The organism is Streptomyces sp. NPDC055287 (genome assembly GCF_053646035.1).
Window position 1 is genome coordinate 100,029 of the sequence record NZ_JBSHNE010000009.1, and the last position, 54,075, is coordinate 154,103.

At 67.3% G+C, this 54,075-nt stretch carries 68 protein-coding genes and 1 tRNA gene (1 of these 69 cut by a window edge); 6 read left to right on the plus strand and 63 right to left on the minus strand.

Going from position 1 to position 54,075, the window contains the following annotated elements; translation table 11 throughout:
• The 34 genes from truA to ACWIHY_RS16810 all read right to left on the minus strand — a co-directional run.
• Positions 1-650, minus strand: the 5' portion of a protein-coding gene (gene truA, locus ACWIHY_RS16645) for a tRNA pseudouridine(38-40) synthase TruA (protein WP_454376387.1). Its footprint begins 244 nt before the window's first position; only the first 650 of its 894 coding nucleotides appear in the window; the start codon lies at positions 648-650; its stop codon lies beyond the left edge, outside the window.
• An 88-nt stretch (positions 651-738) separates the two neighbouring features.
• Positions 739-1,233 (minus strand): 50S ribosomal protein L17, encoded by a 495-nt coding sequence (gene rplQ, locus ACWIHY_RS16650; protein ID WP_454376388.1) that lies wholly within the window; start codon positions 1,231-1,233, stop codon positions 739-741.
• Positions 1,234-1,412: 179 nt separating this feature from the next.
• The gene (locus ACWIHY_RS16655) at positions 1,413-2,435 is read right to left on the minus strand and encodes a DNA-directed RNA polymerase subunit alpha (protein ID WP_003956430.1); all 1,023 of its coding nucleotides are present in this window, start codon (positions 2,433-2,435) and stop codon (positions 1,413-1,415) included.
• A gap of 148 nt (positions 2,436-2,583) precedes the next feature.
• Complete coding sequence (gene rpsK, locus ACWIHY_RS16660) at positions 2,584-2,988, minus strand: 30S ribosomal protein S11 (RefSeq protein ID WP_017949643.1); 405 nt, start codon at positions 2,986-2,988, stop codon at positions 2,584-2,586.
• 64 nt (positions 2,989-3,052) lie between these two features.
• Positions 3,053-3,433: a 30S ribosomal protein S13 gene (rpsM, locus tag ACWIHY_RS16665; protein ID WP_028812356.1), complete on the minus strand. Its 381-nt coding sequence runs from the start codon at positions 3,431-3,433 to the stop codon at positions 3,053-3,055.
• A gap of 193 nt (positions 3,434-3,626) precedes the next feature.
• Complete coding sequence (rpmJ, locus tag ACWIHY_RS16670; protein WP_009740505.1) at positions 3,627-3,740, minus strand: 50S ribosomal protein L36; 114 nt, start codon at positions 3,738-3,740, stop codon at positions 3,627-3,629.
• Between the two features lie 62 nt (positions 3,741-3,802).
• The gene (gene infA, locus ACWIHY_RS16675; RefSeq protein ID WP_003956442.1) at positions 3,803-4,024 is read right to left on the minus strand and encodes a translation initiation factor IF-1; all 222 of its coding nucleotides are present in this window, start codon (positions 4,022-4,024) and stop codon (positions 3,803-3,805) included.
• A gap of 184 nt (positions 4,025-4,208) precedes the next feature.
• Entirely contained in the window at positions 4,209-5,045 is an 837-nt protein-coding gene (gene map, locus ACWIHY_RS16680) for a type I methionyl aminopeptidase (RefSeq protein ID WP_454376389.1), read from the minus strand.
• 125 nt (positions 5,046-5,170) lie between these two features.
• A complete protein-coding gene (locus ACWIHY_RS16685; RefSeq protein WP_454376390.1) occupies positions 5,171-5,833 on the minus strand; it encodes an adenylate kinase in 663 nt (220 codons plus the stop codon).
• Positions 5,833-7,143, minus strand: coding sequence for a preprotein translocase subunit SecY (gene secY, locus ACWIHY_RS16690; RefSeq protein ID WP_454376391.1), 1,311 nt, complete (start codon positions 7,141-7,143; stop codon positions 5,833-5,835). The genes ACWIHY_RS16685 and secY overlap by 1 nt, the downstream gene beginning before the upstream one ends.
• Positions 7,144-7,600: 457 nt before the next feature.
• The gene (locus ACWIHY_RS16695) at positions 7,601-8,536 is read right to left on the minus strand and encodes a hypothetical protein (protein ID WP_454376392.1); all 936 of its coding nucleotides are present in this window, start codon (positions 8,534-8,536) and stop codon (positions 7,601-7,603) included.
• Between the two features lie 75 nt (positions 8,537-8,611).
• Positions 8,612-9,034, minus strand: a complete 423-nt coding sequence (locus ACWIHY_RS16700) for a hypothetical protein (protein ID WP_454376393.1) — start codon at positions 9,032-9,034, stop codon at positions 8,612-8,614.
• 573 nt (positions 9,035-9,607) lie between these two features.
• On the minus strand, positions 9,608-10,063 hold the full coding sequence (gene rplO, locus ACWIHY_RS16705) for a 50S ribosomal protein L15 (RefSeq protein ID WP_069927442.1): 456 nt from the start codon (positions 10,061-10,063) through the stop codon (positions 9,608-9,610).
• 1 nt (position 10,064) lies between these two features.
• Positions 10,065-10,247, minus strand: a complete 183-nt coding sequence (gene rpmD / locus ACWIHY_RS16710) for a 50S ribosomal protein L30 (RefSeq protein ID WP_028812361.1) — start codon at positions 10,245-10,247, stop codon at positions 10,065-10,067.
• Entirely contained in the window at positions 10,247-10,849 is a 603-nt protein-coding gene (rpsE, locus tag ACWIHY_RS16715; protein WP_028812362.1) for a 30S ribosomal protein S5, read from the minus strand. Before rpsE ends, rpmD begins: the two co-directional genes overlap by 1 nt.
• Positions 10,850-10,895: 46 nt before the next feature.
• Positions 10,896-11,279: a 50S ribosomal protein L18 gene (rplR, locus tag ACWIHY_RS16720; protein ID WP_028812363.1), complete on the minus strand. Its 384-nt coding sequence runs from the start codon at positions 11,277-11,279 to the stop codon at positions 10,896-10,898.
• 3 nt (positions 11,280-11,282) lie between these two features.
• Positions 11,283-11,822 (minus strand): 50S ribosomal protein L6, encoded by a 540-nt coding sequence (gene rplF / locus ACWIHY_RS16725; RefSeq protein ID WP_454376394.1) that lies wholly within the window; start codon positions 11,820-11,822, stop codon positions 11,283-11,285.
• Positions 11,823-11,843: 21 nt separating this feature from the next.
• Positions 11,844-12,242: a 30S ribosomal protein S8 gene (gene rpsH, locus ACWIHY_RS16730; RefSeq protein WP_028812365.1), complete on the minus strand. Its 399-nt coding sequence runs from the start codon at positions 12,240-12,242 to the stop codon at positions 11,844-11,846.
• Between the two features lie 210 nt (positions 12,243-12,452).
• Entirely contained in the window at positions 12,453-12,638 is a 186-nt protein-coding gene (locus ACWIHY_RS16735; protein WP_004571834.1) for a type Z 30S ribosomal protein S14, read from the minus strand.
• 2 nt (positions 12,639-12,640) lie between these two features.
• Entirely contained in the window at positions 12,641-13,198 is a 558-nt protein-coding gene (rplE, locus tag ACWIHY_RS16740) for a 50S ribosomal protein L5 (protein ID WP_028812366.1), read from the minus strand.
• Positions 13,198-13,521, minus strand: a complete 324-nt coding sequence (gene rplX, locus ACWIHY_RS16745) for a 50S ribosomal protein L24 (protein WP_069927444.1) — start codon at positions 13,519-13,521, stop codon at positions 13,198-13,200. Before rplX ends, rplE begins: the two co-directional genes overlap by 1 nt.
• Before the next feature lie 2 nt (positions 13,522-13,523).
• On the minus strand, positions 13,524-13,892 hold the full coding sequence (gene rplN / locus ACWIHY_RS16750) for a 50S ribosomal protein L14 (RefSeq protein WP_003966950.1): 369 nt from the start codon (positions 13,890-13,892) through the stop codon (positions 13,524-13,526).
• A gap of 103 nt (positions 13,893-13,995) precedes the next feature.
• Positions 13,996-14,280 (minus strand): 30S ribosomal protein S17, encoded by a 285-nt coding sequence (rpsQ, locus tag ACWIHY_RS16755; RefSeq protein WP_014154586.1) that lies wholly within the window; start codon positions 14,278-14,280, stop codon positions 13,996-13,998.
• Complete coding sequence (gene rpmC, locus ACWIHY_RS16760; RefSeq protein WP_028812369.1) at positions 14,280-14,504, minus strand: 50S ribosomal protein L29; 225 nt, start codon at positions 14,502-14,504, stop codon at positions 14,280-14,282. Before rpmC ends, rpsQ begins: the two co-directional genes overlap by 1 nt.
• The gene (gene rplP, locus ACWIHY_RS16765) at positions 14,504-14,923 is read right to left on the minus strand and encodes a 50S ribosomal protein L16 (RefSeq protein WP_028812370.1); all 420 of its coding nucleotides are present in this window, start codon (positions 14,921-14,923) and stop codon (positions 14,504-14,506) included. Before rplP ends, rpmC begins: the two co-directional genes overlap by 1 nt.
• Before the next feature lie 5 nt (positions 14,924-14,928).
• Positions 14,929-15,774 carry a 30S ribosomal protein S3 gene (gene rpsC, locus ACWIHY_RS16770; RefSeq protein WP_028812371.1) on the minus strand — a complete coding sequence of 282 codons (846 nt, stop codon included), beginning with the start codon at positions 15,772-15,774 and terminating at the stop codon, positions 14,929-14,931.
• Positions 15,774-16,121, minus strand: a complete 348-nt coding sequence (gene rplV, locus ACWIHY_RS16775; RefSeq protein ID WP_069927445.1) for a 50S ribosomal protein L22 — start codon at positions 16,119-16,121, stop codon at positions 15,774-15,776. Before rplV ends, rpsC begins: the two co-directional genes overlap by 1 nt.
• Positions 16,122-16,162: 41 nt before the next feature.
• The gene (rpsS, locus tag ACWIHY_RS16780; RefSeq protein ID WP_138894198.1) at positions 16,163-16,444 is read right to left on the minus strand and encodes a 30S ribosomal protein S19; all 282 of its coding nucleotides are present in this window, start codon (positions 16,442-16,444) and stop codon (positions 16,163-16,165) included.
• Positions 16,445-16,456: 12 nt separating this feature from the next.
• Positions 16,457-17,293: a 50S ribosomal protein L2 gene (gene rplB, locus ACWIHY_RS16785; RefSeq protein WP_069927446.1), complete on the minus strand. Its 837-nt coding sequence runs from the start codon at positions 17,291-17,293 to the stop codon at positions 16,457-16,459.
• Between the two features lie 40 nt (positions 17,294-17,333).
• A complete protein-coding gene (gene rplW / locus ACWIHY_RS16790; RefSeq protein ID WP_215135509.1) occupies positions 17,334-17,657 on the minus strand; it encodes a 50S ribosomal protein L23 in 324 nt (107 codons plus the stop codon).
• Positions 17,657-18,313, minus strand: a complete 657-nt coding sequence (gene rplD, locus ACWIHY_RS16795; RefSeq protein ID WP_454376395.1) for a 50S ribosomal protein L4 — start codon at positions 18,311-18,313, stop codon at positions 17,657-17,659. The genes rplW and rplD overlap by 1 nt, the downstream gene beginning before the upstream one ends.
• 7 nt (positions 18,314-18,320) lie before the next feature.
• A complete protein-coding gene (gene rplC, locus ACWIHY_RS16800) occupies positions 18,321-18,965 on the minus strand; it encodes a 50S ribosomal protein L3 (protein ID WP_028812377.1) in 645 nt (214 codons plus the stop codon).
• An 11-nt stretch (positions 18,966-18,976) separates the two neighbouring features.
• A complete protein-coding gene (gene rpsJ, locus ACWIHY_RS16805; protein WP_003948644.1) occupies positions 18,977-19,285 on the minus strand; it encodes a 30S ribosomal protein S10 in 309 nt (102 codons plus the stop codon).
• A gap of 469 nt (positions 19,286-19,754) precedes the next feature.
• Entirely contained in the window at positions 19,755-20,279 is a 525-nt protein-coding gene (locus ACWIHY_RS16810; RefSeq protein WP_454376396.1) for an excalibur calcium-binding protein, read from the minus strand.
• A 296-nt stretch (positions 20,280-20,575) separates the two neighbouring features.
• Between ACWIHY_RS16810 and ACWIHY_RS16815 the strand changes: the two genes are divergently transcribed.
• Complete coding sequence (locus ACWIHY_RS16815) at positions 20,576-22,630, plus strand: PIG-L family deacetylase (RefSeq protein WP_454376534.1); 2,055 nt, start codon at positions 20,576-20,578, stop codon at positions 22,628-22,630.
• 107 nt (positions 22,631-22,737) lie between these two features.
• Here the strand turns inward: ACWIHY_RS16815 and tuf are convergent, their stop codons facing one another.
• The 7 genes from tuf to ACWIHY_RS16850 all read right to left on the minus strand — a co-directional run bounded on the left by tuf (position 22,738) and on the right by ACWIHY_RS16850 (position 28,537).
• The gene (gene tuf, locus ACWIHY_RS16820) at positions 22,738-23,931 is read right to left on the minus strand and encodes an elongation factor Tu (protein WP_454376397.1); all 1,194 of its coding nucleotides are present in this window, start codon (positions 23,929-23,931) and stop codon (positions 22,738-22,740) included.
• 145 nt (positions 23,932-24,076) lie between these two features.
• On the minus strand, positions 24,077-26,206 hold the full coding sequence (gene fusA, locus ACWIHY_RS16825; RefSeq protein ID WP_454376398.1) for an elongation factor G: 2,130 nt from the start codon (positions 26,204-26,206) through the stop codon (positions 24,077-24,079).
• Between the two features lie 38 nt (positions 26,207-26,244).
• Entirely contained in the window at positions 26,245-26,715 is a 471-nt protein-coding gene (gene rpsG / locus ACWIHY_RS16830) for a 30S ribosomal protein S7 (protein WP_028812383.1), read from the minus strand.
• Between the two features lie 2 nt (positions 26,716-26,717).
• Positions 26,718-27,089 carry a 30S ribosomal protein S12 gene (rpsL, locus tag ACWIHY_RS16835; RefSeq protein WP_003948652.1) on the minus strand — a complete coding sequence of 124 codons (372 nt, stop codon included), beginning with the start codon at positions 27,087-27,089 and terminating at the stop codon, positions 26,718-26,720.
• A gap of 264 nt (positions 27,090-27,353) precedes the next feature.
• Positions 27,354-27,665 carry a hypothetical protein gene (locus ACWIHY_RS16840; protein ID WP_454376399.1) on the minus strand — a complete coding sequence of 104 codons (312 nt, stop codon included), beginning with the start codon at positions 27,663-27,665 and terminating at the stop codon, positions 27,354-27,356.
• Positions 27,666-27,758: 93 nt separating this feature from the next.
• Complete coding sequence (locus tag ACWIHY_RS16845; protein ID WP_454376400.1) at positions 27,759-27,974, minus strand: hypothetical protein; 216 nt, start codon at positions 27,972-27,974, stop codon at positions 27,759-27,761.
• A gap of 116 nt (positions 27,975-28,090) precedes the next feature.
• Positions 28,091-28,537, minus strand: a complete 447-nt coding sequence (locus ACWIHY_RS16850) for a helix-turn-helix domain-containing protein (protein WP_454376401.1) — start codon at positions 28,535-28,537, stop codon at positions 28,091-28,093.
• Positions 28,538-28,709: 172 nt separating this feature from the next.
• On the opposite strand from ACWIHY_RS16850, the gene ACWIHY_RS16855 reads away from it, so the two are divergent.
• From ACWIHY_RS16855 to ACWIHY_RS16865, 3 genes are read left to right on the plus strand one after another with little or no spacing between them, the layout of a single operon-like run.
• Positions 28,710-29,000, plus strand: a complete 291-nt coding sequence (locus ACWIHY_RS16855) for a WhiB family transcriptional regulator (protein ID WP_454376402.1) — start codon at positions 28,710-28,712, stop codon at positions 28,998-29,000.
• Positions 29,000-29,749, plus strand: a complete 750-nt coding sequence (locus ACWIHY_RS16860) for a hypothetical protein (protein WP_454376403.1) — start codon at positions 29,000-29,002, stop codon at positions 29,747-29,749. The genes ACWIHY_RS16855 and ACWIHY_RS16860 overlap by 1 nt, the downstream gene beginning before the upstream one ends.
• Positions 29,746-29,934, plus strand: coding sequence for a hypothetical protein (locus tag ACWIHY_RS16865; protein ID WP_454376404.1), 189 nt, complete (start codon positions 29,746-29,748; stop codon positions 29,932-29,934). Before ACWIHY_RS16860 ends, ACWIHY_RS16865 begins: the two co-directional genes overlap by 4 nt.
• Before the next feature lie 121 nt (positions 29,935-30,055).
• Here ACWIHY_RS16865 and ACWIHY_RS16870 read toward each other — a convergent pair whose 3' ends face one another.
• From ACWIHY_RS16870 to ACWIHY_RS16910, 9 genes are all read right to left on the minus strand, one after another.
• Positions 30,056-30,358: a hypothetical protein gene (locus ACWIHY_RS16870; RefSeq protein ID WP_454376405.1), complete on the minus strand. Its 303-nt coding sequence runs from the start codon at positions 30,356-30,358 to the stop codon at positions 30,056-30,058.
• Positions 30,359-30,554: 196 nt separating this feature from the next.
• Entirely contained in the window at positions 30,555-30,812 is a 258-nt protein-coding gene (locus ACWIHY_RS16875; RefSeq protein ID WP_138901621.1) for a hypothetical protein, read from the minus strand.
• A 28-nt stretch (positions 30,813-30,840) separates the two neighbouring features.
• A complete protein-coding gene (locus ACWIHY_RS16880) occupies positions 30,841-31,713 on the minus strand; it encodes a peptidoglycan-binding protein (RefSeq protein ID WP_454376406.1) in 873 nt (290 codons plus the stop codon).
• 100 nt (positions 31,714-31,813) lie between these two features.
• On the minus strand, positions 31,814-32,455 hold the full coding sequence (locus ACWIHY_RS16885) for a hypothetical protein (RefSeq protein WP_454376407.1): 642 nt from the start codon (positions 32,453-32,455) through the stop codon (positions 31,814-31,816).
• Between the two features lie 79 nt (positions 32,456-32,534).
• Complete coding sequence (locus ACWIHY_RS16890) at positions 32,535-32,768, minus strand: hypothetical protein (protein ID WP_454376408.1); 234 nt, start codon at positions 32,766-32,768, stop codon at positions 32,535-32,537.
• Entirely contained in the window at positions 32,765-35,140 is a 2,376-nt protein-coding gene (locus ACWIHY_RS16895; protein WP_454376409.1) for a hypothetical protein, read from the minus strand. Before ACWIHY_RS16895 ends, ACWIHY_RS16890 begins: the two co-directional genes overlap by 4 nt.
• On the minus strand, positions 35,127-35,972 hold the full coding sequence (locus tag ACWIHY_RS16900) for a hypothetical protein (RefSeq protein ID WP_454376410.1): 846 nt from the start codon (positions 35,970-35,972) through the stop codon (positions 35,127-35,129). The genes ACWIHY_RS16895 and ACWIHY_RS16900 overlap by 14 nt, the downstream gene beginning before the upstream one ends.
• 6 nt (positions 35,973-35,978) lie before the next feature.
• Positions 35,979-37,091 carry a hypothetical protein gene (locus tag ACWIHY_RS16905; RefSeq protein ID WP_454376411.1) on the minus strand — a complete coding sequence of 371 codons (1,113 nt, stop codon included), beginning with the start codon at positions 37,089-37,091 and terminating at the stop codon, positions 35,979-35,981.
• A gap of 40 nt (positions 37,092-37,131) precedes the next feature.
• Positions 37,132-37,758, minus strand: coding sequence for a hypothetical protein (locus ACWIHY_RS16910; RefSeq protein ID WP_454376412.1), 627 nt, complete (start codon positions 37,756-37,758; stop codon positions 37,132-37,134).
• Positions 37,759-37,842: 84 nt separating this feature from the next.
• Between ACWIHY_RS16910 and ACWIHY_RS16915 the strand changes: the two genes are divergently transcribed.
• Positions 37,843-38,268 carry a hypothetical protein gene (locus ACWIHY_RS16915; protein ID WP_454376413.1) on the plus strand — a complete coding sequence of 142 codons (426 nt, stop codon included), beginning with the start codon at positions 37,843-37,845 and terminating at the stop codon, positions 38,266-38,268.
• Between the two features lie 21 nt (positions 38,269-38,289).
• Here the strand turns inward: ACWIHY_RS16915 and ACWIHY_RS16920 are convergent, their stop codons facing one another.
• The 13 genes from ACWIHY_RS16920 to ACWIHY_RS16980 all read right to left on the minus strand — a co-directional run bounded on the left by ACWIHY_RS16920 (position 38,290) and on the right by ACWIHY_RS16980 (position 52,601).
• The gene (locus tag ACWIHY_RS16920) at positions 38,290-38,679 is read right to left on the minus strand and encodes a hypothetical protein (protein WP_454376414.1); all 390 of its coding nucleotides are present in this window, start codon (positions 38,677-38,679) and stop codon (positions 38,290-38,292) included.
• An 8-nt stretch (positions 38,680-38,687) separates the two neighbouring features.
• A complete protein-coding gene (locus ACWIHY_RS16925) occupies positions 38,688-38,978 on the minus strand; it encodes a hypothetical protein (RefSeq protein WP_454376415.1) in 291 nt (96 codons plus the stop codon).
• A 113-nt stretch (positions 38,979-39,091) separates the two neighbouring features.
• On the minus strand, positions 39,092-39,682 hold the full coding sequence (locus tag ACWIHY_RS16930) for a phage tail tube protein (protein ID WP_454376416.1): 591 nt from the start codon (positions 39,680-39,682) through the stop codon (positions 39,092-39,094).
• A 72-nt stretch (positions 39,683-39,754) separates the two neighbouring features.
• Positions 39,755-40,156 carry a hypothetical protein gene (locus tag ACWIHY_RS16935; RefSeq protein ID WP_454376417.1) on the minus strand — a complete coding sequence of 134 codons (402 nt, stop codon included), beginning with the start codon at positions 40,154-40,156 and terminating at the stop codon, positions 39,755-39,757.
• Positions 40,157-40,362: 206 nt separating this feature from the next.
• On the minus strand, positions 40,363-44,262 hold the full coding sequence (locus tag ACWIHY_RS16940; protein ID WP_454376418.1) for a DNA-directed RNA polymerase subunit beta': 3,900 nt from the start codon (positions 44,260-44,262) through the stop codon (positions 40,363-40,365).
• Positions 44,263-44,360: 98 nt separating this feature from the next.
• Positions 44,361-47,843 (minus strand): DNA-directed RNA polymerase subunit beta, encoded by a 3,483-nt coding sequence (gene rpoB / locus ACWIHY_RS16945; RefSeq protein ID WP_069927473.1) that lies wholly within the window; start codon positions 47,841-47,843, stop codon positions 44,361-44,363.
• Between the two features lie 550 nt (positions 47,844-48,393).
• Entirely contained in the window at positions 48,394-48,780 is a 387-nt protein-coding gene (gene rplL / locus ACWIHY_RS16950) for a 50S ribosomal protein L7/L12 (protein WP_454376419.1), read from the minus strand.
• Positions 48,781-48,890: 110 nt separating this feature from the next.
• The gene (gene rplJ / locus ACWIHY_RS16955; protein ID WP_214974375.1) at positions 48,891-49,421 is read right to left on the minus strand and encodes a 50S ribosomal protein L10; all 531 of its coding nucleotides are present in this window, start codon (positions 49,419-49,421) and stop codon (positions 48,891-48,893) included.
• Between the two features lie 320 nt (positions 49,422-49,741).
• Entirely contained in the window at positions 49,742-50,464 is a 723-nt protein-coding gene (gene rplA / locus ACWIHY_RS16960) for a 50S ribosomal protein L1 (protein ID WP_454376420.1), read from the minus strand.
• Between the two features lie 104 nt (positions 50,465-50,568).
• A complete protein-coding gene (rplK, locus tag ACWIHY_RS16965) occupies positions 50,569-51,003 on the minus strand; it encodes a 50S ribosomal protein L11 (RefSeq protein ID WP_028812391.1) in 435 nt (144 codons plus the stop codon).
• Between the two features lie 161 nt (positions 51,004-51,164).
• Positions 51,165-52,061: a transcription termination/antitermination protein NusG gene (gene nusG, locus ACWIHY_RS16970; RefSeq protein WP_454376421.1), complete on the minus strand. Its 897-nt coding sequence runs from the start codon at positions 52,059-52,061 to the stop codon at positions 51,165-51,167.
• A gap of 73 nt (positions 52,062-52,134) precedes the next feature.
• Complete coding sequence (gene secE / locus ACWIHY_RS16975; RefSeq protein ID WP_454376422.1) at positions 52,135-52,422, minus strand: preprotein translocase subunit SecE; 288 nt, start codon at positions 52,420-52,422, stop codon at positions 52,135-52,137.
• 106 nt (positions 52,423-52,528) lie between these two features.
• A tRNA-Trp gene (locus ACWIHY_RS16980) sits at positions 52,529-52,601 on the minus strand.
• A 205-nt stretch (positions 52,602-52,806) separates the two neighbouring features.
• Here ACWIHY_RS16980 and ACWIHY_RS16985 point away from each other — a divergent pair.
• Positions 52,807-54,033 carry a pyridoxal phosphate-dependent aminotransferase gene (locus ACWIHY_RS16985; RefSeq protein ID WP_454376423.1) on the plus strand — a complete coding sequence of 409 codons (1,227 nt, stop codon included), beginning with the start codon at positions 52,807-52,809 and terminating at the stop codon, positions 54,031-54,033.
• The last annotated feature ends 42 nt before the right edge of the window (positions 54,034-54,075 follow it).

The following is a 54,075-nucleotide window of genomic DNA, read 5'->3' on the forward strand; positions in this document are numbered from 1 at the left end:
CGCACCATGTTGTGGCAGAAGGCATCGGCGCGCACAGTCGCGGTGATGACCCCGTCCGTCCCCCGCTCCCAGCTCAGCTGCTGGAGGGTCCGGATGGTCGTCGCGCCCTCGCGCCGCTTGCAGTACGCCGCGAAATCGTGCTCCCCGACCAGCTTCTCGGCGGCCCGGTTCATGGCGTCGACGTCCAAGGGCCAGTCGTGCCACAGCACATGCCCGCGCAGCAGCGGGTCGACGCCCCCGGGATTGTCCGTCACGCGGTACGCGTAGCGCCGCCAGACGGCCGCGAACCTGGCATTGAACCCCGCGGGTGCCTCCGCCACCTTCCAGACCCGCACATCGTGCGGCAGCCGCCCCGCGAGCCGCCGCAGCAGCTTGTCGTGGTGCTCGGCCCACACGTCCTCGGGCAGGTCGACGTGGGCGACCTGCCCGCGCGCGTGCACGCCCGAGTCCGTACGCCCGGCGACCGTCAGCTCGTACGTGCGCGAGGACCGCGTCACGGTCCGCAGCGCGTCCTCGATCTCACCCTGGACCGTGCGCCGCTCGGTCTGCTTCGCCCACCCGGAGAAGTCCTTCCCGTCGTACGAAAGATCCAGCCGCACCCGCACGTGTCCCGGCGCCGCGCCCTCGGTGTCCTCAATGGTCTCGCTCACGAGCGAATCCTCTCCCACGGATCAAAACCAGAACGGGCCCGCACCGCCCCGAAGGGTGATGCGGGCCCGCCCAGTGGTGTCAGAACGCTCAGGCGTCCTTGGACTCACCCTCGGCCTCGGCGGCCGGAGCGGTCTCCTCGACAGCCTCGTCCTTCTTGAGGGCGTCTTCCTTCACCGCACGCTTCGTCGCGGCCTCGGCCTCACCGGTGGCGGCCTGCGCCACGGTCAGGGCCTCGACCAGCTCGATGACCGCCATCGGGGCGTTGTCGCCACGACGGTTGCCGATCTTCGTGATGCGGGTGTAACCACCGGGGCGGTTCTCGTACCGCGGGGCGATCTCGGTGAACAGCGTGTGCACGATGCTCTTGTCCGTGATCGTCTGCAGCACCAGGCGACGGTTGTGGATGTCGCCCTTCTTCGCCTTGGTGACCAGGCGCTCGGCGACGGGGCGCAGGCGGCGGGCCTTGGCCTCGGTCGTCGTGATGCGGCCGTGCTCGAACAGCGACTTCGCCAGGTTGGCGAGAAGCAGACGCTCGTGCGCGGCGCTGCCGCCCAGACGGGCACCCTTTGCGGGACGCGGCATGGTGTTTCTCCTTGTGTCTGCACCGGCCGTATCAGGTACCGGTGTCAGTTACCGACGAGCTAGTGCCCGCCGGAAGTCTTACGCTCCGGTGCGGGCCCATCGGGCCCGCACCGGCACAGTCAAGCCCGTCCGGCGACTGTGACTGAGGACCGAGCCTCGGCCGCCGGCGCAGGGCACGATCAGTACTGCTCGGTCTCGACGAAACCGGCGTCCGCGTCGTCGTCGGCGCCGAAGGCGTCGGCAGCGGCGGTCGGGTCGAATCCGGGCGGGCTGTCCTTGAGGGCCAGGCCCATGCCGGCCAGCTTCGCCTTGACCTCGTCGATCGACTTCGCACCGAAGTTGCGGATGTCGAGCAGGTCGGCCTCGGAGCGCGCCACGAGCTCACCCACGGAGTGGATGCCCTCGCGCTTGAGGCAGTTGTACGAACGAACGGTGAGCTCGAGCTCCTCGATCGGCAGCGCCAGGTCGGCGGCAAGGGCGGCGTCCGTGGGGGACGGGCCCATGTCGATGCCCTCGGCGTCGATGTTGAGCTCGCGCGCCAGACCGAACAGCTCGACCAGCGTCTTACCGGCGGACGCCATGGCGTCGCGCGGCCGCATGGCCTGCTTGGTCTCGACGTCGACGATCAGCTTGTCGAAGTCGGTGCGCTGCTCGACACGGGTCGCCTCGACCTTATACGTGACCTTGAGCACCGGCGAGTAGATGGAGTCGACCGGAATACGGCCAATCTCCTGGCCCACCTGCTTGTTCTGGACGGCGGAGACGTAGCCGCGACCGCGCTCGACGGTCAGCTCCATCTCCAGCTTGCCCTTGCCGTTCAGCGTCGCGAGGACGAGGTCCGGGTTGTGGACCTCGACACCGGCCGGCGGGGCGATGTCAGCAGCGGTGACCAGGCCCGGGCCCTGCTTGCGCAGGTACATCACGACGGGCTCGTCGTGCTCGCTGGAAACCACCAGCTGCTTGATGTTCAGGATGAGGTCGGTGACGTCCTCCTTGACACCCGGCACGGTGGTGAACTCGTGCAGGACGCCGTCGATCCGGATGCTGGTGACAGCGGCACCGGGGATCGAGGAGAGGAGCGTACGACGCAGAGAGTTGCCGAGGGTGTAACCGAAGCCCGGCTCGAGGGGCTCGATCACGAACCGCGAGCGGTACTCGTCGACGACCTCTTCGGTCAGCGACGGACGCTGAGCGATAAGCATGAGAAATGCCTCCAGTCTTGGCACCCACTATTTGATGCCAACTGTTACAAGGGTACGGGCGGCACGGCCCGAAGGACCGTACCGCCCGAGTACAACGCGTTCGGAGACGAAGGTCGGTCTTCACTCCTTGCGCACTGCAACAACCAGATCAGACGCGGCGACGCTTGGGCGGCCGGCATCCGTTGTGCGGGGTGGGGGTGACGTCCTGGATCGAGCCGACCTCGAGGCCGGTGGCCTGGAGGGAGCGGATCGCGGTCTCACGGCCGGAGCCGGGACCCTTGACGAAGACGTCGACCTTGCGCATGCCGTGCTCCTGCGCGCGGCGGGCGGCCGACTCGGCGGCCATCTGCGCGGCGAAGGGGGTGGACTTGCGCGAGCCCTTGAAGCCGACGTGGCCGGCGGAGGCCCAGGAGATCACGTTGCCCGAGGGGTCCGTGATCGAGACGATCGTGTTGTTGAACGTGCTCTTGATGTGGGCGTGCCCATGAGCGACGTTCTTCTTTTCCTTGCGGCGCACCTTCTTGACAGCGCCCTGACGACCCTTGGGGGGCATCTATAACTCCTACGGGAGGTGGTCGGTCCTCAGCGAAGACCGCTGGTAAGCGTCCGGCTGAGGACTACTTCTTGCCCGGCTTCTTCTTGCCGGCGATCGCGCGACGCGGGCCCTTGCGGGTACGAGCGTTCGTGCTGGTGCGCTGGCCGTGAACCGGCAGGCCGCGGCGGTGACGCAGACCCTGGTAGCAGCCGATCTCGACCTTGCGGCGGATGTCGGCCTGCACCTCGCGACGGAGGTCACCCTCGGTCTTGAAGTTGACGTCGACGTACTCGCGGATCTTGACCAGGTCCTCTTCGGCCAGGTCACGAACGCGCGTGTCCGGGTTCACGCCGGTAGCGGCGAGGGTCTCCTGGGCACGGGTACGACCGATGCCGAAGACGTAGGTAAGGGCGACCTCGATACGCTTTTCGCGCGGGAGGTCAACGCCTTCAAGGCGTGCCATTCATGGCTCCTGTTTGTTCGGAGGTCTTCCGCAGAACCGCTCCGTGGCCGCCGACCCCTCTCCCTCGAGAGAGTGGTACGGACCAGGTCCCCGGCCTCCGCCGGAGGTGTCAGCACCCGTGGGCACTGGGTTCTGCGTAATTACGTTTTTGCTTGCGTCGCGCGAAGTTCTGCGAGATGCAGGGGGTCGTACGTCAGCCCTGGCGCTGCTTGTGGCGCAGGTTTTCGCAGATGACCATGACCCGGCCGTGACGGCGGATCACCTTGCACTTGTCGCAGATCTTCTTGACGCTCGGCTTGACCTTCATGGGATGTGAGGTTCTCCGGGTCAGTGCCAATCACCCCGTGAGACACGGGGCGCGGGCAAGATCTACTTGTACCGGTAGACGATCCGGCCACGCGTCAGGTCGTACGGAGACAGCTCCACGACGACCCGGTCATCCGGGAGGATGCGGATGTAGTGCATACGCATCTTGCCGCTGATGTGCGCTAGGACTTTGTGACCGTTCTGAAGTTCCACCTTGAACATTGCGTTCGGGAGGGACTCGATCACGGTGCCCTCGATTTCGATGGCACCTTGCTTCTTGGCCACGCTTCGCCCTTCGAATCGGCTACCTTGATCGACTCACGCATCCGTATGCAGGCATACGGGTACACGCGAGCCGACGAGTCAGTCTACGTCAGGCACACGGAAAAGACGAATCCGGCAAGTGTGCCCAACAGTCAAGATCATTACGCCGTTCGGCTCAGTGGAGCCGGTTCTCGACGCCGCCGGCTCAGCCCAGCGGGTCGGGGGCGGCCGTGACGCCGTACTCCGCCAGCTTCGCCTTGCCGCCGTCCACCGCAGTGAGGACCAGCGGTCCCTCCTCGGTCAGCGCCACCGAGTGCTCCCAGTGCGAGGACCAGGTGCCGTCGGTGGTGACGACGGTCCAGTTGTCCTCCAGGACATCGGTGTGCGGCGTACCGAGGCTCACCATCGGCTCGATCGCCAGGCAGAAGCCGGGCACCAGCTTCGGGCCCTTGCCGCGCTTGCGCGTGACGTAGTTCAGCAGGTGCGGGTCCATGTGCATCTCGGAGCCGATGCCGTGGCCGCCGTAGTCCTCGATGATCCCGTACTTGCCCGTCGCCGGACGCGGCTGGCGGCGGATGTACGACTCGATCGCCTTCGAGATGTCGACGAGCCGGTTCCCCAGCTTCATCGCGGCCAGGCCCGCCCACATCGACTCCTCGGTCACCCGGGAGAGCTCGATCAGCTCGGGCGCGTGTCCCGTACCCACGAAGGCGGTGTACGCCGCGTCGCCGTGCCAGCCGTCGACGATCGCGCCGGCGTCGATCGAGATGATGTCGCCGTCCTTCAGGACCGTCTTCTCGTCCGGGATGCCGTGGACGACGACCTCGTTCACCGAGGTGCAGATGGTGGCGGGGAAACCGCCGTACCCGAGGAAGTTCGACTTCGCACCGTGCTCGGCGAGCACCTTGCGGGACACCTCGTCCAGATCCCTGGTGGTGGCGCCCGGCACGGCCGCCTCACGCGTGGCCGCGTGGACGGCGTCGACGACCAGCCCCGCCTCACGCATCTTCGCGATCTGCTCGGGGGTCTTGATCTCCACCATGTGTGTGCCTTCCACATTCGCTGTCACTACGTACTACGCACTGCGCACTATCTGCTACCCGCCCAACAGTACGGCCGCGGCGCCTCTCGGACACCGCGGCCGCAACCGTCGTACTGCTCGCTCGATCAGCCCTCGTCGGAGGACTTCTTCAGGGCTTCCATCGCGCGCTTGGTCACTTCGTCGACCTTGCCCAGCGCGGAGATGGTGACCACCAGGCCCTGAGCCTTGTAGTGGTCGATGATCGGCTCGGTCTCGCTGTGGTAGACCTCCAGCCGGCGGCGCACCGTTTCCTCAGTGTCGTCGCCGCGCTGGTAGAGCTCGCCGTCGCAGACATCACAGACGCCGTCCTGCCGGGGCGGGCTGTACGTCACGTGGAAGACGTGGCTCGAGTCGTTGCGGCAGATCCGGCGACCCGCGATCCGCTTGACGACCTCGTCCTCGGGGACCTCCAGGTCCAGTACGGCGTCCAGCTTCTGGCCCTCGGCCTTCAGCGTCTCGTCGAGAGCCGCGGCCTGGGAGACGTTGCGCGGGAAGCCGTCCAGCAGGAAACCGTTCACGGCGTCCTTCTGGTCCATGCGGTCCTTGGCCATCCCGATGGTGACCTCGTCCGGCACCAGGTTGCCGGCGTCCATGAACGCCTTCGCCTGCTTGCCAAGGGCAGTGCCCTGGCTGATGTTGGCGCGGAAGAGGTCGCCCGTGGAGATGTGCGGGATCGACAGGTTCTTGGCAAGGAACGCGGCTTGCGTTCCCTTGCCGGCACCGGGCGGTCCGACGAGGACGATTCGCATCAGCGGAGGAACCCTTCGTAATTGCGCTGCTGGAGCTGGCTCTCGATCTGCTTCACGGTCTCCAGGCCCACACCCACAATGATGAGGATGCTTGTTCCACCGAAGGGGAAGTCCTGGTTCGCGCCGAAGCCCGCCAACGCCATCGTCGGCACAAGAGCGATCAGACCCAGATACAGCGAGCCCGGCCAAGTGATCCGGTTGAGCACGTAGCTCAGGTACTCGGCGGTAGGCCGACCTGCCCGGATACCCGGGATGAAGCCACCATACTTCTTCATGTTGTCGGCGACTTCCTCGGGGTTGAACGAGATCGCCACATAGAAGAAGGCGAAGAACACGATCAACAAGAAGTACGTGGCGATGTAATACGGGTGGTCACCCTTGACGAAGTGGGCTTCGATCCAGGTCGCCCAGCCCGCCTTGGACCCGCTGAACTGAACGATCAGCGCCGGGATGTAGAGCAGCGACGACGCGAAGATGACAGGAATCACACCCGCCTGATTGACCTTCAGCGGGATGTACGTCGACGTACCCCCGTAGGACTTCCGGCCGATCATGCGCTTCGCGTACTGCACGGGGATGCGGCGCTGGGCCTGCTCGACGAAGACGACGAGCCCGACCATCGCGAAGCCGACCAGGATCACCGTGCCGAACTCGATCCAGCCACCCGCGAGTTCGCCCTGCTTCTTGATGGCCCACAGGGCGCCGGGGAAACCGGCGGCGATCGAGATGAACATCAGGATCGACATGCCGTTGCCGATGCCGCGGTCGGTGACGAGCTCACCGAGCCACATGACGGCCGCGGTGCCCGCGGTCATGGTGATGACCATCACGATGGTCACGAAGATGGACTTGTCCGGGACGATCTGGCCCGCGACCTGGCAGTTCTGGAAGATCGCACCATTACGGGCGGTGGCCACCAGACCCGTGCCCTGAAGTACCGCGAGGGCGACCGTCAGATAGCGCGTGTACTGCGTGATCTTGGCGGTACCGGACTGCCCTTCCTTCTTGAGCGCCTCCAGCCGCGGGATCACCACGGTCAGAAGCTGAAGGATGATGCTCGCCGTGATGTACGGCATGATGCCCAGCGCGAAGATCGTGATCTGCAGCAGGGCGCCACCGCTGAACATGTTGACGAGCCCGAAGAGCCCGCCCGTCTGTGCCTGGTCGACACAGATCTGCACGTTCTTGTAGTTGACGCCGGGAACCGGAATGTGGGCCCCGAGCCTGTACAGCACGATGATGCCGAGTGTGAAGAGCAGCTTCTTGCGCAGGTCGGGCGTCTTGAACGCCCGGGCGAACGCGGTGAGCACAGTGCCTCCTGCGCCCCCCGCGTAGCGCGCGGGGAGGTCATGGATCCTAGTTGGATGGTAAGTACATGGGCACCCCGCGCCGGAGCCCAGAGCTGCCCGGAAGATTACATTGCAAGCAACCCTACTGGGTCGAGCGACTACTCCGGAACGTCCTACAACAGCAGCAAGCCGTTCATCGCGTCAAGGATCCGCATCTCGCCTCAAGCCCCCTACACGCACCGCCCGTCGGAACCCGCTCACCTGCCCGCACGACTCAAGCAGCGCTCGCTCGTTCCGACATGAGACGACCCCACACGCGTCAGGCCAGCCCTCTCATCACAGGGCACCCTATGGTGCGCCCGACAAAGACGGCATCCTGCGCAAGGCCTAGCTCGGAGGCAGGACAGCACCCCTAGCCACACTGAGCCGCCTGGAGGTTGAGGCGCCACGCGCGGCCGACAGGAGGTGCCCAAGCGCTTCAGCTGCCCCCGGACTGCATCGAATCAGACGCATTAGAAACCCATTTCTTTATGTTGTTCTCAAGTGTCGAAAGTTCACTCTTCCGACTGGATATCACACCGATCTCGTAGATGGACTGCACCTGTACCATTGTATCCAAATATCCCACTTGAGTTCTGCATCTCGCATCGGCCGTTGCCGCAGCCTTTTCCGTAGCCCCGGCTTCATCTCCATTCCAGCGGTCATCGTTGGCAGCGTCTTGGGGAGAAGAGTAGAGATAGCCTTCTTCGCGCATACACTCCGACCATCTCTCCACCACCTTTAGAGCCCTCGCATCTCTGGAGGCTTTGGAGACTGCCTCGAGCCGGATCACTTGCACCTGCGCCTCGCCCAGACCTGTCGGACTGGCAAATTCTTGTCGCGTCAGCTCAACGCCCTCGCCGGTAATTTTCGATGGAACACGCGTACCTTGCGTTATCGCGTCCGCCACTTTACGGACGCAACCTCCTTCGGGTACGGATTTCCCATTATATTTACGTACAACGCCCCGCAACAAATCTTGCTGGGTCTTTGAAGATTTCCTATCCCATTCTGGTATACCCCTCTCCACAGCTTGCGGGGGTTGGTTGTAACCATATCTGCGAGCTTGTTCGAGCGGGATTACGATGAACTCAGGGTGTGCTTCATCGGCCGGTGCAACCGTCGGCTCCGGTAGTGGATTGCTGCGGTACCCAAGGCTGCGCAAACAACGGTTCGTCAGCCTCGCCTCCGCCTTGCGCATAATCATACTTTCCTGCCGTGTAGGTAGGTAGGCGTCGAGAGGTGTCACTACCGGAGCTGCCGGCTCTAACGGCTGCGGTGCTGGCTCATCAGGTCGGCCAGACCTTGCTTCGCCGGAGCAGCCGACAGCCACTGCCAGCAGCAGCAGCAACGGCAACCAACTTTTTGCGCTCATGTTTCCTCACAAGCAGCCGAGTGGCCAACCCCTACAGGGGCGGGCCACTCGGCAAATCACAGATCGAATTACGACCTAGCAGCCATACTTCGAGTAGGAACTCGCCTCGTTGTTGTGATTCGCGTAAGCCCCAGCGATGTTGCCGCCCCAGCCCTTCGGGATATTGAACTTGTTCCCTCGATAGTCCTTGTCCCAGAACAAGCTGTAACCGGTACAGGACGTTCCTGTTCCAGCCGTGTAGGACGAGATGGCATCGTTGAGGTTTCCACTGGCATTGATCCAGTTGTTATTGCCGTTCGTGAAATTCGTGTCCTGGCCGCCGAGGTCGAAGTAGCCCTCGCTCTTATGCCTGTCGAAATTACGGTAGACGCAGAGTTCTGTGCTGGAGCATGTGCCGTCTCCTGCATCTGCGAAAGCTGATGACGTTACCCCGAGGGATGAAACGACTGTTGTAGCAAGCGTGAACACAGTCAGTGCGAGAACGCGAGTTTTCCGCATACAAGACCCCCATTTTAAATCTCGACCCCATAAGAGCCGAGATGACGACGCAGCGAAAACTCGGTTTTCGAGCCCCCGCGTCGTTCCCCTATCTTTTCTGCTGACATAGATCGCACCCTGGTCATGGCGCGAGCCAGCGATTCGAGAATAGGTGCACCAGAAGGAAGAAGTCAACGAATCAGTAACATCCTGGCCTCACCATGAACAATGACATCCCGACAACAACCCCTCAAACTGGGGCATAACTTTGTCCGCACATAGCCGCTTTCTTGAATGTAGGACTAAATTCTCCAAACGGTGGGGCTACACTGTGGCTCTGTTACTGAAGCTATAGCAAGCCTGTCAGACGCAGAGGCCAGGGAGAATAGCCGCGCGGCGCCTTAATGGGGCTGTCGAGACGCAGTACTGCTGGAGTCTTCTATTCCAGTACCTCATCTGCGGAATGAACCGTCGATTTCCAGCCGTATCGGGCCGGGCGTCAGCACAACCGGGCAACACAAAAACCGCCGGGGATACCTCTGTAGAGGCATCCCCGGCGGCGGGTGTTCATTTTTCAGCCCACGGGCTCGTCTCTCAGACGAGCTCGGTGACGGTGCCGCCAGCGGCAGCGATCTTCTCCTTGGCGGAGGCGGAAACGGCGTCAACCGTCACCGTCAGTGCCACGGAGACCTCGCCGGCGCCGAGCACCTTGACGAGCTGGTTCTTACGAACCGCACCCTTGGCGACCAGGTCGGCCACCGTGACCTCTCCACCCTGCGGGTAGAGGTCGGCGAGCTTGTCCAGGTTCACGACCTGGTACTCGGTGCGGAACGGGTTCTTGAAGCCCTTGAGCTTCGGCAGACGCATGTGGAGGGGCATCTGCCCGCCCTCGAAGCGCTGCGGAACCTGGTAACGGGCCTTGGTGCCCTTGGTACCACGACCTGCGGTCTTACCCTTGGACGCCTCACCACGACCCACACGGGTCTTGGCGGTCTTGGCTCCCGGGGCGGGCCGGAGGTTGTGGACCTTCAGCGGGTTGTTCTCCGCCATGTCAGTCGACCTCCTCAACCGTCACGAGGTGGCGGACGGTGTGAACCATTCCGCGGAACTCGGGGCGGTCCTCCTTGACAACCACGTCGTTCAGGCGCTTGAGCCCGAGCGAACGCAGGGTGTCGCGGTGGTTCTGCTTGCTGCCGATGTACGACTTCGTCTGCGTGATCTGGAGACGGGCCATTACGCACCCGCTCCCGCACGCGCACGGAGCAGGGCCGCGGGGGCCACGTCCTCGAGGGGCAGACCACGGCGAGCCGCGATCTCCTCGGGACGCTGCAGACCCTTGAGGGCCGTCACAGTCGCGTGAACGATGTTGATGGGGTTCGACGAGCCGAGCGACTTCGACAGGATGTCGTGAACGCCGGCGCACTCGAGCACGGCACGCACCGGGCCACCGGCGATAACGCCGGTACCGGGGGAAGCCGGCTTGAGCAGGACGACGCCCGCAGCCTTCTCGCCCTGAATCGGGTGAGGGATGGTGCCCTGGATGCGCGGAACCTTGAAGAAGCTCTTCTTGGCCTCTTCAACGCCCTTGGCAATGGCCGCGGGAACTTCCTTGGCCTTGCCGTATCCGACGCCTACAGTGCCGTCACCGTCGCCCACCACGACCAGCGCGGTGAAGCTGAAGCGGCGACCACCCTTGACAACCTTGGCGACACGGTTGATCGCGACAACGCGCTCAACGTAAGCGGTCTTCTCGGCGGCAGCGCCACCGTCGCGACCCTTCCGGTCCCGCCGCTCGCCGCCACCGGCACCGCTTCCGCGGCGCTGGGGTCCAGCCATTGGATTTACCTCTCTCTGTTACGTCCGTTAGTCCCGGAACCGGGGCTTAGAACTTCAGCCCGGCTTCGCGGGCGGCGTCAGCCAGAGCGGCAATGCGCCCGGCGTACCTGTTGCCACCACGGTCGAACACGACGGCCTCGACGCCGGCAGCCTTGGCACGCTCGGCGACAAGCGCGCCGACCTGCTGGGCCTGGGCGCTCTTGTCGGCCTCGCCACCGCGGATCGAGGCGTCCAGGGTCGACGCCGACGCGAGCGTGTGGCCCGCGATGTCGTCGATGACCTGAGCCACGATGTTGCGGTTGGAGCGCGTCACGACCAGGCGAGGACGCTCCGGCGTACCGGAGACGTGCTTGCGGACGCGGATGTGGCGGCGCTTGATGGCAGCGCGCTTGTACGCGTCACCCTTGGCGATCTTTACACCGTATGCCATGGCTTACTTACCCGCCTTTCCAACCTTGCGGCGGATAACCTCGCCGGCGTACTTGACGCCCTTGGCCTTGTACGGGTCGGGCTTCCGCAGCTTGCGGATGTTAGCGGCGACCTCGCCGACCTTCTGCTTGTCGATTCCCTCGACGCTGAGCTTCGTGGGCGACTCGACCTTGAAGGTGATGCCCTCGGGGGCCTCAACGACGATCGGGTGGCTGTAGCCCAGGGCGAACTCCAGGTTGGAGCCCTTCGCCTGGACGCGGTAACCGACACCGCTGATCTCGAGCGCCTTGGTGTAACCCGCGGTCACGCCGGTGATCATGTTCGCCACCAGCGTGCGGGACAGGCCGTGAAGGGCCTTGTTCTGACGCTCGTCGTTCGGGCGGGTGACGCTGAGCACGCCGTCCTCACCCTTGGTGACCTCGATCGGCGCGGCGACGGTGTGCGAGAGGGAACCCTTGGGGCCCTTCACCGCGACCGTGCGGCCATCGATGGTGACGTCCACACCGGCGGGAACCTGGATGGGGAGCTTGCCGATTCGCGACATTAGCTTTTCCTCCGTTCCCGACTACCAGACGTAGGCGAGGACTTCCCCACCTACGCCCTTCTTGCCTGCCTGCTGGCCGGTCAGGAGACCGTGGGACGTGGAGATGATCGCCACGCCCAGGCCGCCGAGGACCTTCGGCAGGTTGGTGGACTTCGCGTAAACGCGCAGACCCGGCTTCGAGATCCGCTTGATGCCCGCAATGGAGCGCTCACGGTTCGGGCCGAACTTCAGCTCGAGAACGAGGGACTTGCCAACTTCGGCGTCCTCGACCTTCCAGCCGGTGATGAAGCCCTCCTGCTGGAGGATCTCCGCGATGTGCGACTTGATCTTGCTGTGCGGCATAGCCACGGTGTCGTGGTACGCCGAGTTCGCGTTACGCAGACGAGTCAGCATGTCCGCGATCGGATCAGTCATGGTCATGAATTGGCCTTCGGCCTCTCTCGCCGGGGTTTCCTGTATGCGCCATCCCTCTCCCCACTCAGTGGCGGGACGGGTGCGGTGCGGGGACCTACGGCGTAGTAAGTCGGTCAGGGCGGCAGGCGCCCAACCCCGCAAGCCTACGGCATGCGGTGTCGGGCTCCTGCCGACCAGATACTTACCGAGAGCATCCGGAGTACGGGAAGTCCCGTACTACCAGGAGCTCTTGGTCACGCCCGGCAGCTCGCCACGGTGAGCCATCTCACGAAGGCACACGCGGCACAGGCCGAACTTGCGGTAGACGGAGTGCGGCCGGCCGCAGCGCTGGCAACGCGTGTACGCGCGCACAGCGAACTTCGGCTTGCGGGCCGCCTTAGCGATCAGGGCCTTCTTCGCCACGGTCAGTTCTCCTTGAACGGGAAGCCGAGGTGACGAAGGAGGGCACGACCCTCGTCGTCGTTGGTCGCCGTGGTGACCACGGTGATGTCCATGCCCCGGACCCGGTCGATCTTGTCCTGGTCGATCTCGTGGAACATGACCTGCTCCGTGAGACCGAAGGTGTAGTTGCCACGGCCGTCGAACTGCTTCGGCGACAGACCACGGAAGTCACGGATACGCGGCAGCGCGAGCGACAGCGTACGGTCCAGGAACTCCCACATGCGGTCACCGCGGAGGGTGACGTGGCAGCCGATCGGCTGACCCTCGCGCAGCTTGAACTGCGCGATGGACTTCCGGGCCTTGGTGACGGCCGGCTTCTGGCCGGTGATCGTGGTGAGGTCGCGAATCGCGCCATCGATCAGCTTGGAGTCGCGGGCGGCGTCGCCCACACCCATGTTGACCACGATCTTGACGAGACCGGGGATCTGCATGACGTTCTCGTAGGAGAACTCTTCACGCAGCTTGCCCGCGATCTCCTCGCGGTAGCGCAGCTTGAGACGCGGCGCGGTGGTGGTAGTCATCAGATGTCCTCACCGGTGCGCTTGGCAACGCGGATCTTGTTGCCCTCGTCGTCAAAGCGGTAGCCGACGCGAGTAACGACCTTCTTGCCGTCCTTCTCCACAACCAGCTGAACGTTGCTGACGTGGATCAGGGCCTCGGTCGTCACAATGCCACCGGTCTGCGAACCGCGAGCGGTCTGACCGGCCTTCGTGTGCTTCTTGACCCGGTTGACACCCTCGACCAGGACGCGGTTCTCGCGGGGAACGGCCAGAATGACCTTGCCCTGCTTGCCCTTGTCCTTACCGGTGATGACCTGAACCAGGTCGCCCTTCTTGATCTTCATGCTTACAGCACCTCCGGCGCGAGCGAGATGATCTTCATGAACTTCTTCTCGCGCAGCTCACGGCCCACCGGGCCGAAGATACGGGTGCCACGAGGGTCGCCGTCGTTCTTGAGAATGACAGCGGCGTTCTCGTCGAAGCGGATGTACGAGCCGTCCTGGCGGCGGCGCTCCTTGACGGTGCGAACGATGACAGCCTTGACGACGTCACCCTTCTTCACGTTGCCGCCGGGGATCGCGTCCTTGACGGTGGCGACGATGACGTCGCCGATGCCCGCGTAGCGGCGACCCGAGCCACCGAGAACACGGATGGTGAGAATTTCCTTCGCACCCGTGTTGTCGGCGACACGCAGTCGCGACTCCTGCTGGATCACGTCTATCTCCTGATCGTCTGCCGGTTCCCGGCGAGGGGCTCCTTGCGGAGGCCCCTCACCGAGCCTGGCGGAACTGCCTAGTGGGGAAGTTTCCCTCTAGGAATTACTTGGCCTTCTCGAGGATCTCGACGATGCGCCAGCGCTTGCTCGCCGACAGCGGACGCGTCTCCATGATGAGGACGCGGTCGCCGACGCCGGCAGCGTTCTGCTCGTCGTGCGCCTTGAGCTTGTTCGTACGGCGGATGACCTTGCCGTACAGGGCGTGCTTGACGCGATCCTCGACAGCGACGACGACAGTCTTGTCCATCTTGTCGCTGACGACGAGACCCTCACGGGTCTTGCGGAAGCCGCGGTCGGTGTTGGTCTCAGTCACAGTCTTCTCGCTCATCAGGCGCTCTCCACCGTCTCGATGCCCAGCTCGCGCTCACGCATCAGGGTGTAGATCCGGGCGATGTCCTTACGGACGGACTTGAGCCGGCCGTGGTTCTCGAGCTGTCCGGTCGCCGCCTGGAAGCGGAGGTTGAACAGTTCTTCCTTGGCCTCACGGAGCTTCGCGACGAGGTCCTCGTCGTTGAGCTCGCGCAGCTCGGTCGCCTTGGTACCGGCCGCCATCACGACTCACCTGCCTCGCGCCGAACAATCCGGCACTTCATCGGAAGCTTGTGAGCAGCGCGGGTGAGCGCCTCACGAGCAATCTTCTCGTTCGGGTAGGACAGCTCGAACATGACCCGACCCGGGTGCACGTTCGCGATCCACCACTCGGGAGAACCCTTACCGGAACCCATGCGGGTCTCGGCAGGCTTCTTCGTCAGGGGGCGGTCCGGGTAGATGTTGATCCAGACCTTGCCGCCACGCTTGATGTGGCGGGTCATCGCGATACGAGCAGCCTCGATCTGGCGGTTCGTCACGTACGCCGGGGTCAGCGCCTGGATGCCGTACTCGCCGAATGCGACCTCAGTGCCACCCTTCGCCATACCGCGGCGCTTGGGGTGGTGCTGCTTGCGGTGCTTGACCCTACGAGGGATCAGCATTTCGGTCAGGCCTCCGTTCCGGTGCTCTCAGCCGGAGCAGCGGCGGCGGGAGCGTCGGCCTTGGGGGCCTCAGCTGCCGGTGCGCCCTGCTGCGGCTTGCGGCCGCGGCCGCCACGCTCGCCACCACGACCGCCACGGCCACCGGCCGGACGGTCGGCCGCGCCGCCACCACGGGCCGGGCGGTTACCCGCACGGGCCGCAGCGTTCTCGGCACGGACCTCGGCGATGTTCTTGACGTCGCCCTTGTAGATCCAGACCTTCACGCCGATACGGCCGAAGGTGGTCTTGGCCTCGAAGAAGCCGTAGTCCACGTTCGCGCGCAGCGTGTGCAGCGGCACACGACCCTCGCGGTAGAACTCGGACCGGGACATCTCGGCGCCGCCGAGACGGCCACCACACTGGATCTTGATGCCCTTGGCGCCGGCCTTCATCGTGCCCTGCATGCTCTTACGCATGGCGCGACGGAAGGAGACGCGGGAGGAGAGCTGCTCGGCAACGGCCTGAGCAACCAGCTGAGCGTCCATCTCGGGGTTCTTGACCTCGAGGATGTTCAGCTGGACCTGCTTGCCCGTGAGCTTCTCGAGGTCACCGCGGATGCGGTCGGCCTCGGCGCCACGGCGGCCGATGACGATGCCCGGACGTGCGGTGTGGATGTCCACACGCACGCGGTCACGGGTGCGCTCGATCTCAACCTTCGAGATGCCGGCGCGCTCCATGCCGGACGTCATCATCCTGCGGATGGCGACGTCTTCCTTGACGTAGTCCTTGTACAGCTTGTCGGCGTACCAACGGGACTTGAAGTCCGTGGTGATGCCGAGCCGGAACCCGTGCGGGTTTACCTTCTGGCCCATTACCGGGAACCTTCCTTGCTGCTGACGACCACGGTGATGTGGCTGGTCCGCTTGCGGATCCGGTAGGCACGGCCCTGAGCACGCGGACGGAACCGCTTCAGGGTCGGGCCCTCGTCGACGTACGCCTCGCTGATGACCAGCGAGGAGGCGTCCGTGTGGTCGTAGTTGTGCGCAGCGTTGGCAATGGCGCTGTCAAGCACCTTGCCGACCGGCACGCTCGCGGCCTGCGCGGCGAAACGCAGGACCGCCTGAGCCTCCGTGGCATCCATGCCACGGATAAGGTCCACCACGCGGCGGGCCTTCATGGGCGTGACGCGGATGTACCGCGCCTGGGCCCTGGCTTCCATGGTTGTCCCTTCGGTGTCGTTCATAGTCATCGCACCCCGCCTTAGCGGCGCTTCGACTTGCGGTCGTCCTTGACGTGGCCGCGGAAGGTGCGGGTCGGCGCAAACTCGCCGAGCTTGTGGCCGACCATCGACTCGGTGACGAACACCGGGACGTGAATCTTGCCGTTGTGCACCGCGATGGTGTGACCCAGCATGCTGGGAATGATCATCGAGCGCCGGGACCAGGTCTTGATGACGTTCTTGGTGCCAGCTTCGTTCTGTACGTCCACCTTCTTTACGAGGTGTCCGTCGACGAAGGGCCCCTTCTTGAGACTGCGCGGCATCTAAACCCGCTCCTAGCGCTTCTTGTTCGACTTGCGGCGGCGGACGATGTACTTGCTCGATGCCTTCTTCGGCGAGCGAGTACGACCTTCCTTCTGACCCCACGGGCTGACCGGGTGACGACCACCGGAAGTCTTGCCCTCACCACCACCGTGCGGGTGGTCAACGGGGTTCATCGCGACACCACGAACGGTCGGGCGGACGCCCTTCCAACGCATACGGCCGGCCTTGCCCCAGTTGATGTTCGACTGCTCGGCGTTGCCGACCTCGCCAATCGTGGCGCGGCAGCGGGCGTCGACCAGGCGGATCTCACCGGAAGGCATACGAAGGTGGGCCATCGTGCCCTCCTTCGCCAGCAGCTGCACGGAGGCACCCGCGGAACGGGCGAACTTCGCGCCGCCGCCGGGCCGCAGCTCGATGGCGTGGATGGTCGTACCGACCGGGATGTTGCGCAGCGCCAGGTTGTTGCCGGGCTTGATGTCGGCGCCAGGGCCGTTCTCAATCCGGTCACCCTGCGTGAGCCCACGCGGTGCGATGATGTAGCGCTTCTCGCCGTCTGCGTAGTGCAGCAGCGCGATGCGCGCGGTGCGGTTCGGGTCGTACTCGATGTGAGCGACCTTCGCCGGCACGCCGTCCTTGTCGTGACGACGGAAGTCGATCACGCGGTAGGCGCGCTTGTGTCCGCCACCCTGGTGGCGAACGGTGATCCGACCGGCGTTGTTACGGCCGCCCTTGCTGTGCAGGGGGCGGACCAGCGACTTCTCCGGCGTGGACCGCGTGATCTCGACAAAGTCGGCTACGGAGGAGCCACGGCGGCCCGGCGTAGTCGGCTTGTACTTGCGGATTCCCATTTCTCAGTCCTCGTCCGATTCCGGACGATCCAGACCGCCGTTAGGCGGTCGGACCGCCGAAGATGTCGATACGGTCGCCCTCGGCGAGGGTCACGATGGCGCGCTTCGTGTCGGAGCGCTTGCCGAAGCCGGTCTTGGTGCGCTTGCGCTTACCCTGCCGGTTGATCGTGTTGACCCCGGTGACCTTGACCCCGAAGACCGCCTGGACGGCCTGCTTGATCTGGGTCTTGTTGGAGCCGGGCGCGACGATGAACGTGTACTTGTTCTCGTCGAGCAGCGCGTAGCTCTTCTCGGATACAACCGGCTTGACGAGTACGTCACGCGGGTCCGTGAAGGTCTTGCTGGTTACGGTCGCCTCAGCCATCAGACGTCGCTCCCTTCGGTCTCATCGGCCTTGGTGGGGCCAGACACGAAAGACTCGAAAGCAGCCTTGGTGAAGACCACGTCGTCAGAGACGAGCACGTCGTACGTGTTCAGCTGGCCCGGCTCCAGGAGGTGCACCTGGGGCAGGTTGCGGGCGGAGAGCCACGCGGCCTCGTCCGAACGCTCGGCGATCAGGAGCACGTGCTTGCGCTCGCTGACCTTGCCCAGCAGGTTCTTCGCGGCCTTCGTGGACACAACCGCGCCCTCGACCACGTCGGAGACGACGTGGATGCGAGCGTTGCGGGCCCGGTCGGTGAGGGCGCCACGCAGAGCGGCGGCCTTCATCTTCTTGGGCGTGCGCTGCGAGTAGTCACGCGGCTGCGGGCCGTGGACGACGCCACCGCCGGCGAACTGCGGGGCGCGGGTCGAACCCTGACGGGCGCGGCCGGTGCCCTTCTGGCGGTACGGCTTCCTGCCGCCACCACGGACTTCGCCGCGACGCTTGGTCTTGTGCGTGCCCTGACGGGCAGCGGCCAGCTGTGCGACAACGACCTGGTGGATCAGCGGGATGCTGACCTTGGCGTCGAAGATCTCCGCGGGGAGTTCGACGGTCCCGGCCTTGTCGCCTGCCGGCGTAAGGATGTCAATGGTGCTCATCGGTTCCTCAAACCCCCTTGGCCGCGGTGCGGACCAGGACGAGGCCACCGTTGGGGCCGGGGACGGCGCCCTTGATGAGCAGCAGACCCTTCTCGGCGTCAACGGCGTGGACGGTCAGGTTCTGGGTGGTGACCCGCTCGTTGCCCATACGACCCGCCATGCGCATGCCCTTGAAGACACGGCCGGGAGTGGCACAGCCACCGATGGAACCGGGCTTGCGGTGCACGCGGTGGGCACCGTGGGAAGCCTTGCCACCGGCGAAGTTGTGACGCTTCATGACACCGGCGAAGCCCTTGCCCTTGCTCTTGCCCGTGACGTCAACCTTGACGCCGGACTCGAACACCTCGGCAGTGATCTCCTGGCCGAGCGTGTACTCGCTGGCGTCGGAGGTGCGGAGCTCCACCAGGTGGCGGCGCGGGGTCACGTCGGCCTTGGCGAAGTGGCCCTTGAGGGGCTTGTTCACCTTGCGAGGGTCGATCTCGCCGAAGGCGATCTGGACCGACTCGTAGCCGTCGGAGTCATTCGTGCGGACCTGGGTCACGACATTAGGCCCGGCCTTGACGACGGTCACCGGGACAACCCGGTTGTTCTCGTCCCAGACCTGGGTCATGCCGAGCTTCTCGCCCAGGATTCCCTTAATCTGCTTAGCCATCTCCGCGCCCCTCAGAGCTTGATCTCGATGTCAACGCCGGCCGGAAGGTCCAGGCGCATCAGCGAGTCAACGGTCTTGGGAGTGGGGTCGAGGATGTCGATGAGGCGCTTGTGCGTGCGCATCTCGAAGTGCTCGCGAGAATCCTTGTACTTGTGCGGCGACTTGATGACGCAGTACACGTTCTTCTCTGTGGGCAGCGGCACCGGGCCTGCGACCGACGCACCAGTGCGAGTCACCGTCTCGACGATCTTCTTCGCCGAAGAGTCGATGACCTCGTGGTCGTAGGCCTTGAGCCGGATGCGGATCTTCTGTCCCGCCATGGCTACCTAGTAGTCCTGTTCTCTCATAACGCTCTGGGACCCGGGGGCTGTCTGTGTCAGCACGGTTCTCTTCTCCGACCCACGCGGTCGGGCGTGTCGCATCCTCGCCACATAGAAATCCCTGAAGGTTTTCCCTGCAGTAGGGGATGCGGTCCGCGACCGCAAGCCGAGGGCGGAACACCCACCGGGCGCCTGGTATCAGCCCCGCTGACGCTTCCCGAAAGATTCCCGTACGTCCGCCCCAGCGCTGCCCGGAGGGGCAGTTAGGGCGACGAGTACTGTGGGACTCGCTTCCGGTCCTCCCGACGGGAGGCGCGCAGCATCGGCACTCAACCGAGCAACCCCGACAGTCTGCCATACGGGGCACAGCCCGCGCCAATCGGGCGCAAGAGATTACCCCGTGCGTGACGGACGTCAAACCCAGTGCTCCGGCCGGGCGCGCCGCAGCCGCCCGGCCGTGGCGCTCGGTTCAGAGCCGTCCGGCGTCGCGGCGCCTTCGCCTGGCTACCACGAGACCGACGGTCAGAGCGGCGGCGGCAGCCGTCAGCCCGACACCGAGGACGGTCTGGCCGGTCCCGCTGCCACCTGCGACGGTGCTGCCGGTACCGCCCCTGACGCCGCGACTGGGGGACACCGTGGGCTGCACGGGCGCGGCGGTGGCCGGGGTGGTGGCTGTGGTGGCCGGACCGCTATCCGGCACCGTGTCCGTGGCCGGCTCTGTGGCCTCGGTGGTGGCGGGCGCCGGGGTGACGGCTGTGGCCGTGCCGATCTCGCCCCTGCTGGGCAGGGCCTCGCAGGCGATGCCGTCGTCCTCCCCCGGGTCCTCGTCGAGCCCGCTCGGGTCACTGGTGTCCCGGCTGAACTCCGCCTGCGCCTCCTCCTGGAAGGTGAAGTCGCTGCAGTCGAGGTCCGGCTGCGCGTGCGCGACGCCGGACAGCGGAATGGAGACGGCTGCGGTCAGCACCAGGGCCGCTGCGGCGGTACGAAGGTTCATTTCTCGAACGTAAGCAGCGCGATCTTTCCCTGCCACTCGACCGCGACTGCTCCGAACGTGTCGGGGGCCCCGGAGAATCGGGGAGCCCTGCCGGGCAACCCGGACGCCCGGGCAGCCGTCTAGACCAACGCGGCCCGGCCTCGGGGGGCGGGCCGCGCCATCAGATCGACGGGGATGTACGCGCGCCGCGGGGAGCACCCGCAGCGGGGGAAGCGGACGGAGCGCGGGCCTTGGGCAGCACGAATGAAGGCGCTCCCGTGCGCCCGGAAGAGGTCCCGGAGGAGGCCCCGGAAGAAATCCCGGCACCGGAGCGGCCGGGGCCGCGCCCTGCCCGGCGCGCCCTGCTCACCTCGACTGCCGCCCTCACCGCCGGGCTCACCCTCGCCTCGTGCTCCGTACCCGCCCCGCGCCGCACGGGCCCCGCGCCCGATCCGATGCCCGGCAAGCAGATATCCAGCCCACGCCGGGCCCTGCTGATGCAGATACTCGCCCACCCGGACGACGACCTGTACTTCATGAACCCGGACACCCGGCACACGCTGGATTCCGGCGTCCCGCTGGTCTGCGTGTACGTCACCGCGGGCGAGGCCAACGGCGTCAACCGGATCCCCGGCGCCGGGCCGCAGCCGGCCGACCGGACGGCGTACTCCTCCGCCCGCCACCAGGGACTGCGCCAGGCGTACGCGGCCCTCCTGGGCCTCCCCCGGTTCACGAAGTGGCAGAAGTCCGTGACCACCCTGCGCGGGGACCGCAGGGCCGAGCGGAACACGCTCGCGAACGGCGGGCGCCGGGTCGATCTGGTCTTCCTCAACCTGGCCATGCACACCACGCGGGGCCGGATGGGCCTGCCCAGCCTCTGGGAAGCACGCGGGCTTTCGCTGCGCACCGTCGTGGCCGACGACTCGCCGCTGCAGAAGGCCGGATCGTACGACTACGACGGGCTCGTCGACGTACTCGCGGGGCTGATGGAGCGCTACCGCCCCACGCTTGTGCAGACCCTCGACCCGGACCCCGACATCCAGCACAGCGACGAGGCCACCCGGCGCCGCGACAGCGAACAGCCCGGGTACTCCGACCACGCCGACCACACCGCCGTCGCGTCGTTCGCCTGGGCCGCGATGATCCGGCGGGTCGCCGAGGCCACGGAGGGCGGCGGAGAGGTGCCGGCCTTCGTCGCGGCGTCCTATCGCGGCTACTACAACCGCCACTGGCCGAAGAACCTCCCGGAGCCCGTCCTACGGGAGAAGGCATCCCATCTCGTCCCGTACGGCGGGGCTCCCCACTGGGAGTGCGGCAACCCGGCGGGCTGCGGCGACTACAACGTCGGCGGCGACCGCCCGCTCACCAACCCCAAGGGCTGGGTCCGCTCGACCCACTACCGCTACCCCGGCACCCGCCCGGTCGTCACCACCGGCCGCGACGGGCGGCTGGAGGCGTACGGCGTGCTGGGCCTGCGGCTCGCGCGCTGGCGCGAGCCGCAGGCCGGCAGCAGCGCGTGGGGCGCCCCGGTCGACCTCGGCGGCGGTCCGCTGGCGCCCGCACTCGGCTCGGCGGCACTCCGTGACGGCCGGCAGCTCCTCTTCGGCCTGCGCTTCTCCGCGCTCGCGGGCCATGGCGCGGCCAACACGCGCGAGATCGTACTGCTCGAACAGCGGACGCCCGGCGGAGCGTTCGGTGCCTGGACCGGCCTCGGCAACCCGGAAAGACGGCACGACCGGGGCCGCCGCATCGGCTCCCCCGTCGCGGTGGCGGCGCCCGACGGCCGGGTCCACCTCTTCGTACGGAACGCGGACAAGGGCGTCAGCACGCGGGTCCGCGACACGGCCGGCCGCTGGGGCGCCTGGCGCGACCTCGCCGGCGGCGAGATCCAGGACGGCCTCGCCACGGCGGTGGACGGGCGCGGCCGGGTCCACGTCTTCGCAGCGGGACACGAGACCATCCACCACTGGACCCAGGACGCCCCGGACGGCCCGGTGGGCCCGCGCCCGGGTACGGGCCTGCCCACCCCCGGCGGCTCCCTCACCGCGCAACCGGCGCCGGACGGCGGCATCGACCTGCTGTACCGCCGCCCCGCCACGTCCCGCCTGACGACGGCCCGGGTCGGCGGCACCGGCCCGGCCCGCCTGCGCTTCCACGGTTACGGCGCGGTGGGCGCCGCAGCGGCACCGAAGGGGCCGGTCCTGGTGGGCCGGGACCGCGAGGGCCGGGCCCAGCTGCTCAGGGCGGGCCGGGTAATCCGGCGCGAGAGATCCCCCGCCTCCCTGGAGGGCCCCACCCTGCACCTCGGCCCCCGGGGCCCGGTCGTGGTCGGCATGGGCCCGGACGCCCACCCCTGGCTCTGGCGGCCGTAGGAGAAGGCCTGCGCAACGACAGAAGGGCCCCGGCACCCGTCGCGTGAACGACGGGGCCGGGGCCCTTCTTGGTGCTCGTGCAGGAGCAACCAGGTCAAGCCAACAAACTACTTGTTGATCTTGGTGACCTGGCCGGCGCCTACGGTCCGGCCACCCTCACGGATGGCGAACTTGAGGCCCTCCTCCATGGCAACCGGCTGAATCAGGTTGACCGTCATGATGGTGTTGTCACCAGGCATGACCATCTCGGTGCCCTCGGGAAGGGTCACCACGCCCGTTACGTCCGTCGTACGGAAGTAGAACTGCGGGCGGTAGTTGTTGAAGAAGGGGGTGTGACGGCCACCCTCGTCCTTCGACAGGATGTAGGCCTGGGCCTCGAACTCGGTGTGCGGCGTAACCGAACCGGGCTTGATGATGACCTGGCCGCGCTCGACGTCCTCGCGCTTGATGCCACGGAGGAGGAGGCCGACGTTCTCGCCCGCCTGACCCTCATCCAGCAGCTTGCGGAACATCTCGATGCCCGTGACCGTGGTGGTGGTCTTCTCTTCCTTGATACCCACAATGTCAACAGTCTCGTTGACCTTGAGGATGCCGCGCTCGATACGACCGGTGACGACCGTGCCACGACCGGTGATCGTGAAGACGTCCTCGATCGGCATCAGGAACGGCTTGTCGACGTCGCGCTCGGGCTGCGGGATCGACTCGTCGACGGCCTTCATCAGGTCGAGGACGGTCTGGCCCCACTCCTTGTCGCCCTCGAGCGCCTTGAGCGCCGAGACCTTGACGACCGGGAGGTCGTCGCCCGGGAACTCGTACTCGGAGAGGAGCTCACGGACCTCGAGCTCGACGAGCTCCAGGATCTCCTCGTCGTCCACCATGTCGGCCTTGTTCAGCGCGACAACGATGTACGGCACGCCTACCTGGCGGGCCAGGAGCACGTGCTCCTTGGTCTGCGGCATCGGGCCGTCGGTGGCGGCGACCACGAGGATGGCGCCGTCCATCTGCGCCGCACCCGTGATCATGTTCTTGATGTAGTCCGCGTGACCGGGGCAGTCGACGTGCGCGTAGTGACGCGACTCCGTCTGGTACTCGACGTGCGCGATCGAGATCGTGATACCGCGCTGGCGCTCCTCAGGAGCCTTGTCGATCTGGTCGAAGGCCGAGGCCTCGTTCAGGTCCGGGTACGCGTCATGCAGCACCTTGGTAATCGCCGCGGTCAGCGTCGTCTTACCGTGGTCAATGTGACCGATGGTGCCGATGTTGACGTGCGGCTTAGTCCGCTCGAACTTCGCCTTCGCCACTGGGTCCTCCTGGAGTGGTTCTGTACGCCTTGCTTCATCGGCGCCAGGTGATCTTTGCTGGGGTGCCGACCGCCGGGGTTTCCCACACGGGTCGCGGGGAAAGCCCCGACAGTCGGGTCAAGCCTAAAGCGTCAACTCGGGGGAGTTACTCGCCCTTGGCCTTCGCGATGATCTCCTCGGCGACGTTCCGCGGAACCTCGGCGTAGGAGTCGAACTGCATCGAGTAGCTTGCGCGACCCGAGGTCTTGCTGCGGAGGTCTCCGACGTAGCCGAACATCTCCGAGAGGGGCACGAGGCCCTTCACGACGCGAGCGCCGCTGCGCTCCTCCATGGCCTGGATCTGGCCACGGCGGGAGTTGAGGTCGCCGATGACATCGCCCATGTAGTCCTCGGGCGTGGTGACCTCGACGGCCATCATCGGCTCGAGGAGCACGGGAGAGGCCTTGCGGGCACCCTCCTTGAACGCCTGCGAACCGGCGATCTTGAAGGCGAGCTCGGAGGAGTCGACCTCGTGGTAACCACCGTCGAGAAGGGTGACGCGAACGCCGACCATCTCGTAGCCGGCCAGGATGCCGAACTGCATGGCTTCCTGCGCGCCCGCGTCCACCGACGGGATGTACTCCCGGGGGATGCGGCCACCGGTGACCTTGTTGACGAACTCGTACGAGGCGTCGCCACCCTCGATGGGCTCGAGGGCGATCTGCACCTTCGCGAACTGGCCGGTACCACCAGTCTGCTTCTTGTGCGTGTAGTCGATGCGCTCGACGGCCTTGCGGATCGTCTCGCGGTAGGCGACCTGGGGCTTGCCGACGTTCGCCTCGACGCGGAACTCGCGCTTCATGCGGTCGACAAGAACCTCGAGGTGAAGCTCGCCCATACCGCCGATGACGGTCTGGCCGGTCTCCTCGTTGGTGTGCACCTGGAAGGAGGGGTCCTCCTCCGAGAGACGCTGGATGGCAACACCCAGCTTCTCCTGGTCACCCTTGGACTTGGGCTCGATCGCGACCTCGATGACCGGCGCCGGGAAGTCCATGGACTCCAGGATCACCGGCTGCTTCTCGTCGCACAGCGTCTCACCGGTGGTGGTCTGCTTCAGGCCCATGACGGCGATGATGTCGCCGGCGCCCACCGACGCGATCTCCTCACGCTTGTTCGCGTGCATGCGGTAGATCTTGCCGATGCGCTCCTTCTTGCCCTTGACCGAGTTCAGCACGGAGCTGCCGGCCTCGAGGCGGCCCGAGTAAACCCGGACGAAGGTGAGCTTGCCGAGGTGCGGGTCGCTCATGATCTTGAATGCAAGACCGGAGAACGGCTCGTCGTCGGAAGGCTTGCGCTGGACGACCTTCTCCGGGTCCTTGACGTCGTGGCCCTCAATGGCCTCGACGTCCAGGGGGGAAGGCAGGTAACGCACGACCGCGTCGAGCAGGGGCTGGACGCCCTTGTTCTTGAACGCGGTGCCACAGAACACCGGGGTGACCGTGACGGAGTCGGCGCTGCCCTTGGACGCGAGGGTGATGCGACGGATGGCGGCGTACAGCTGCTCCACCGACGGCTCCTGGCCGTCGAGGTACAGCTCCATCATCTGGTCGTCGTTCTCCGCGACAGCCTCGAGGAGCTTGCCGCGCCATTCCTCGGCAGCCTCGGTGTGGGTGTCGGGGATGTCGACGATGTCGTACATCTCGCCCTTGGCGGCCTCGGCGGACCAGACAAAGGCCTTCATCGTCACGAGGTCGACGACGCCCTTGAAGTCTGCTTCAGCACCGATGGGGAGCTGCATGACCAGCGGAACCGCACCGAGGCGGTCGACGATCATGTCGACGCAACGGTGGAACTCGGCGCCGGTGCGGTCGAGCTTGTTGACGAAGCAGATACGCGGAACGCCGTAGCGGTCCGCCTGACGCCAGACAGTCTCGGACTGCGGCTCGACGCCCGCCACACCGTCGAACACGGTGACGGCACCGTCGAGGACGCGGAGCGAACGCTCCACCTCGACGGTGAAGTCGACGTGACCGGGGGTGTCAATGATGTTGATCGTGTGATCAACCTCATTGAGCGGCCAGTGGCAGGTCGTCGCGGCAGACGTGATCGTGATGCCGCGCTCCTGCTCCTGCTCCATCCAGTCCATGGTGGCTGCGCCATCGTGGACTTCACCGATCTTGTAGCTCACACCGGTGTAGAAGAGGATCCGCTCGGTGGTGGTCGTCTTGCCCGCGTCGATGTGGGCCATGATCCCAATGTTGCGGACCTTGGCCAGGTCAAGCGAAGTGGTGGCCATAAGGCTCAATCTTCTCTCGGTCTCGATGTGGGTAGCGACTACCAGCGGTAGTGCGCGAAGGCCTTGTTCGACTCGGCCATCTTGTGGGTGTCCTCACGCTTCTTGACGGCAGCGCCAAGACCGTTCGAGGCGTCGAGCAGCTCGTTCATGAGGCGCTCGGTCATGGTCTTCTCACGGCGGGCGCGGGAGTAACCCACGACCCAGCGCAGCGCGAGGGTGGCCGCACGACCGGGCTTGACCTCGATCGGCACCTGGTAGGTCGCGCCACCGACACGGCGGGACTTGACCTCGAGCGAGGGCTTGACGTTCTCGAGCGCGCGCTTCAGCGTGATGACCGGGTCGTTGCCGGTCTTCTCGCGGAGGCCTTCCATGGCGCCGTAAACGATGCGCTCGGCGGTGGAACGCTTGCCGTCAAGCAGAATCTTGTTGATCAGCGACGTGACAAGAGGAGAGCTGTAGACCGGGTCAATGATGACCGGGCGCTTCGGGGCGGGGCCCTTACGAGGCATTCTTACTTCTCCTTCTTGGCGCCGTAGCGGCTGCGGGCCTGCTTGCGGTTCTTGACACCCTGGGTGTCGAGCGAGCCGCGGATGATCTTGTAACGAACACCCGGCAGGTCCTTCACACGGCCACCACGCACGAGCACGATCGAGTGCTCCTGCAGGTTGTGTCCCTCACCCGGGATGTAAGCAGTGACCTCGATCCCGCTGGTCAGACGCACACGCGCGACCTTACGCAGGGCCGAGTTCGGCTTCTTCGGGGTGGTCGTGAACACACGCGTGCAGACGCCGCGGCGCTGAGGGGAACCCTCGAGTGCGGGCGTCTTGTTCTTCTCGACCTTGTCCTGCCGGCCCTTGCGGACCAGCTGCTGGATCGTAGGCACTACTTCTCCGGTTTCTGTGTGCCGATCACTGTGAAACTAACCTGGAACACCACCGACCCACGCGGTCGGGTGTGTCGAACACTGCAAGTCCCCGCGATCGCGAGGAAGACACAGGTTGCGGTGTGTTGTAGACCTGACTCTCACCGAACGGACATACGCACGCACGGGAGCCCAGACACACCCCAGGCACAAGGTCTGAGCGTACCTACCTCATGGACTCCGGTCAAAACAAATGCCCACGCGCGGGACAGGACGGGCACCCGGTCAGGGGCCCTCGCCCTCTTCGCGGTCCTGGCGGGAGGAGAGCCGGGCCGTGCGGAGCCTCGGTATCGTCGGAACTTTGGAGCTGCGGCTCTTCGGGACGAGAGTGGCGCGGGTGGTGCGCCGGGCGGGCGGGGCGTCGCGTACGGCGGCGGGGTCCGGGCCGGCGGGTTCTTCACCGCGCGGCGGCGTGGTGGGGGCCGGGGTGGCCGTCCGTATCTCTGTCGCGTCGTGCGTACCCGTCTCGTGCTCCGGTCCGCCCCGCCCCTCGCGTCCCGCGCCTCCGTCCTGGCCGTCCTGGGGGAACGGGATCACCGCGGCTCGGCCCGGTGTGCGGGAGACCAGGGAGAGGCGCCGCGCCTGGTCGGCCCGGCGCAGGACGTCGTCGTACTCGGCGGCCGCGTCGCGCTAGCCGTTGGCGTACGCGCGCAGCTCACGGCGTTCGATCTCCGTGCGCAGCAGGACGACCAGCTCCTCGGGTCCGTGACCCTCCAGGTACTCGCCGAGCGAGGCGAGGAGTCCGGGCAGGTCATGCGGGAGCGGCCGGGGCTTCGGAGGCGGCGGGCCGGCGCCGGGGCGGGAGGAGTCGCCGGGCGGCCGGGAGCGCTCGTCGCCCTCGACCATGCGTCTCTCTTTCCCGTCCCGTCCCGTCACTGCGCGGCGCGGCGCCGCCGCAGGCATTGCCTGCCTGCGCGCGGAGGGAGACAGGCCGCAGCAGCTTACTCGGCGCCCACCGGGCGCTACTCCCCGATGCGCCGCCGGTCATGCCGGTCGGCGACGGGCGGGAGGAACTGCCCGGCCACCCGCATGAACATGTCGCGCTGGTCCTCGGGTACGCCCAGTCCGGCCGCCGCCTCCTCCAGGGTCAGCCGCGGGGCCCCGCCGTCCGCGCCCGTGGGCGCGGCGCGGGGCCGGTCGGGGAGAGGGAGGTCCTCCTCGCTGAGCCGGCCGGAGCGGATGAGCATGTCCCGGACCGGCACGCGCAGGACGTGGGCGAGGCGCCGGGTGGTCTCCAGGTCCGGCATGCTCTGGCGTTGCAGCAGCCGGGTGATGGCGGCGCGATGGACGCCCGCCTCGTCGGCCAGCCGGGACTTGCCCCCGCCGCGGGGACTGTCGATGTCGAAGCCACGCTGCCGGATCAGGTCTTCGACCCAGCTCGCGAACCGGTCGAGCTCGCTGATGGTCATGAGATTGCCTCCCTCCGAAGCAGGAAACAGCCTAGCGCGCTTGCGCGCGCAGAATTACCCGCACGGAAGCTGGTTCTTGGGAGGATTTGTGTCCACACGGGTAGCTTACTGCCCGGCACCACCAAGGAAATATGTTGTTGCGCGCTCGCTCGCAACATGTCAGTCTGCGGTCATGACCTCATTAGCCCCGCAGCACGACGACGAGCGCGACCCGCTGTCCTCGTGGTGGCGTTCGGCCGCCGCCTGCTCCGGACTGCCGCCGCAGATCGTCTTCGCCCGCCGGGAGAGGGACGCGGCGCCCGCCCTGCGCGCCTGTGCGCGCTGCCCGGTCGTGCGTCGCTGCGAGGAGACCGTGGCCCCCGCCGACAGCTGGTTCGACGGCGTCAGCGCCGGACGCCTCTGGCGCAACGGCCGCCCGGTCACCCGTACCCCGCACACCGCCCAGCACCGAGGGGAACGCTGATGGCACCCACCACGCCCGCACCGGCCCACGACACCGCACTCTGGCTCGCCCTGCTGGTCCGCCAGCTCCCCGAGCTGTTCGCCGAGCTGTCCCCCGGCACCCGCGGGCGGTCCGGTGACCGCCCGGAACCCAGCGCCGCCGAACTCGCCGCACGTGACGCCCGCATCCGCGAGGAGCGCCGCGACGCGCTCGCCGTCGAGCGGGACCACGGTCTCAGCGTCCCCGGCCACTCCGCCGCGCCGCTGCGGCTCCACGTCTCCGACGCGCTGCGGGACATCAGCGACGGCGTGACCGAGCTCGACGAGGCGGTGCACGAGAAGCTCGGCCTCGGCCGGCCCCGCCGCGCCGGGGTCCCGCAGCGGCTCGCCCGCATCGGTGCGCTGCTCGACCGGGTCGCCGTACACCCCGTCCTCGCCGGCCACGTCCGGGACGAACTGCGCCGGATGGCCCGGCGCTGCGGGCGCGCGCTGGGCGACACCGAGCCGATGGTCCGGGTCGGCGGCCGCTGCCCGTGGTGCGCTTCCGTGTCGCTGCGCGCCTTTCCGGCCCGGCGTGCCGTGCTGTGCGTGAACCCCGCCTGCCGCTGCGCCGACGAGGACTGCGACTGCCGTACGGACCCCGTCTTCCGGCACGTGTGGCGCGAGGGCGCCTGGACCGCTCTGGTCGCGAGCGGCGGCGACCCGCGGGAGATGGGCGTCGCCCTCGACGAGCGCGCCCCCGCCCCGGAGGGCGCCGGGGAGGCCCGATGAGCGCCTCGGCCCAGCCCCTGATCACCGGCGCGCTGGCCGCCCGGGAGGTCGCCGTGGCTCCCGCGACCATCCGCAAGTGGGTCCAGCTGGGGCACCTCGCGCCGGCCGGGCGGCAGGGCCGGGCGCAGCTCTTCCGCCTGGAGGACGTCTTCGCTGCGGAGCGCGCCGCCCGCCGCCGCTCCTGACCGCACGTACCCCTTTCTCCTCACGCGGGAAAAGCGAGGCGGCCGCACCCTGTCGTGGGTGCGGCCGCCTCGCTTCGTGCGATACGGGGCCGGGGGCCCGGCCGGGCGGGCGCCGCGTGCGTCAGGGGCGTTGCCCCCGGCCGGGGCGTGGGGCCGCGCCGGGGTCGTCGACGGGGTCGGGGAGTCGCAGTATCCGGGCCGGTTCGCTCTCGTCGCCCGTCACCAGGTCCATCGCCTCGCGCCAGCCGCTCGTGAACCCACGGACCTCCGCGTCGATCACCACGCGCGCACCGACCTTGTTCACGACCGCGGCGATCGCGCGAGCGACTTCCGCGTTGTACGTACCGGCCTCTCCGGCCTCGGCCGCCACCTCCACCGCCGCGGCCACCACGTCGGCAAGCCGCTCTCCGGCACTGTTCACCATCGCACCTCCCCCTTCACCGTTCGGCGCCCACGCTCCAGAATCGCCACCTTCTCGAATGTGCGTTCGATGCGGGCAGCGTAACGCAGGCAAGCCGGGGCGTGCGGCGCCTCACCGGCCCCACACGCCCCGAATTGCTCACGCGAGCAGGCTAATTGCGCGCTCGCGCGATCTCGCTCCGGCTTCGCACGCACGCCGCTCAGCGCGCCGCCGCCTGCCACAACGTGACCGCCAGCGCCGCACACGACGTCAGCGCGGCCAGCGAGGGCAGCGGCCAGCGCGAGCGTTCCAGCGCGTCGAGCCGCTCCTCGTGCTCACCGAGCACCTTGTCCGTCTGGTCGGCGCGCTGCAGCAACAGCGCCAGATCGCCTCGTGTGGTGGCGAATCCGACGTCCACCGACCGCCGCAGCCGTTCCAGCTCCACCACCACGCCTCTCTCCTCGTACTCCCGCATCATCCGCGGACCACCTCTCCTTCTGTCGCGCTCAGGCCCGCGGGACGCGGAGCCGTTCCCAGCTCGCCCGCCCCGGGGTGCCGTCCGCGTCCGTACCGCGATAGCCGAGCTTGCGCTGCCAGGCGGCGTACGACGCCCGGTCGGCGGCGCCCCAGACCGGGCCGGGACCGACCGAGTACCGGCCGCACCCTTCGGCCACCAGTCGCCTTCCGACCGCCGTGAACAACGGATCACGATGGCCAGGTACGAAGAAGGCGCCGCCGGGGAACGGCGCGTACGGCGAGGCGGGCGGCTTCGGCGGTGCCGGCCGCGAGGGCCCCGGGCGCCCGCCGATCCGCGCGCCGATCCGGCCCCGCATGCCGTCCATCGAGAACGACGGGTCGATCTTGCGCCGGGTCCACTCCTTGTGCCCCAGCACGCTCGCCGCCGACCAGCCGTGCGCGCGGCACAGCGCCGCGGACAGCCGCTCGACGGCGTCGAGCTGGCCCGCCGGGTAGGGGTCGGCGCCGTCGCCGAGGTTCTCGATCTCGAAGCCGTAGAACCGGGCGTTGCCGTCGACGGCATCCGGACCCGGCTTCGGCAGCGCCCGCTCCTCGCGGACCGCGTTCAGCACGGCGGCGCAGCCGTTGCCCGCGTGGTTGGTACGGCCGTACCCGACCAGGTGCACCGTGCCGTCCTTGGCGATGACGCCGATGCACAGCGGCCCGGGGAGTTCGGGCGTGCCCCGGCGGCAGAAGCCGACGCTGCTGGAGCCGGCGGTGTGGTGGAGCATCACGCCGTTGACGGGCCCCCAGGCGCCTTTGTGGTTGCGGTGGTGGGTGCGCCAGTCGGCGTGCTCGGTGAGACGGACGCCTTCTTCGCGCAGGGCGCGGGCGAAGGCGTGGGCTGACAGGGGTGCCGCCATCAGGACCTCCTGGGGTCGGGGCACAGCGGGTGCGTGCGCAAAATGGCCCCGGCCCGCCGTGGGACACGACGGGCCGGGGCCGGCGGAAGCGGGCGCGAGGTCAGTGGACCGGGTCGATCCGCAGGAAACGGTGGGCGAACGTCGCCGTGCTGGTCGTCGCCGAGGACCGGTACGCGGGCGTGGCGGTGTACGAGACGCCGCCGCTCAGCCCGCTGACCTGGAACTGGGTCGACGCGGAGCACTGCATGCCGCCGCCGAAGATCGCCGCACGGGTGTCGGCGGTGGCCAGGGTGACCGTCGTGCCCTGCTTGACGGTCATCGACATGAAGCCCGCTCCGGTGGCCACGCTGCTGTTGATCCGGGCGCCGACCGTGACGAGGACGGTGCCGGACGGCGGCGCGGTGAAGGCGGCGGCCATCGTGTCCCCGGTGGATCCCGTCAGGGCTTCGATGTACGACGCGGAAGCCGTCGTACCGGCCACGGGATTGAGCTTCAGCACCGGGCTCGGCGCGACCGGGTGCCAGTAGCTGCCCGTGTAGGAGTAGTACCGGCCGGGGGTGGTGACCCAGGCCAGCATCCCGGTCACCGGCGCGGCGATCGCGGACAGGTTGACGGTGTTGGCGACCCGCAGCACCGTCCGGCCGTCGAGCGCCTCGGCGAGGGACTGGAGGTGCAGCGGCACGTTGGCCGCGTCGGTGGGCTGCGGGTAGGGAAGGTTGCTGAGCGGGGTGAGCTGGACCATGACAGGGGCCTCCTGGGAAGCGGGTACGAGAAAGGCCGGCGCCCCGCAGGGCGCCGGCCCGCTGTCGGACGTGGCGGGATCAGCCGCCGAGTGGCGGCGGCAGGGTGTCCGGCGGCATGCCGCCGTCGCCCTCCCGTGTGACCGGATCGTCGATCGGCACCGGGATCGGCGCGGGGGCGTCCGGCGAGGGATACGTCGGATCCCCCGGCGGCGACTGCTCCCCCGGTCCCTCCCCGCCGGCGTCTTCCGGCGCGACCGCCACGGGGTCCACCACCGGCTCCGGCTCCGGCGTACGCGCGCCGTCCGAGGTCATGCCGCACCTCCCAGCGTCTCCACCAGCGTCCGGTAGGTGAGCTGCTCCGCCGTCAGATCGGCGAGCTGCGCGTACTGCGCCGTCACCATCTGGTACGTCCGCAGCCGCCCGTACGCCGGATCGAGCGGCGCGTCGGGCACCAGGCCCTCGTCGGCCGGGACGCCGTTGTACCCGGTCCCGCGCAGCGTCAGGACCTGCTGCGGCGCGGAGCCCGCCGTGTACGTGGTGCGCATGCCGACCACCCACGCCAGGGTGTCCAGCTTCGCCCCGGCCGAATCGACCACCCGTACCACGTCGCCCAGTTGGAGCCGGGGATCGTGCAGCACCTCCACCTCGCCGAGGACCGGCACCGGGTACCGCCCCGCGTCGAGCATCGCCTGCGCGAGGGTGTACGCCGTGGTCGCCGACTGCACCCAGTCCGACGCCGGCGCCAGGTACTGCTGCTTGCCGTAGTGCTGCTGGCTCGCCGGGCTCCAACGCGCCCACACCCGCTGCGTCGGGTCCGCCGACCGCTTGAGCGGGTCGATCTGCACCGACGGCTTGCCGTCCTTGGTGACCGTCCACACGCTGGTGGTCCCGGTGTTCGTGAACCGGACGATGTACGCCGGCCCCTCACGGCGGGAGCTCACGGTGACCTGGCCCTTCACCGCCGTACCGCCCGTCGCCGTACTGCCGAACCGCACCCGGTGGCTGGCGATCGACGCGGACGTGTCGTCCGCGATGGTCGGCGGGCCGATGTCGCTCTCGTCCTCCCCGATCGCGTACGTCACCTCCTCCGGTATCCCGGGCTTGATCTCCCTGATCCGGGTGTCGGTCTGCGCCGTACCGTGGGCGAGCCCGATGCCCGCCCAGTCCTGGTACGGCTGTTCGCAGTGGTTGCGACAGGCGTCGATCTCCTCGCTGACGGTCAGCGCGGAGATGTCGCGGACCGTGGTCACCGTCGCGTCCGGGGCGACCGGCACCTTGGTGAAGCGCGACGGGCCGCGCCAGCGGAAGACACCCTGCTCGTCGAACTCGGCGGTGGACATCGACGCGCGGGCGATCTCGCTGATCGCGTCCCACTGGGAGCCCGACACCTTCGGGATGTCGAACAGCGGCAGCGCGTCGTCGTCCAGTTCCGCGCCCTTGCGCCACTGGTCCTTCTGTTCCCACTCGGCGCGCGGGTAGGACGCGGTGTCCGCCCACACCCGGTCGGTGACCTGGAGGCACTCCACGGCCATGTCCGTGACCAGGTCGATCTGCTGGAGCTCGGAACGCGGGTGCGCGGCGGCCGCCTCGACGTACGTCGCCATGCCGCCCACGTGGTACGAGCCGTCGGGCGCGGTGAGCCGCGGCTGCACCGTCGGCAGCACGGTGGCACCGGTCCCCCGGGTGTCCACCATGAACCCCAGGTGCCAGCTGCCCCGCAGGGCGGCCAGCTTGGGGAACGTCCACTCGAAGTACCAGTAACCGCCGTCGACCGTCCCGGACGAGATGCGCACGGTCCCCGTCGAGATGTCGAACCGCCCGCTGAGATAGCCGGAAGCCCCGCCACTGCGGTCGAAGAGCGCCTTCATCTCGATCAGGCTGTCCTTGGCCAGCGCCGTGTTCGCCCAGCACTCGACCTGGAACACCTTGCCCGGCAGCACGAACCGCGAACGCGGCATCCACGCCGCCCGCAGCGCCGGCTGCTCCGGCATCAGCGCCATCTCGAACGGCGCTCCGTCCCGGATCCAGCGGTACGAGCCGCTGCCGGGGAGGACCTCGGGCTGCCCGTACGTCGAATTGAACCCGCCGTGCAGCGACGCGTACAGCACCGTGAACGGGGCCACGTCCTTGTCGTCCGCGAGCGGGGCGCGCGGCGGCGGGCACGTGTGGATGCCGCCCTGGCGGAGCAGTTCGTCCACGCACCACGTCGCCGTGGCGACCGGCCGGCCCCAGTAGAAGCCGTGGTAAGGGCGCGGCAGCGACGCCGGGCCGCGCAGCCGCTCCGCCCCGTCCAGCGCCTGGACCGTGACCGTGTCACTGCCCGAGGCGGCCGACCGGGAGCGGACCGTGCCCCGGAACGCGGGCAGCGTCCGGTCCGCGACCCCGGCGGAGTGCACCACGGACTGCCCCGGGCGCACCACGTCGCCGGTGGACCGGTCGGCCCACGCCGAGTAGAGGCGCGGCGCGTGCTCACCGTCGGCCCCGCCGAGCAGGACCTCCAGCTGCGCCGAGGCGCTGCCGGAGACCGCCCGCATGGCTTCCGGGAGGTCGGTGTTGTACGCCCGCTCCACCTTCCAGGACTGGACCTGCGGGCCGAGTTCCGCGCCGCCGAGCCGGGTCGAGTGCGCGGGCACCCGCTCGGGCGCGGCGAGCGCGGCCTCCATGTCCTCGTCAGTTGGCTGCACCGCGCACCTCCACGAGATCGATTGCGATGTTCCGGTACGGCAGCCGGGCCGACGGCGTATCCGTCAGGCCGGTGACCGCCATCGGCGGGCAGCCGTCACCGAGCGCGTGGGCGACCGGGGCCTCGCCGATGGTGAGGCAGGCCCCGGCCAGCGCGATCGCGCCGGTCTGGCCGGGCCGGCCGACCGGAGTGACGAAAGCGGCCTCGGCCGGCGCCGTACCGGTGACGACGGGGCCGGACACCGCGGTCGTCGAGAGGTACGAACCGTCCACCGTCTTCCAGTCGAGCTGTGCGGTGCACACGGCGTCGTCCCACTCCGGCGGGACCATCCACGACACGTTCATGCCCGGAGCCACCGGCCAGCCGCTCCAGGTGCCGTGGGTCCAGCCGACCGCGCTCGCCACGTCCTTGCAGTCACCGGTGAACACGTCGCCGGCCGACGGCCGGAACGTGAGGTCGCCGGCCACCGTGAACCAGTGGTCGCCGCCACGCGGGTCGCGGCTCTGCCCGGCCGCCTGGAGCGGGTCGAGCAGATTGACCGAAGCGGGGTCGAGTACGACGGCCGAGCCCCCGGCGGGCACGTCGCGGCCGAGCATGCCCGGCCCGGTGACCCTGCGCGCGAGCCGGACGAGATGCTGGGCGTCGTCCGGCTCCAGCCACTCGAACGAGAGCTTCATGCGGCGTGTCGTCCTGGGCGGGGCGACGAGCGTCACCCGGCCCTCCAGGGAACGGAATTCGGTGATGTTCAGGTCCGCGCTGCGGTCCCAGCTCTTCGCCGCCTGGGAGATCTCCCGCAGCAGACCGGGCTTCCCGATCCAGAGGTTCCTTGCCATGTCTGCCTACCTCCGGGCGAGCTGGCGCTGCCCGACGAGGACGGCGCGGGCGATGGTCTGGGAGTCCACCTGTACGTGGACGGGACGCTCGGCGAGCCGCTCGACGGCCTCGGCGAGCCGGGCGATCTGCGCCCGCCCGGCGCCGGGGCTCATCATCCGGTCGAGCCTGCTCAGCGGGATGACGGCCTCGGACTCCCCGCCCTCACCGATCAGCGCCAGCGTTCCGCCGTTGCGCGCCGGAACGACACCGCCCTTGGCGAGGTGCGGAACCGGGATCTTCGGCAGGTTGATCGAGAACGACTTGCCGCCGAACTTGGGTACCCAGCTGGGGATGCTGACCTTGAACCCGTTCAGGGCGCCGATGACGACGTTGACGGCGCTGGCGAAGCCCCGGAACGGTGTGAGCAGGACGTTGCCGATACCGCGCAGGATCGGCCCGATCGCCTTCATCGCCGCCGAGGTGGCGGACGAGATGGCGGCCATGCCGATCTTGAAGCCCTTCCGTACGACCGCGACGATCTTGTCGACCTTCACGAACTGAAGGATCAGCGGCGCGAGCAGCGCCATGATCAGGCCGAACGGGTTCGCGGCCATGACCAGGTTGAGTCCCCGCTGCGCGAGGCTCGCACCCTTGAGCCCCTTGGCCAGGCCCCCGCCCATGGTCCGCCCGGTCTTGTCGGCGTTCTTGCCGGCCTTCCCCACGGACTTCTCCACGGCGTCGGACTGCTGCTTCACCCCCCGCAGAGCGGTCTTCGCCCGGTCTGCGGAGCCCTTGAGCTTGTCCAGGGCGCTCTTGAGCTTGTCGGCCCCGCCCTTGGCCTTGCCCAGTGACGTGTCCGCGTTCCGCAGCCCGGTCCGCAGACTGCCCACCGCGCTGTTCCCGTTCGCGGCCGCGGTCCGCAGCTTCCCGATCGACGAGCTGGCCCGGTCGGCCCCGCCCCTGACCTTGCCCATGGCGCTGTCCGCCTGGCCGGCCCCCGTCTTCAACCGGTTCAGCGGGGCGACGGCGTTCCCGGCGGCGCGCTGCAGCGCGTTGACTCCACGCCCCGCGGTGTCGGCCGTGGACTTGAATCCCCGGAGTGAACCGGAGGCTTTGTTGAGTGAACTCACGAGAGACATGTCTGTTCCAATCCATTGATCACCCGACTTTCCGCACGCATTAGCCGAGAGCGGCGATGAGCCCGTTGATACGGCGCTCCAGATTGTTGAGGTGCCGCGCCGTCTGCGTGGCATCCGCGGCGGACTGCGGAGTCGCCTGCACGCCTCGCGCGACGCTGTTCGCCGACCTGCCCTGCACGCGCCGCATATAGTCCTCGACGATTCGAATTCGCGTGTTGTGGCCGCTGAATTCCCGCTCGATCTTCCCCGGCGGGTATTTGTCGATGAAACGCTGCACGTGCGGCCGGAGCTCCTTGGCCAGGTCCAGGGCCGCCTGCGCATGGACCTTCAGCTGTTCGGGCGTCTGGCCGAGGCGCCGGTTCTGGGCCTCCTCGGCCCTCGCCGCGAGGTCGATCCCGGTCCACTCCGCCTTGAAGACGGTCGCCTCCGCATTCAGTACGTTGGCGGTGGCCGCCACTCCGTTGAGCTCGGGTTTGATCCCGTTCACCGCAGCGACGAGGCCGTTCACCTCGGATTTGACGAGGGTGAATTCGGGCTTTTTCACCAGCTCGCGTGCGGTGTACTTCTTGAAAGCCTCGACGAATCCGTTTTCTCCTTTCGACTTCTCGGCAGCCGGTACGGGGCTGGGGGCCGGATTTCGCGGTATGCGCAGGTCCGGATCGGCCATGACGACACTTCCTCTCCCTGATTTCTGTGTGCTAGCGTCCGGGGCGGTTCGCTGTCCGTGCACCACGCGGGACCGAGGGGACACATGGGGATATTCCTGGGTTTACTGTCCGTGATCATCGCTGCGGGCATCCTGTGGATGAGCCGGCTGATCGCCCGGAAGGCCGTCGGGTTCCTTCGCCGGACCCTGGACGGCCTGCGCGGCACCGTCGGCGTCGTGGGCACCTGTGTCAGTTCGGGTTCGTCCCGCCACCTGTACCGCTTCACCACTGCGGACGGCGAGAGCCAGCACGCGTACGTCACGCGGACCTCGGACGACGACCGGCGGAAAACCGGCTCCCGAGCGCGCCTGCGCTACCGGAAGGACGACCCGAAGACCGTTTCCTTCGCGGTCGTGGACCTGGTCGCGATGCCCCTGGGCACAAGCGCGTTCTTCTTCCTCGCGGCGTTCGTCGCCGCCACCGCACTGCTCGTCCTCTTCCTGGGGTACGTGGCGGTCACCGAACTCTGAGCCCGGCCGCTGTCGCTCCGGTCACCCGAAGAACGTCACCAGCTGCGCCGGGCTCGGGCCGGCCGCTTCCGGCTCCGCCGCCGACGCGACCTCGTGGGGCTCCGTGCCGGGGCGCGGCACGGGCGTCGGAAAGTCGAGCCGCTCGCTGTCCTCGTCCTGATTGACCGTGGCGAACATCCAGTTCGCCTCGGCGAGCTGGTCCACCGCCGTAGCCAGCAGATAGTCGGAGACCGACCACTCCGCGGCCTCCCCGTGCAGTTCCCGGGCCACCGCGCTGTCCCGAGGCAGATGCTTGAGCAACACCGACAGCCGGCGAGAGGTCAGGCTGCCCCGGTACCAGTCGAGCAGATCGAGGCCGTAATGGCGGAGGAGATCCGCCTCGAGGGCCTCGGCGTGTTCGTCGACGAACACGCCGAGGCTCAGCCTTCCCCCAGGCCGAGCCCGGTCTCCTTGCCGTACGCCTCCAGGATCGCGGCGATGTCCTGCATGGTGATCTCGTGGCGGTCGAACCGCGCGTACTGCTTCTCCCCGAGCAGCAGCCGCAACAGCCCGTCGACGTCGTCGTCGTCGAGCGCGCGCAGCTTGCGGGCGACGGCGCGGGTCAGCTCGGTGGGCAGCTCGAAGACGTCGTCGTCGAGCTCGAAGGTCCAGGCGCGGCCAAGCGCTTCGAGGCGCTGGGCGCGGGCCGCGTTGACGTTGAAGCCGGACATGCGGGGGCTCCTCTGCGGAAGGCGGAAGGCGGAAGGGAACGGAAACGGGTGACGTTCGGGGGAAGCGGTGGCGGGGGCCCGAAGAGCCGGGCCCCCGCCGCCGTCGCCGGGCCTTACGCAGCGGAGAAGGACTTGTCCTTCATGATCCACGTCGCCAGGGTCGAGCTGCCCTCGGAGGCCAGCGCCGTGAAGGTGACGCCCAGCTTCAGCGCCCCGGTGCGGGTCAGCGCGATCTCCTCGGTCTCGGTGACCTGACCGCGCGGGATGATGAAGCGGTACGTGACGTCCGCGCCGTCCTTGAACTCGATGCCGAGCTGGCGCTCGTCCTGCTTCGGCTCGGCGGCCAGCTTGTACTGGTACGTGTCGGTGACGCCGGTGGCGGTCACCGGGGTGACGGCGTCGCCACCCATGAAGAACGACAGGGTGTCCTTGTTCAGCTGGAGCAGCTGGAACTTCACCGTCAGATCGCGGTCCGAGTAGATGAAGCGGGCCGGGCTCACCGACTGCCAGGTGTCGACCGGGTCGATCTTGTCCTTCTTGTTGAACTTGATGCCGTCGGTGGTGGTGTAGCCCAGCTCGGTCCAGCCGGCCGCCCACTCGTCGCCGGTGTGCGCCGGCGCGGCCGGGCCGGTCGTCCCGGCCTTCGCGACCAGGATCCGGCCGCTGCCGGCCACACGGATCTGGCTGCCGTTGTTGCCTGCCATGTCTGCTCCTCGGTGATTCGGAAATGACGAAGGCCCCGCCGGTGGCGGGGCCTGAAAGGAAGAACGCTCGGGTCAAGCGGGTCGGACGGAGATCCGGACGGTGGAGAGGTACCGGTTGCCGGCGGGCCGGTTGTAGTCGGGCAGCCAGCGCGGCCCGTCCGCCTCGGCGACATCGGTGACCGCGGCCCCGCCGTAGGTGGTGCCGGACAGGGCGAGTACGGCGGCACGCGCGGCCAGCGCCACGGTGTGCGCCGCCGTCTTGTCCGGCCCGTACGCCTCCAGGTCGATCAGCGGCTGGTCGAGATGGAGGTCGTCCACCCACGCGCCGCCGACGCGGGAGACGAGGACGGCCTTCTGCGTGCCGTCGAAGCCGGCCGGGGGCCGGTTGTCGACCACCGTCCCGGCCAGCTCCGGCCGGTTCTTGAGGTGATCGACAACGAGCCGTTCCGCGTCCGGGAAGGCGAGGGGACTCACATGGACACTCCCTTCGGGGGCCTGTGCTGCGGAAAACACGAAGCGGCAGATCCGCCGCCCGGGTACCGGACGCAGTTCTGCCGCTGCACCAACTGTGATCCATGGAGCCCGACTTCGCAACTCAGTACGAGAACCGGTCCCGCGAACGCCGCAGGGCGGCCACCCCGTGAGGGGTGACCGCCCTGCGGACGTACAGACACGCGCTCTTACTGGTTGTACGGACCGTAGTCGTAGTCCTCCAGCGGAACGGCCTGGCCGGAGCCGGTGCCGAACGGCGAGTAGTCGATGTCGTCGTAGCCGACGGCCGAGTACATCGCGGCCTTGGCCTCCTCGGTGGGCTCCACCCGGATGTTGCGGTAGCGGGACAGACCCGTACCGGCCGGGATGAGCTTACCGATGATGACGTTCTCCTTGAGGCCGATCAGGGAGTCGGACTTGGCGTTGATCGCCGCGTCCGTCAGAACCCTGGTCGTCTCCTGGAAGGACGCCGCCGACAGCCACGACTCGGTCGCCAGCGAGGCCTTGGTGATACCCATCAGCTGCGGACGGCCGGAGGCCGGGTGGCCGCCTTCCGTGACCACACGACGGTTCTCGCCCTCGAAGCGGCCGCGCTCGACGAGCTCGCCCGGAAGCAGCTCGGCGTCGCCCGACTCGATGATCGTCACGCGGCGGAGCATCTGCCGGATGATGATCTCGATGTGCTTGTCGTGGATCGACACACCCTGGCTGTTGTAGACCTTCTGGACTTCGCCGACCAGGTGGACCTGGACCGCGCGCTGACCGAGGATCCGCAGCACGTCGTGCGGGTTGGTGGCACCCACGGTGAGCTTCTGGCCCACCTCGACGTGGTCGCCCTCGCCCACGAGCAGACGGGCACGCTTCGAGATCGGGAACGCCGTCTCGTCGCTGCCGTCGTCCGGGGTGACGACGATCTTCTTGGTCTTCTCGGTCTCCTCGATACGGATGCGGCCTGCCGCCTCCGAGATCGGGGCGACACCCTTGGGCGTACGAGCCTCGAAGAGCTCGACGACACGGGGCAGACCCTGGGTGATGTCGTCACCGGCCACACCACCGGTGTGGAAGGTACGCATCGTCAGCTGGGTGCCGGGCTCACCGATGGACTGGGCGGCGATGATGCCGACCGCCTCACCGATGTCGACCAGCTTGCCGGTGGCCAGCGAGCGGCCGTAGCAGAAGGCACAGGTGCCGACCGCGGACTCGCAGGTCAGGACCGAGCGGGTCTTGACCTCCTCGACGCCGTGCACGACCAGCTGGTCGATGAGCACGTCACCGAGGTCGACGTTGGCCGGCGCGATGACCTTGCCGTCGATGACGACGTCCTCGGCGAGCATGCGTGCGTACACGCTCGTCTCGACGTCGTCGGTCTTGCGGAGGATGCCGTCGGCGCCCTTCTCCGCGATCTTCAGCTTGAGGCCGCGGTCGGTGCCACAGTCCTCCTCGCGGATGATCACGTCCTGCGAGACGTCCACCAGACGACGGGTCAGGTAACCCGAGTCGGCGGTACGCAGGGCGGTGTCGGCGAGACCCTTACGGGCACCGTGGGTGGAGATGAAGTACTCCAGCACGGACAGACCCTCACGGAACGACGCCTTGATGGGGCGAGGAATCGTCTCGTTCTTGGCGTTCGACACCAGACCACGCATACCGGCGATCTGACGCATCTGCATCATGTTTCCTCGGGCACCCGAGTCAACCATCATGAAGATGGGGTTCGTCTTGGGGAAGTTCGCGTTCATCGCCTCGGCAACCTCGTTGGTCGCCTTGGTCCAGATCGCGATGAGCTCCTGAGTGCGCTCTTCCTTGGTGATGAGACCGCGCTCGTACTGCTTCTGGACCTTCTCGTCCTGTGCCTCGTAGCCCTTGACGATGGCCTTCTTGGCCTCGGGCACGACGACGTCGGAGATGGCCACGGTGACGCCCGAACGGGTCGCCCAGTGGAAGCCGGCCGCCTTCAGGTTGTCGAGCGTCGCCGCCACGATGACCTTGGGGTAGCGCTCCGCCAGGTCGTTGACGATCTCGGAGAGCTGCTTCTTGCCCACCGAGTAGTCGACGAACGGGTAGTCCTCGGGCAGCAGCTCGTTGAAGAGCGCGCGGCCCAGCGTGGTACGCAGCCGGAAGCTGTCGCCCTGCTGGAACTCCTGCTCGCCCTCCTCCGCGACCGGCGGCACCCAGCCCCGCGGCGGGATGGTGCCCACCGGGAAGCGGATGTCGACCTTGGCCTGGAGCGAGAGCTCACGGTTGTCGAACGCCATGGTCGCCTCGGCGGTCGAGCCGAAGCTGCGGCCCTCACCGATGACCTTGCGCTCTTCCTCGTCGGTCGTGAGGAAGAAGAGACCGAGAACCATGTCCTGGGTCGGCATGGTGACGGGACGACCGTCGGCCGGCTTCAGGATGTTGTTCGAGGACAGCATCAGGATGCGGGCCTCGGCCTGCGCCTCCGCGGAGAGCGGCAGGTGCACGGCCATCTGGTCACCGTCGAAGTCCGCGTTGAACGCGGTGCAGACGAGCGGGTGGATCTGGATGGCCTTGCCCTCGACCAGCTGCGGTTCGAAGGCCTGGATGCCGAGGCGGTGCAGCGTCGGCGCACGGTTCAGCAGAACCGGGTGCTCGGCGATGACCTCTTCGAGTACGTCGTACACGACGGTGCGCCCGCGCTCGACCATGCGCTTCGCCGACTTGATGTTCTGCGCGTGGTTGAGGTCCACCAGGCGCTTCATCACGAACGGCTTGAAGAGCTCCAGCGCCATGGCCTTGGGCAGACCGCACTGGTGCAGCTTCAGCTGCGGGCCGACGACGATCACGGAACGCGCGGAGTAGTCCACACGCTTACCGAGAAGGTTCTGACGGAAGCGGCCCTGCTTGCCCTTGAGCATGTCGCTCAGGGACTTCAGGGGGCGGTTACCGGGACCGGTGACCGGGCGACCGCGGCGGCCGTTGTCGAACAGCGCGTCGACGGCCTCCTGCAGCATCCGCTTCTCGTTGTTCACGATGATCTCGGGGGCACCGAGGTCAAGGAGACGCTTGAGGCGGTTGTTGCGGTTGATCACGCGGCGGTACAGGTCGTTCAGGTCGGAGGTCGCGAAGCGGCCACCGTCCAGCTGCACCATCGGACGCAGGTCCGGCGGGATGACCGGCACGCAGTCCAGAACCATGCCCTTGGGGCTGTTGCTGGTCTGCAGGAACGCGGAGACGACCTTGAGGCGCTTGAGCGCACGGGTCTTCTTCTGGCCCTTGCCGGTACGGATGATCTCGCGCAGCCGCTCGGCCTCTTCGTCGAGGTCGAAGGACTCCAGGCGCTTCTGCAGAGCAGCGGCGCCCATCGAGCCGTCGAAGTACGTACCGAAGCGGTCGCGCAGCTCGCGGTAGAGCAGCTCGTCGCCCTCGAGGTCCTGGACCTTGAGGTTCTTGAAGCGGCTCCACACCTCGTCGAGACGGTCGATCTCACGCTGCGCACGGTCGCGCAGCTGCTTCATCTCACGCTCGGCACCTTCGCGCACCTTGCGGCGTACGTCGGCCTTGGCGCCCTCGGCCTCGAGCTCGGCCAGGTCGGTCTCGAGCTTCTTGGCGCGGGCTTCGAGGTCGGAGTCGCGACGGTTCTCGATCTGCTGGCGCTCTACGGAGACGTGCGCCTCCAGCGACGGCAGGTCGCGCGTGCGGCGCTCCTCGTCCACGAACGTGATCATGTACGCGGCGAAGTAGATGACCTTTTCGAGGTCCTTCGGCGCGAGGTCCAGCAGGTATCCGAGGCGCGACGGGACGCCCTTGAAATACCAGATGTGGGTGACGGGTGCGGCCAGCTCAATGTGGCCCATCCGCTCACGACGCACCTTGGCGCGAGTGACCTCGACGCCGCAACGCTCGCAGATGATGCCCTTGAAGCGGACACGCTTGTACTTACCGCAGTAGCACTCCCAGTCCCGGGTCGGGCCGAAGATCTTCTCGCAGAAGAGTCCGTCCTTCTCGGGCTTGAGCGTGCGGTAGTTGATGGTCTCCGGCTTCTTCACTTCGCCGTGCGACCAGGTCCGGATGTCGTCCGCGGTGGCGAGGCCGATCCGCAGCTCGTCGAAGAAGTTGACGTCGAGCACTTGTCGTCAATCCCTCTTTCGGGGTCGAGAGTCAATCATGGTCTGAACGGGTCCGGGGAGAGCCGGCCGCCGCGGTGAAGCGACGGCCGGCCAACCCGTCAGACCTCTTCGACGCTGCTCGGCTCGCGCCGGGACAGGTCGATACCGAGCTCTTCCGCAGCGCGGAAGACGTCCTCGTCGGTGTCGCGCATCTCGATGGACATGCCGTCCGAGGACAGCACCTCCACGTTGAGGCACAGGGACTGCATCTCCTTGATGAGCACCTTGAAGGACTCGGGGATGCCGGGCTCAGGAATGTTCTCGCCCTTGACGATGGCCTCGTAGACCTTCACGCGGCCGGTGACGTCGTCGGACTTGATGGTCAGCAGTTCCTGGAGGGCGTATGCGGCGCCATAAGCCTCGAGCGCCCACACCTCCATCTCCCCGAAGCGCTGGCCACCGAACTGGGCCTTACCACCCAGCGGCTGCTGGGTGATCATCGAGTAGGGACCGGTCGAACGCGCGTGCAGCTTGTCGTCGACCAGGTGGTGGAGCTTGAGGATGTACATGTACCCGACCGAGATCGGGTCCGGGAACGGCTCACCCGAGCGGCCGTCGAACAGGTTGGCCTTGCCGGAGGGCTGAACCATCCGGTTGCCGTCGCGGTTCGGGATCGTCGACTCGAAGAGACCGGAGATCTCGTCCTCGCGCGCACCGTCGAAGACCGGGGTGGCGACGTTGGTGCCGGGGGCGACCTCGTCGGCGCCGATGACCTTGAGGCGCTCCATCCACTCCTCGCTGCCCTCGACCTTCCAGCCCTGACTGGCGAGCCAGCCCAGGTGGATTTCGAGGACCTGTCCCGGGTTCATTCGGGACGGGACACCCAGCGGGTTGAGGATGATGTCGACCGGGGTGCCGTCCTCCATGAACGGCATGTCCTCGATCGGCAGGATCTTCGAGATGACGCCCTTGTTGCCGTGACGGCCGGCGAGCTTGTCACCATCGGTGATCTTGCGCTTCTGCGCGACGTACACGCGAACCAGCTGGTTCACGCCCGGCGGCAGCTCGTCGCCCTCTTCGCGGTCGAAGACGCGGACACCGATGATCTTGCCGACCTCGCCGTGCGGCACCTTCAGCGAGGTGTCGCGCACTTCGCGCGCCTTCTCACCGAAGATCGCGCGCAGCAGGCGCTCTTCCGGCGTCAGCTCGGTCTCACCCTTGGGCGTGACCTTGCCGACGAGGATGTCACCGGCGACGACCTCGGCACCGATACGGATGATGCCGCGCTCGTCGAGGTCCGCGAGGACCTCTTCGGAGACGTTCGGGATGTCCCGGGTGATCTCCTCCGGGCCGAGCTTGGTGTCACGGGCGTCGACCTCGTGCTCCTCGATGTGAATCGAGGAGAGGACGTCGTCCTGCACCAGGCGCTGGCTGAGGATGATCGCGTCTTCGTAGTTGTGACCCTCCCACGGCATGAACGCCACGAGCAGGTTCTTGCCGAGCGCCATCTCACCCTGCTGGGTGGCGGGCCCGTCGGCGAGGACCTGGCCCTCGACGACCCGGGCGCCCTCGTCGACGACAACCTTCTGGTTGACCGAGGTGCCCTGGTTGGAGCGGGAGAACTTCGCGATCCGGTACGTCGTGTACGTGCCGTCGTCGTTGGCGACGGTGACGTAGTCCGCGGAGACCTCCTGGACCACACCGTCCTTCTCCGCCTTGATGACGTCACCGGCGTCGACCGCACAGCGGTATTCCATGCCGGTGCCGACGAGCGGCGCCTCGGACGTGATCAGCGGCACGGCCTGACGCATCATGTTCGCGCCCATGAGCGCGCGGTTCGCGTCGTCGTGCTCGAGGAACGGGATCATCGCGGTGGCGACCGACACCATCTGGCGCGGCGAGACGTCCATGTAGTCGACGTCGTCGCCCGGGATGTAGTCGATTTCGCCGCCACGACGGCGGACGAGCACGCGCGACTCGGTGAAGCGCATGTCCTCACCCAGCGTCGCGTTCGCCTGGGCGATCACGAAGCGGTCTTCCTCGTCGGCCGTCAGGTAGTCGACCTCGTCGGTGACCACACCTTCGGTGACGCGGCGGTAAGGCGTCTCGACGAAACCGAACGCGTTGACGCGGCCGTACGAGGCGAGCGAACCGATCAGACCGATGTTCGGGCCTTCGGGAGTCTCAATCGGGCACATACGGCCGTAGTGAGACGGGTGCACGTCACGGACCTCGAAGCCGGCCCGCTCACGGGAGAGACCACCCGGGCCAAGCGCCGACAGACGGCGCTTGTGGGTGAGACCCGACAGCGGGTTGTTCTGGTCCATGAACTGCGACAGCTGGCTGGTGCCGAAGAACTCCTTGATGGAGGCGACGACCGGCCGGATGTTGATCAGGGTCTGCGGCGTGATCGCCTCGACGTCCTGAGTCGTCATCCGCTCGCGCACGACGCGCTCCATACGAGCCAGACCCGTGCGGACCTGGTTCTGGATGAGCTCGCCGACGTTGCGCAGACGACGGTTGCCGAAGTGGTCGATGTCGTCGGTCTCGACGACGATGCTCCGGCCCGACTCGCCGACCGTCTCGACCTCGCCGGCGTGCAGCCGGACCAGGTACTTGATGGTGGCGATGATGTCCTTGCTGGTGAGGACACCCGCGTTCAGCGGCTCATCGGCGCCGAGCTTCTTGTTCACCTTGTAGCGGCCGACCTTCGCGAGGTCGTAGCGCTTCGGGTTGAAGTAGAGGTTCTCGAGCAGCGTCTGAGCAGCCTCACGCGTGGGCGGCTCGCCCGGGCGGAGCTTGCGGTAGATGTCGAGCAGCGCGTCGTCCTGGCCCTGGGTGTGGTCCTTCTCCAGGGTGGCGCGCATGGACTCGTACTCGCCGAACTCTTCGAGGATCTGCTCGGTGGTCCAACCGAGAGCCTTGAGGAGAACGGTCACGGACTGCTTGCGCTTGCGGTCGATGCGGACACCGACCATGTCGCGCTTGTCGATCTCCATCTCCAGCCAGGCACCCCGGGACGGGATGATCTTGGCGGAGAAGATGTCCTTGTCGGACGTCTTGTCGATGGAGGAGTCGAAGTAGACACCCGGCGAGCGGACCAGCTGCGACACAACGACACGCTCGGTGCCGTTGATGACGAAGGTGCCCTTGTTCGTCATGAGCGGGAAATCGCCCATGAAGACCGTCTGGGACTTGATCTCGCCGGTCTCGTTGTTGGTGAACTCTGCGGTGACGAAGAGGGGAGCCGCGAACGTGAAGTCGCGCTCCTTGCACTCGTCGATCGAGTTCTTCGGCGGCTCGAACCGGTGGTCGCGGAACGTCAGCGACATCGACCCGGAGAAGTCCTCGATCGGCGAGATCTCCTCGAAGATCTCTTCCAGACCAGACTTGGTGGGGACGTCCTGTCCGCTCTCGAGAGCGGCCTCGACGCGACCCTTCCAAGCGGCATTGCCGAGCAGCCAGTCAAAGCTCTCGGTCTGCAGCGCAAGGAGGTTAGGAACCTCGAGGGGCTCCTTGATCTTTGCAAAGGAGATGCGCAGCGGGGCGGTGCTGGCGCCGTTGTTCGTATTGGAGGTCGAGGCGTTGCGCGAGGCGGCCAAGAGGGGGTCCTTCCGAGGGCTCGGACTCACTACGCGCGTACCGGTCCCAAGCTGGCACAGCGACAGAAATCCCTGGTCGGGGATATTCGGCCGTCGATGCTCGAGCGAGGGTATGCCCCTGGTGACGGGCAGGAGGCAGCTAACAGGCAGCGCAAAGGGTCAGTGTAGCCACTTGGCCCACTGATGTCCAGTGCGGGTTGTTTGACACCCTCGCTGTACTCAACTCCTGCGGAAAGCCATGCGCTGTATGCGCATATCAGTACTGCCCTCTACGTCGCCGATCCATGCCTCGGATCCGGATCGGTATGACGACGCGTCCTGAGAATTGCGCGCCTCGTGCGGTTCGTCAAGGCCCCCCCGCTCTCCACTGAGATCGTCACTGGCCACGGCGCCGTACGGCGCATGGCCACCCGCGGGGCGTACGGCGAAGATCACGATACTCGCCACGACGCCAAGAGCAAGGACGGCGTCCCGGGAACGCCTGAGGGCGACCACCCGAATGGGTGATCGCCCTCAGAACGTGAGCAGCTGAGTCAGAGACTCAACGAGGTCACTTGACCTCGACAGCCGCGCCGGCGGCCTTGAGGGACTCGGCGGCCTTCTCAGCGGCCTCCTTGGCGACCTTCTCGAGGACCGGCTTCGGAGCGCCGTCGACGAGGTCCTTGGCCTCCTTCAGACCCAGCGAGGTCAGCTCGCGCACGACCTTGATGACCTGGATCTTCTTGTCGCCGGCACCGGTGAGGATGACGTCGAACTCGTCCTGCTCCTCGGCGGCCTCGGCGGCGCCACCAGCGGCACCACCGGCGGGGGCGGCGGCAACCGCGGCAGCGGCGGTGACGTCGAACTTCTCCTCGAAGGCCTTCACGAACTCAGAGAGCTCGATGAGGGTCATCTCCTCGAACTGCGCGAGCAGGTCGTCCTGGGTGAGCTTCGCCATGATGGCGTCCTTCCACTAATTCGGCTGGTGCCGATGTACATGTGAGGCGGGCGTACTTCCGGCCCGCTGCGACCTGCGCCTAGCTGGCGTCGGTCAAAAAGCGAGCCGAATTACTCGGCACCGCCCTGCTCGGCCTGCTTGGCACGAAGCGCCTCCGCGGTGCGGACGAACTTCGAGGGAAGCGCCTTGAACAGCGAGGCAGTCTGCGACTGCTTGCCCTTCATGGCGCCCGCCAGCTTGGCGAGCAGAACCTCGCGGGACTCGAGGTCCGCGAGCTTCTTGATCTCATCGGCGGACAGCGCCTTACCGTCAAGGACACCGCCCTTGATGATCAGGTTGGGGTTCTCCTTGGCGAAGTCACGAAGACCCTTCGCCGACTCCACCGGGTCACCGGTGATGAAGGCAACCGCCGTCGGACCTGCGAACAGGTCGTCCAGCGTGTTGATCCCGGCCTCGTTGGCCGCAATCTTGGTCAGCGTGTTCTTCACCACGGCGTACTGGGCGTTCTCACCGAGCGAACGACGCAGCGTCTTGAGCTGCGCCACGGTGAGACCCCGGTACTCGGTCAGCACGGCGGCGTTCGAGCTACGGAACTGGTCCGCGAGCTCGGCTACCGCGGCAGCCTTGTCGGGCCTTGCCATAGAGCGTCGGCCTCCTTCCGGGTGATGAGGACCGCTCAGAAGGGGCTGGGCAAACAAAACGCCCCGGCGCAGGCGCACGGGGCGTAGCTCGACCGGAACATGTCCGGGAGCTTCTCCACGACACCTACGCGGGTCGTCCGCACCTAGCGGATCCTTCGGCCACCGCACCTTCTTGCGAAGACACGGCAACGACCAGCGGTCTTTGGCTTCCGGGGAAGACTACGCGAACGGCTCACCCACATGCAAATCGGGCCCCGCGCCTCCCGAAGGAGGTGCGGGGCCCGACTGAACCACTCGGTGAGCCGTCAGGCCCGACCCGGTCAGACAGCGGCCGGGTCTTCCTCGACGAGGAGGTTACGGGTGCGGTTCGGGTCCAGCGGGATGCCGGGGCCCATCGTCGTGGCGAGGGCGGCCTTCTTGATGTAGCGACCCTTCGCGGCGGACGGCTTGAGACGGAGGATCTCCTCCAGCGCCGCGGCGTAGTTCTCGACCAGCTTCGTCTCGTCGAAGGAGACCTTGCCGATGATGAAGTGCAGGTTCGAGTGCTTGTCGACGCGGAACTCGATCTTGCCGCCCTTGATGTCCGTGACAGCCTTCGCCACGTCCGGGGTGACCGTTCCGGTCTTCGGGTTCGGCATCAGACCACGCGGACCGAGCACGCGACCGAGGCGGCCGACCTTGCCCATGAGGTCCGGGGTGGCGACAACGGCGTCGAAGTCCAGACGGCCCTTCGCAACCTCGTCGATGAGCTCGTCGGAGCCGACGATGTCGGCGCCCGCGGCCTCCGCGGCCGCAGCACGGTCACCGGTCGCGAAGACCAGGACCCGGGCGGTCTTGCCGGTGCCGTGCGGCAGGTTCACGGTGCCGCGGACCATCTGGTCGGCCTTGCGCGGGTCGACACCCAGACGCATGGCGACCTCGACGGTGCCGTCGAACTTCGTGGCGGAGGTGTCCTTGGCAATGCGGACGGCCTCGAGCGGGGCGTACAGACGCTCCCGGTCGATCTTCGCGTCCGCGTTGCGGAAGTTCTTGCTGCGCTTCACTTCTGCTCCTTGGGCAGTTACCCCATGCGGCTTCCGCTGCGTGGGAGGTGGAGTCGTGGTGCGGACCAGCGCTTGGCCCTACCACTGAGGTGCTACGGGGACTTTCAGCCCTCGACGGTGATGCCCATGGAACGGGCGGTACCGGCGATGATCTTGTCCGCGGCCTCGAGGTCGTTGGCGTTCAGGTCGGGGAGCTTGACCGTCGAGATCTCACGCACCTGAGCGGCGGTGAGCTTCGCGACCTTGGTCTTGTGGGGCTCGCCCGATCCCTTGTCCACACCAGCGGCCTTGAGGATCAGCTTCGCGGCCGGCGGGGTCTTCGTCACGAAGGTGAAGGAGCGGTCCTCGTAGACCGTGATCTCCACCGGCACGACCATGCCACGCTGCGACTCGGTCGCGGCGTTGTAGGCCTTGCAGAACTCCATGATGTTGACGCCGTGCTGGCCCAGCGCGGGGCCGACCGGCGGAGCCGGGTTGGCCGCGCCGGCGTTGATCTGGAGCTTGATGAGCCCCGTGACCTTCTTCTTCTTGGGAGGCATTGCTCTCTCCGGGTCCTAGTGAGAGTTTCCTGCCATCCGATCACCGGACGGAGGCATACCGCACAACGATAACGGGTATAGCGGTGCGGCTAAAAACCGAGCAGGTCAGACCGGCTGCGAGAGCCGGTCTGACCTGGTCGGAAGCATGGGTCCAGAGAAGATTAGTTCTTCTGGATCTGGTCGAAGCTGAGCTCGACCGGGGTCTCGCGACCGAAGATCTCGACGAGGCCCTTGACCTTCTTCGAGTCGGCGTTGATCTCGTTGATCGTCGCCTGGAGGGTCGCGAAGGGGCCGTCGGTGACGGTAACGGAGTCGCCCACCTCGAAGTCCAGCACCTGGACCTCCATCTTGCGGCTGGGCGCCGGCTTGCCCTCGGCCTCGGCGGCCTCACGGGCGGCCTTCTCCTCGGCCTCCGGGGCGAGCATCTTGACGATCTCGTCCAGCGTCAGCGGGTACGGGTCGTAGGCGTTGCCCACGAAGCCGGTGACGCCGGGGGTGTTGCGGACAACGCCCCAGGACTCGTTGGTGAGGTCCATGCGGACCAGGACGTAACCGGGAAGCTTGTTCTGGCGGACGTTCTTACGCTCGCCGTTCTTGATCTGGACGATCTCTTCCTCGGGGACTTCCGCCTGGTAGATGAACTCCTCGACGTTCAGCGAAACGGCGCGCTGCTCCAGGTTCGCCTTCACACGCTTCTCGTACCCGGCGTACGTGTGGATGACGTACCACTCGCCCGGCAGGGTGCGGAGCTCCTCGCGGAGCGCGGCGATCGGGTCGGCCGGCGCGGCGGGCTCTTCCTCGGAGTCCTCGGCGGACTCGTCGGACTCGGCTTCGGCGGCGTCCTCGACATCGGCGGCTTCGTCGGCCTCGGCGGCTACCTCGGCAACGTCCTCGTCGGACTCGACGTGCACGGCGGTCTCTTCCGCCGGCTCGCTCGCAGCGACGTCAGCAGCTTCCGCCTGGTCCTCGTCGGCCGCCTCGACGATGTCGAGCTGGTCCTCAACGGACTCCGGGCTTTCGCTCGGCTCAACGGCGTCGTTCAGGTTCGGGTCAGACACGGTGGCTGCTTCTTCCTGGATACAAATGGGTGGAACGGCGAAAGGGGCGCCGGGTGGGGCGCCCTACGCGGGATCAGCCGAAGACGTACTTGACGGCTCGGGCGAAGCCCATGTCGATCACGGTCACAATGCCGATCATGATGACGACGAAGACAATCACCACGGAGGTGTACGTCGTCAGCTGGCTGCGCGTGGGCCAGACGACCTTGCGCAGCTCTGCGACGATCTGGCGGTAGAAGAGCGCGAGACGGCCCAGGGGACCCTTCTTGCCGCGCTTACCGCCCTTGCGGGACTTCTTGCTGGAGTCCGGCGTCTCGTCCTGGGCATCAGGCATGTCGATGGAGCCCACGGCGTCCGTCACGCTACTCACCTGATTCCGGGTCGTGGCCGTGCCGCGCCCGGTGGAGCCGCACGGCAGTGCATAGAAGTACGTACATGCGCACACATCCTGGCGAAGATGTGTGTAGCAGGGCCGGAGGGACTTGAACCCCCAACCGCTGGTTTTGGAGACCAGTGCTCTACCAATTGAGCTACGACCCTTTGTGGTTCCCCCAACCTACCGCATCCGACCGAGTGCACGGAGTGCGCACGGTCGGGTGGCTGCTGAGGGGCCAACGACGAGTGAGTGTACGTGGTCACAGGCCCGGCGTCGAACAGATACCGCGCGGGCGCTTCCCGTCAGCCGGGTGTCCGACCCTCGGTATGTGTGTGCTGAGCGGGATTGCGGTCTGGGACGATGGGCCGTATGAGCGCTGCAACTCCTCCCACCGAGCGCCGGGTCTCAGCCCGAATCGGCGCTATCTCCGAGTCCGCGACCCTTGCCGTCGACGCCAAGGCCAAGGCCCTGAAGGCCTCCGGCCGTCCGGTCATCGGCTTCGGCGCGGGCGAGCCCGACTTCCCTACGCCCGGCTACATCGTCGAGGCCGCGATCGAGGCCTGCCAGAACCCGAAGTACCACCGCTACACGCCGGCCGGCGGGCTCCCCGAGCTGAAGGCCGCGATCGCCACGAAGACGCTGCGTGACTCCGGTTACGAGGTGGACGCCTCGCAGGTGCTGGTCACCAACGGCGGCAAGCAGGCCATCTACGAGGCGTTCGCCACGATCCTGGACCCGGGCGACGAGGTCATCGTCCCGGCTCCGTACTGGACGACGTACCCCGAGTCGATCCGTCTCGCCGGCGGTGTGCCGGTCGACGTGGTGGCCGACGAGACGACCGGCTACCGGGTCTCCGTCGAGCAGCTGGAGGCGGCCCGTACGGAGAAGACCAAGGTCGTCCTCTTCGTCTCCCCGTCCAACCCGACCGGCGCGGTGTACACCGAGGCCGAGACCGAGGCGATCGGCCGCTGGGCCGCCGAGCACGGTCTGTGGGTGCTGACGGACGAGATCTACGAGCACCTGGTCTACGGCGACGCCTCCGCGGTCTCCCTCCCGGCGGTCCTGCCGGAGCTGCGCGACAAGTGCATCGTCGTCAACGGTGTGGCCAAGACGTACGCGATGACCGGCTGGCGGGTCGGATGGATCATCGGCCCCAAGGACGTCATCAAGGCGGCGACCAACCTCCAGTCGCACGCCACCTCCAACGTGTCGAACGTCGCTCAGATCGCGGCGCTCGCGGCTGTCTCCGGCAACCTCGACGCGGTCGCCGAGATGCGTTCCGCCTTCGACCGCCGTCGGCAGACGATGGTGCGGATGCTCAACGAGATCGACGGCGTGCTCTGCCCGGAGCCGGAGGGCGCGTTCTACGCGTACCCCTCGGTCAAGGGGCTGCTGGGCAAGGAGATCCGGGGCAAGCGCCCGGAGTCCTCGGTCGAGCTGGCCGCGCTGATCCTGGACGAGGTCGAGGTGGCGGTCGTCCCGGGCGAGGCCTTCGGCACGCCGGGCTACCTGCGGCTCTCGTACGCGCTGGGCGACGAGGACCTGGTGGAGGGTGTGTCTCGCATCCAGAAGCTGCTGGCCGAGGCCCGCGACTAGTACCCAGGCGTTCAACGGGCCCCCGGCTGCTGCCGGGGGCCC

Bases quoted from the DNA above. Each gene is read 5' to 3' on its own strand.
- rplR (WP_028812363.1), bottom strand. From the start codon at position 11,279: ATGGCATACGGTGTAAAGATCGCCAAGGGTGACGCGTACAAGCGCGCT.
- rpsS (WP_138894198.1), bottom strand. From the start codon at position 16,444: ATGCCGCGCAGTCTCAAGAAGGGGCCCTTCGTCGACGGACACCTCGTA.
- ACWIHY_RS16855 (WP_454376402.1), top strand. From the start codon at position 28,710: ATGACCTCATTAGCCCCGCAGCACGACGACGAGCGCGACCCGCTGTCC.
- rpmC (WP_028812369.1), bottom strand. From the start codon at position 14,504: ATGGCGGCCGGTACCAAGGCGACCGAGCTGCGCGAGCTCAACGACGAG.
- rpsJ (WP_003948644.1), bottom strand. From the start codon at position 19,285: ATGGCGGGACAGAAGATCCGCATCCGGCTCAAGGCCTACGACCACGAG.
- ACWIHY_RS16810 (WP_454376396.1), bottom strand. From the start codon at position 20,279: ATGAACCTTCGTACCGCCGCAGCGGCCCTGGTGCTGACCGCAGCCGTC.
- ACWIHY_RS16885 (WP_454376407.1), bottom strand. From the start codon at position 32,455: ATGGTCCAGCTCACCCCGCTCAGCAACCTTCCCTACCCGCAGCCCACC.
- rpmJ (WP_009740505.1), bottom strand. From the start codon at position 3,740: ATGAAGGTCAAGCCGAGCGTCAAGAAGATCTGCGACAAGTGCAAGGTG.
- rpsE (WP_028812362.1), bottom strand. From the start codon at position 10,849: ATGGCTGGACCCCAGCGCCGCGGAAGCGGTGCCGGTGGCGGCGAGCGG.
- rplC (WP_028812377.1), bottom strand. From the start codon at position 18,965: ATGGCTAAGCAGATTAAGGGAATCCTGGGCGAGAAGCTCGGCATGACC.
- rpsM (WP_028812356.1), bottom strand. From the start codon at position 3,433: ATGGCACGCCTTGAAGGCGTTGACCTCCCGCGCGAAAAGCGTATCGAG.
- rpmD (WP_028812361.1), bottom strand. From the start codon at position 10,247: ATGGCCCGTCTCCAGATCACGCAGACGAAGTCGTACATCGGCAGCAAG.
- rplD (WP_454376395.1), bottom strand. From the start codon at position 18,313: ATGAGCACCATTGACATCCTTACGCCGGCAGGCGACAAGGCCGGGACC.
- rplX (WP_069927444.1), bottom strand. From the start codon at position 13,521: ATGAAGATCAAGAAGGGCGACCTGGTTCAGGTCATCACCGGTAAGGAC.
- rpsQ (WP_014154586.1), bottom strand. From the start codon at position 14,280: ATGAGCGAGAAGACTGTGACTGAGACCAACACCGACCGCGGCTTCCGC.
- ACWIHY_RS16890 (WP_454376408.1), bottom strand. From the start codon at position 32,768: ATGACCTCGGACGGCGCGCGTACGCCGGAGCCGGAGCCGGTGGTGGAC.
- rpsG (WP_028812383.1), bottom strand. From the start codon at position 26,715: ATGCCTCGTAAGGGCCCCGCCCCGAAGCGCCCGGTCATCATTGACCCG.
- map (WP_454376389.1), bottom strand. From the start codon at position 5,045: ATGGTGGAGATCAAGACCCCCGAGCAGATCGCGAAGATGCGTGAGGCG.
- rplQ (WP_454376388.1), bottom strand. From the start codon at position 1,233: ATGCCGCGTCCCGCAAAGGGTGCCCGTCTGGGCGGCAGCGCCGCGCAC.
- ACWIHY_RS16695 (WP_454376392.1), bottom strand. From the start codon at position 8,536: ATGAGCGCAAAAAGTTGGTTGCCGTTGCTGCTGCTGCTGGCAGTGGCT.
- rplO (WP_069927442.1), bottom strand. From the start codon at position 10,063: ATGGCGGAGAACAACCCGCTGAAGGTCCACAACCTCCGGCCCGCCCCG.
- ACWIHY_RS16900 (WP_454376410.1), bottom strand. From the start codon at position 35,972: ATGGCAAGGAACCTCTGGATCGGGAAGCCCGGTCTGCTGCGGGAGATC.
- rpsC (WP_028812371.1), bottom strand. From the start codon at position 15,774: ATGGGCCAGAAGGTAAACCCGCACGGGTTCCGGCTCGGCATCACCACG.
- ACWIHY_RS16925 (WP_454376415.1), bottom strand. From the start codon at position 38,978: ATGTCCGGCTTCAACGTCAACGCGGCCCGCGCCCAGCGCCTCGAAGCG.
- ACWIHY_RS16910 (WP_454376412.1), bottom strand. From the start codon at position 37,758: ATGGCCGATCCGGACCTGCGCATACCGCGAAATCCGGCCCCCAGCCCC.
- fusA (WP_454376398.1), bottom strand. From the start codon at position 26,206: ATGGCCACCACTTCGCTTGACCTGGCCAAGGTCCGCAACATTGGGATC.
- ACWIHY_RS16865 (WP_454376404.1), top strand. From the start codon at position 29,746: ATGAGCGCCTCGGCCCAGCCCCTGATCACCGGCGCGCTGGCCGCCCGG.
- ACWIHY_RS16870 (WP_454376405.1), bottom strand. From the start codon at position 30,358: ATGGTGAACAGTGCCGGAGAGCGGCTTGCCGACGTGGTGGCCGCGGCG.
- ACWIHY_RS16850 (WP_454376401.1), bottom strand. From the start codon at position 28,537: ATGACCATCAGCGAGCTCGACCGGTTCGCGAGCTGGGTCGAAGACCTG.
- rplK (WP_028812391.1), bottom strand. From the start codon at position 51,003: ATGCCTCCCAAGAAGAAGAAGGTCACGGGGCTCATCAAGCTCCAGATC.
- rplW (WP_215135509.1), bottom strand. From the start codon at position 17,657: ATGGCTGAGGCGACCGTAACCAGCAAGACCTTCACGGACCCGCGTGAC.
- ACWIHY_RS16985 (WP_454376423.1), top strand. From the start codon at position 52,807: ATGAGCGCTGCAACTCCTCCCACCGAGCGCCGGGTCTCAGCCCGAATC.
- rplL (WP_454376419.1), bottom strand. From the start codon at position 48,780: ATGGCGAAGCTCACCCAGGACGACCTGCTCGCGCAGTTCGAGGAGATG.
- ACWIHY_RS16915 (WP_454376413.1), top strand. From the start codon at position 37,843: ATGGGGATATTCCTGGGTTTACTGTCCGTGATCATCGCTGCGGGCATC.
- rplE (WP_028812366.1), bottom strand. From the start codon at position 13,198: ATGACTACCACCACCGCGCCGCGTCTCAAGCTGCGCTACCGCGAGGAG.
- ACWIHY_RS16905 (WP_454376411.1), bottom strand. From the start codon at position 37,091: ATGTCTCTCGTGAGTTCACTCAACAAAGCCTCCGGTTCACTCCGGGGA.
- ACWIHY_RS16930 (WP_454376416.1), bottom strand. From the start codon at position 39,682: ATGGCAGGCAACAACGGCAGCCAGATCCGTGTGGCCGGCAGCGGCCGG.
- ACWIHY_RS16685 (WP_454376390.1), bottom strand. From the start codon at position 5,833: ATGCGAATCGTCCTCGTCGGACCGCCCGGTGCCGGCAAGGGAACGCAA.
- ACWIHY_RS16860 (WP_454376403.1), top strand. From the start codon at position 29,000: ATGGCACCCACCACGCCCGCACCGGCCCACGACACCGCACTCTGGCTC.
- ACWIHY_RS16655 (WP_003956430.1), bottom strand. From the start codon at position 2,435: ATGCTTATCGCTCAGCGTCCGTCGCTGACCGAAGAGGTCGTCGACGAG.
- rplF (WP_454376394.1), bottom strand. From the start codon at position 11,822: ATGTCGCGAATCGGCAAGCTCCCCATCCAGGTTCCCGCCGGTGTGGAC.
- ACWIHY_RS16875 (WP_138901621.1), bottom strand. From the start codon at position 30,812: ATGATGCGGGAGTACGAGGAGAGAGGCGTGGTGGTGGAGCTGGAACGG.
- rplV (WP_069927445.1), bottom strand. From the start codon at position 16,121: ATGGAAGCCAGGGCCCAGGCGCGGTACATCCGCGTCACGCCCATGAAG.
- ACWIHY_RS16700 (WP_454376393.1), bottom strand. From the start codon at position 9,034: ATGCGGAAAACTCGCGTTCTCGCACTGACTGTGTTCACGCTTGCTACA.
- rpsK (WP_017949643.1), bottom strand. From the start codon at position 2,988: ATGCCCCCCAAGGGTCGTCAGGGCGCTGTCAAGAAGGTGCGCCGCAAG.
- rplP (WP_028812370.1), bottom strand. From the start codon at position 14,923: ATGCTGATCCCTCGTAGGGTCAAGCACCGCAAGCAGCACCACCCCAAG.
- rplB (WP_069927446.1), bottom strand. From the start codon at position 17,293: ATGGGAATCCGCAAGTACAAGCCGACTACGCCGGGCCGCCGTGGCTCC.
- ACWIHY_RS16845 (WP_454376400.1), bottom strand. From the start codon at position 27,974: ATGGTCGAGGGCGACGAGCGCTCCCGGCCGCCCGGCGACTCCTCCCGC.
- rplJ (WP_214974375.1), bottom strand. From the start codon at position 49,421: ATGGCAAGGCCCGACAAGGCTGCCGCGGTAGCCGAGCTCGCGGACCAG.
- ACWIHY_RS16880 (WP_454376406.1), bottom strand. From the start codon at position 31,713: ATGGCGGCACCCCTGTCAGCCCACGCCTTCGCCCGCGCCCTGCGCGAA.
- rpsH (WP_028812365.1), bottom strand. From the start codon at position 12,242: ATGACCATGACTGATCCGATCGCGGACATGCTGACTCGTCTGCGTAAC.